Below are 53367 nucleotides of genomic sequence, written 5' to 3'. Positions count from 1 at the left end.
AATGCTCGAGGCGCTTGGCGTCGAACTGGCCTTCCGACGAGTCCCAGATGATCTCGGTGACCGAGTAGCCCTTGCCGATCGCGTCGAGCATGTCGAACAGCTCGTCCTGCAGTTCGTCGCGCTTCAGCCATTCGCGGACGAAGTCCGCGTGCTTGACGCTCTCCGCGTCGTCGGCCGCCGCGTCGATCGTCACGTCGAGCTGGGAGACCGAGCGCTTCCGCGTGCCGAGCACGCCGACATAATGGAGGTCGCGTTCCTCGACGGCCTCGGCGAGCTCCAGATAGCGGAGCGGGTCGCCCTGATCGGCCGCGCGCAGGATGCCGGCGACCCGCCCCGGCGTCAGGCCGTCGCCCGGATAGCCAGTGAGCACCGAGCGGACGCCGGTCAGCGTCGGGCCGGCCTTCTCGCCCACCAGGCGCTCGCGGCGGAGCGGCCGGCCATAGGCGTCGACGAGCTGGGTGCGTTCCGCCATCAGATGCCTCCCCCGCGGAGCCGCGCGCCGAGCGGCGGGCGGAACATGCGCGCATCCGACCTTCGGTCGTCGGCGTCGAAATCGTCGTCATAGCGACCGGGGGGGCCGGACAGGCGGTTCATGCCGGTGACCGGCCGGTAGCCATATTCCGTGACCGGTCCGCTCGCGGCGTGGATCCCGAGAAACAGCGCCCAGGTGCGGTCGGCGTGGTCGTCGTCGCGCTCGGCCACGAAGCGCGGCGCGCCGGTCGCCGAGGCGACCCGGCGGAGCTTGTGGAGATCCGCGCGGTAGGGCGCGTCGCCCATCGGGATCCGGACCGTCCGATCCTCGAAGGCCTCCTTGCCGCTGGTCGCCATGATCAGCTTGGACGGCCCGGTGAACAGCACGCCCTCCACCCGGGTCCCGTAGCGGCGCTGCGCGTCCTCGACGACCTTCTCGCCCATGCCGGTCTGGTCGACGCAGGCGCGCGCCACCAGGTAGCGGCGCATCACCTCGTCGAATGCCTCGTCCATGTCGGCGAAGCTCTTGCGCTTCTGCTCGATCCGCTCGCGCTCCCAGAGCACGTCGCCGACCTGCTCGAGCACGGTGATGACGTGGAGGTCGTTGCGCCGGCCGATGTCGCGGCCGACGAAGCACGGGCCGCCCTGGTACTGGGCCGGGTCGCCGGCGCGCTCTTCCTCGCAGGACGTGATCAGGTCGTAGCTGAGCCAGGCGCTCGCCTCGTCGAGATACTGCAGCTCGTATTCCTGCGCCCAGGCGTCCTCGTCGGCGATGCCGGCGCGCAGCTCCTCAATGTTCCGGGGCAGGCCGTCGGCGACGGCCTGGTAGATATCGACGACGTGACGCGACCAGGTTTCGTCGTCGGCTGTGTCGATCTCGTAGAACTTCCCGGACTTGCCGTTCGGGGTCGACGTGACGCGGAGCTTCCAGCCCGCCGAGATCACCGGAAAGAGCGCCTTCCAGATCGCGTGGCTGTCCTTGTGAAAGGCGAACTCGTCGAGGAAGACGTTGGCCGAGAAGCCGCGGGCGGTGTCGGGGTTCGCGGGCAGCGCCGTGATGCGGCCGCCATAGGGCAAGTCGACCTCGAGCGCCCGGTAGGAGCCCTCCTGGCCCTGCCAGTCGTACTCCCGGGCGTCGAGCGCGATCTTGTAGGCCTGAGCGTGCCGCTTGACGCCTTCATCCATGGCTTCGCGCGCCTGGCGCTCGCCGCGCGATAGGATGACCCAGCGCGTCCGTCGCTCCTGGACGGCCGCCTCATAGCCGTCGTCGACGACCTCCAGCGTCGTCGTGAAGGTCTTGCCGGTCTGCCGGGCGAACTTTCCGAGTTTGAAGCGCGATTTATCGAGCAGCCAGCGTCGCTGGTAGCCGTAGATTTGAAGCGCTGGGCGAGACGTCGCGGTCACGCCGGCGGCGCCTCGAACACGCCGTAGACGTCTTCGCGGATCTTCCGCAGCATTTCGAGCTTGTCGACCGGCTGCCCGGTCTCTTCGGCGTTTTTGACCAGGGTGTCGATGGCGGCTGCGGCCTTCGCCTTCTCCTCGATCCGGATCTTCTGCCTGCGCTCGGTCGACGCCTTCTGGCCCGTGGTGATCGCCGAGAAGGCGCGGGCGATGTCGAGCACCTCCTTCGTCGAACGGTCCTCGCCGTCCGACACCAGGTCGGCGATCGTCATCTTGATCACCTCGCCGAGTGCGACCGTGTTCTCGTCGACCTTGTCGGCCGTGAACTCGTCCGCGAGGCCGGCGAAGATCTCGCGCGACATCGTGATCTTCCTGCGGAGCGCGGCGAGCCGCATGGATCTGCGGTTGAACGCCGACTTCGAGATCGGCCCGACGCCGAGAGCTGCGAGCCGATCGTTGAGCTCGAAGCGGATGTCCTCCTGGCTGCGCTCGCGCTTGTTCAGCTCCTGGATGGCCCACACGATCTCGCTCTGGGCGTGATCGGGGACGAGGTCCATGGACGACAGGCGGCCGCGCCCCTCCGTCTCATTCATCGCCGTCACCTCAGGGTGGGACGCTTGACGCCGTCGATGACGCTCCGCCGCGAGACGTGATCCATGCCGGCCTGGGTGAGCTCGCAGATCAGGAAGCCGTTGCGATCCGTGACGCGCACCGCGCCGAGCTCGCCGAGCTTGCGGATCTGGGTCCGGACCCATTCGCGCGAACGGTTATGGCCCCAGAGCTCGAGCACGTCCGTGACCGTCGACTCGTTGAGGGTGTTGTTCACCTGCGCGGAGAGCTCGCGCAGGATCACGAGCCGGGCGTCCTCCTCGAGGTGGCGGGCGAATTCGGTCGTCATGCGGATTCCCTGCTAGGCGTCGTCATCGACGGCGCCGCGAGCGGCGGCGGCGACTGGTTGAACAGGAAGCTCTCGATCCGATCGACGCTGCGCAGCACGGCCATGCTGCGCTCGCCATGCTGCTCGACGATCCCGGTCAGGTGGATGAGGCCGCGATCGATGTTGTGGACGTCGTCCTTGGTCGGCAGGTGCTTCACATGGCTTTCGAGCTCGACGACGCGGTCCTCGATCTTGTCGAGACGCCCGTCGAGCTCGGCCACCCGAAGATCCGTGCGCTCCAGCGCCCTTTTCGGGGCGGTGCGGTTCCACACCCCGAACATGACGCCGAGACAGGCGACGCAGAGCGTGATGACCACGATGATCACGAGCGCCGATCGAAGGGTCTGCTCCTCCATCAACTTGCTCCCGGCGCCGGCGTTTCTGGGACTTCGATGGCGCCCGGCGCGACCGACCCATCGCGCACCTGGCGCAGAAGAGCGGTGACGTTCCGCAGTTGGTTCCGCACGAGACCGAGTTCGACGCGCATCTCGGCGCCGTCAGCGGTCAGCACGGCGTTGTCCCTGGAGAGCCGATCCATGCGTTCGAACAGCCGGGCCTCCCGGGCGTCGCTCCGTTCCAACGCCTTGAGCAGCCTTTCCTGAAACGATCCCTGCTGCTCGACCGCCTTGGCCTGCTGCTCGCCGACGCGATCCTCCCGGCCGATCCCCCGCATCTTCATCAGCAGCGCGAAGCCGCCGACGATCGCGACCGCGAGGTTTGCCAGCCAGCCGCCGGCGCCGACGAGCTTTTGAGCGAGATTCCATAGGTCGGCGAACGCCTCCATCGCTCACTCGCGCAGGCGCGAGACGTAGAGGGCCGTGATCAGTGCTCCGAAGCCGATAGTGACGTAGGTCGGGGCCCCGGTGACGAGGTGAGGCGCAAACGTCGTCCCCACCACGAGCCAGAGCCATCCCGAGGCGAACAGGGCGACGACGCGCAACACCTTCAGCCGCCAGGGGCTCGCCATGCCGATGGCGTGCGCCAGGCCGATCATCGATAGGATGGCGACCCAGGCCTCGCGATTGATCGTCCTCATCAGCGCGAACTGCGTCGCGTCGAGCACGGCCGGGTTCGCGATGAACACCGCGACCCAGCCGAAGGCGATCGCCATCAATCCGAGGTCGATTCCGAGCGCGGGCCGGGAGAACAGCCAGCCGACGAAGCGCAGCACGCCTTCGAGACCGCGATCGATGCGATGGGTCATGGATCGCTCCGCTCGATCGGCGCGCGACGCATGGGCGTACATGGCCTCACCGGACCGTCTTGGTGGCCCGGATCCGGCCGATCACGGCAATGACGCCGCCGACGCCAGCGAAGATCGCCGCTCCAGCGCCCACGAGCTCGGACACGTCCGCTTCCGTGACGGTCAAGCCGAGGGCTCCGCCGCCGATGCCCACCAATGCTCCGAGAGCTCCCGCCCAGATCGTGAGCGACGACTTCTTGGACTTCGAACCCTGCAGGGTCATGGCGTTGGCCTCCTCAGCCGAGCTGCGCGATGGCGGTGTCGAAGGCCGTCCAGGTCTTCGGCCCGACGATGGCGTCCGGCGCGAGCTGGCGGCCCTTCTGGAAGGCGATGACGGCCGACCGGGTCATCGGGCCGAAATCGCCGTCGACGACGAGCGCGGGCTTCGCGCCAAGCGCGTTGAGGCCGCTCTGCAGCGACTTCACGGCCTCGCCCTTCGAGCCGAGCTGCAGGGTCGGCCCGGGCGCCGCGGCGGGCTTGGCCGGACCGCCGATGGGGAGCGCAAAGCCGGCGGGCCAGCGATAGCCGAGCAGGCTCGACTTGGCGTAAGCAGCCTCGGTCACCGCGTTGGCCTGGTTGCCGCCGAGCACGCGGATCGTGGTCGCGGTCTCGCCGAGATAGAAGGCGACATGGCCTTCCCAGCTCGAGGAGCCGCGCTTGAAGACGACGATCGCGCCCGGCGCCGGCTTGGTGAGGGCTGCGCCCCAGTCGAGATAGGACCGGGCGTTGAGCTTGCCGGTGCCCGAGATCCCGATCTCGGCGAGCTTCGCGCCCACGAAGGCCGCGCACCAGGCGGTCTCGTCGTCCTTGACCCAGGCGGCGCCCGACTCGGCGAAGAACGCGACGACCCGCGGCTCATGGCGGGAGCCGACGATCTCCTTGAGGCCGAGATCCTTGCGCGCGGCGGCGAGCCAGGGGGCTTCGGTCATCGACAGGCTCCGGCGCGATTCGAAAGGGTTTCGAAAGCGGCTCGATCGCCGCTGGTCGCGACCAGAGATGCCCGAACGGGCGGGCGGCCGTAATTCGCAAGCCTGTTGTGAGGCGCGGATCAGAACAGCCGGAGCTGGCGGGCGCGGAGGGCGGCCCGCAGGCCTTCCGGATCGGCGTCGCCGAGATACTTCCGCACCGTCACGTCGCTGACGTGCAGGGTGCGGGCGATCTCCGAGGTCGACGCCTTGTCCGACTTCATCTGCCGGGCGATCCAGCGCCGATCGGTCGGCACGCGAACCTGCGATCGGCCGGACCGCGCGCTGAGCCGTTCGAACAGCGCGCGGGCGGCGCGCTCGCCGATCAGCTCGACGACCGGCGATCCTGATCTCGGATTTGCCGAAAGAGCAAGATAGCCGCCACCGAAGCGCAGCAGGAACCGCACGGCGAGCTGCCGCCCCATGGCGTCGACGTAAGCCGCGAGATTCTCGGGCACCGGCGGCTCGGGATAGCTCATGGCGCCCCGTCGAACAGCGGCGCGGCGGCCGGCGCGCACCAGCGGCGGATGTCGGCCTTGGTCTCCAGGCGCTTGCGGCAGGGCGGGATGAAGGTGATGGCGGGCCCGGCAGACGCCCGGAACGTCTCGGGGTTCATCCAACCGATCCAGGCGTACGACGTCGCCGAGCTCGCCTTCGGATCGTAGCGCCCCTTCACCATCGGCACGCGCTCGACGAACGGCGCGAACACGTCGGGCGGATAGAACGAGAACAGCTTCCGATAGCGCTCCTCGCTCTCCAGCCAGCTGGTGCGCATCAACAGGAAGAGGCCTTCGAAGCGCCAGCGCGAGAGGACCGCGAGCGCGATGTCCAATGCGATGTTGAAGGGCGGGTTCGTGATGACGAGGTCGGCGCGGTTGTCGTAGATCACGCCCGTCTCGAGCACGTCGGCGAGGCGGTAACCGCGGCCGTAGTCGAAGATGTCCGAAGCCTCGACGTCCCCAAAGCTCTCCTTGAGGGTTTCGGCCATGTGGCCTTCGCCGCAACATGGATCCCAGGCCCGCATCAGCTTGGGCTCGAAGCCGTTCGGCTCGAGCACGTATTCGACGAGCGCGCGCGTCGCCCAGGGCGGCGTCGGGAAAAAGTCGAGCGACGTCGGCGGCTCGCGCCGGCTCGCCATGATCGCCCGGGCGCCGCGCGGGAGGGTCACCGGAAGCACCTCCGGTTCAGCCGCGGCACGCCCGTCCGCTCGTCGACGAGCGCCGTGACGATCCGTCCCTCCTTGAGCACGAAGCGTACGCGCCCGACGGCGACGTCGAAGTTTTCGAAGCCCTGCAACGCCGCCGCGTCGCGGCCATGCGCCGTGGCGACCGCGATCTGGTGGCGGATCAGGTCGACGTCGACGTCCCAGGCGCGCTCGAGGAAGCGCACCACGGCATGGTCGCTGACGAGCTCACGCGCGAAGGCGACGTCGCCGACCTTCATCACCCCCTCACTGCTCATCGAGCTCGAGCTCCCTCTGATAGGATCCTGGCTGCCGGCGCTCCCGCGCGGCCGCGCGCTGCGCTGCCTCGACTTCGGCGGCGAGCTGCTCGCGCATCAGCCGCCGAAGCCGCGCCTCGAGCTCGAAGGTCGGCTGACGCCGCCACCCCGTCCTGCGCGCCCTGATCAGCGACTGGAGCGAGACGATCTCGGCGAGGCGCTCCATGGCTCATGCGCCCCCCGACTTCGCCGCCCGCGCCTGGCGCAGCCGCGCGCCGGCGCGCTTGATCAGCTCGTCGAGGTCCGTCGCCCCGCGCGGAAGGCCGTAGCGGCCGGGGAACTCCACCTGGTTGGGATCGACGCCGAGCGGCGTCAGCGCCCGGCGGATGGCGAGATAGACGGCTCGCTTCGCCCCGAGGCCGGAGGCGTCCTCGTCCCCCCAGGCCACTTCGGCCTTCCGCGAAAGCCAGCTCTTGAGCGCCTCGACGACCTTGCGGGCGTCGGCCGGGTCGCGCAGCCACGCTAAGTTCTGGATCCGCGTCTGGCGCTCGACGAAGGCGACCATCGCGGTGTCGGAGCGGTCATGCACGACGCCGAGATGCCAGCCCGAGATCCACAGCGCGCGGATCTTGCCGGCGTAAGGGCCGTCGAGCTTCAGGGCGCCGCGCGCGCGGCTCTCGCGCGCCTGCGGCAGCTCCTGCAGGCGGTCGATGACCTTGATCGCCCCGCGGATGTCGAGCTCCTTGACCGAACGCTTGCCGGTCTCGCGCTCCATCAGGTCGCGGCGCATGTCCTCGTCGAGCCCGGCCTGGCGCGCGAGCTTGTGGATCATGCGGATCTGGCCGCCGGACGCGGGCTGGGTCATTGGTCCAGCCCCAATTCCCTGGGCGTCAGCGCCCGCCAGCAATGCCCGTCGGCTTCGACCAGGCCGCGCCGCTTCATCCGCTGCATCGCCCGCGAAACAGCCGCTCGCGAGAGACCAAGGCGGGACGCGATGATGTAGGCGGAGCACCAATGTCCGGAGGCGCACAGGATCTCGTGGACCCGCACCTCTTCCGAGGTGCGCTGCTCGGCGAGGGTCGCAGGCTGGATCATCCGCGCCGGCTCCATTCCCAGAGGAAGACGGTCGCGCCGTCGGGGATCTCGACCGGCGGCAGACGCCGGCACCGCACGGTCCCGTAGGTTTTCGAGCCGGGGCGGCGAGCCTTGAAGGCGAGCACCTCGTAGGCCGTGCGGCCGCGCGCGGTCTTGAAGTAGACGCCGGGCGTCGGCGCCGGCCCCTGCCACCAGGTCACGCCGAGGGTGCACTCGCTCATGGGCGGCGCTCCGCGCGCCGTGCGGGATGACGCATCCACCAGCGACGGCGATCGCGGCCGTGCGATGCCCAGAGGACCCGGCCGCAGCCGACAATGAAGGTCTCGCGCTCGAAAACAACGGGCTGCTCACACAGGAGGCGGGTCTTCACGGTGTCGAACCTGTAGAAGTCCAGCACCCCGCCTCGACGCAGCCGATCGGTCGACGCGCAGTAAAACGTGCTCCACAGCATCTTGCGATACTGCGCGTCGTAGAAGATCACGGTGTTGAGCAGGCAGCAGTATGGTCGCGCGAGGGTCGGCGACGGCGCGTTCGTCTCAAGCGGTTCCCATATCGTCAGGATCCAAGGTCGCGGGCGCACCACGAGACAATCGCTGACGTCCGCCGGTTCACCGCTGAAGGGAGCCCATTTTTCGGCGACCAGGCCGCCCGCCTCGCCGCAGGGCGCGAGCTCGTCGCGGAAGTAAGCGTCGCTATGACGGCTGCGCCGAGGAAGGCGCTCGCGGAGGGTGTGAACAGACGCCATCAGCCCGCGGCCTCCCTGAGGCGCCGCTCGGCGATGTCGAAATAGGCCGGCTCGACCTCGATCCCGAGATAGCCGAGCCCGAGCTCGAGGCAGGCGAGGCCGATCGGGGCCGAGCCCATGAACGGATCGAGCACCGGCCCGTCCATGATCGCCATGACGTCGCGCATCAGCGCGATCGGCTTGCCGGCGATGTGGCGCTTCCGCTTGTCCACGCAGTGGGTGAACACGCCGTCGGCGACCTGGCCGGCGAGCTTGCGCGGCCCGTTCGTCCCCCAGACGAGATATTCGGCCTGGTTGCGGTAGCGGCCGAGCTGCGGCCGGCCGGCGCGCGTCTTGTCCCAGACGACCAGGCCCCGCCACACCCAGCCGGCCGCCTGGAAGGCGTCGGTGGTGACCGGGAGCTGCCGCCAGTCGGTGAAGACGGCCCCGAGGCCGCCCGGCCGCACGGCGCGGCGCGCGGCCAGCATCCAGAGCGTCGACCAGGCCAGATAGGAGCGCTGGTCCCGGGTGTCGCCCTGGAACTCGGGGTAGAGGCCGCGATGCTCGGACGTCTGGTATTTCGAGCTGGTCGACTGCGACCGGTCGGAGCGGAAGGCGCCGCCCGATGAATAGGGCGGGTCGGAGAATAGCGCGCCGAACGAGCCGGGCGCGAGCGCCCTCAGGTGCTCGAGCGCGTCGCCCTCGAGGAGCGTGGCGGAGCCGATGATCGCGGAACGCATGACTCGTCCTTCACAGGACGCTCCAGGCGTTCGCAGGCGGGCTCTCGGGGCCTCAGACTGGTGATGACGCCGCAACGGCGGCACTTGATCTCTAGCACGCCGGCGATCGCGCCGGGAGCCGCCCGGAAGAGCAGCGCGCGACACGAGCCGCAGAGAATTTTCTCCACGCTCTGGTAACCAGTGGGCGTCGATCCTCGCCGGCGCTGCGCAGCAGCGGCGGGGCCGACGGTGACTGTTGTTCTGTCGGGCGGGGACCGGTTGGCGCTGAGCCCCGCGGGTCGAATTCGCGTTCATGCGGGGTCGACCTCCCCGCCACTCCCGGAGCGCTGGATTCCAGCAACTCCGATCTCGTCGAGACGACGCCAGACCGCGGCCCGAGCGGCGCCCAGCGCGCTCTCGGCCCGACTGACCTCTTCCTGCAACTCCTTCACCTCGACGCGGGCGCGTTCCTTGGCCTCGCGCAAGAAATCATGGTCGCCGACAGCGCGGACCGCCTCGACCGAATGGAGGTGGTGGAACCGGTCCGCGCCACTGAGGCCGTACTGCTCGACGAGCACGTCGACGCCGTCGGTCCACTCGACCTTCGCCAGGAACCAGTCGCCCGGCAGGGAGACCCCGAATGTGCCGATCAACACCAGGTCGCCGGGCATGAGGGCCACGGCAGGCTTGGCCTTGCGGGAGCGTTTCCGGGAGGCCGTCATCCGACGCGCCTCCAGTCGTCGCCCCACAAGAAGCGCGGCGGCCTCTCGGCGGTCGGCCGAGGCTTGCGACGCTGTGCGGGGAGCGCGGGAGTCGGCTCAAGAGCCGGCTCCGGCTCAAACACAGGCTCGGGCTCGACCAGGTCGGGCGGAAAGTCCTGCGGCAGCTCAGCGTCGACCCTGTGGACCTCGCCGGCTTCGACCGCGCGCTTTGCGGCCGCCGACAGGAAGAAACCGATGCCCCAACACGTCTCGATCCGGACGTTGTAGCCCCTGATCTTCCGCCTGACGTGGCAGATGAGGACGTCGACGATCTTGACCTCAGGCCGGTCGTCGACGTCGCCATAAAGGGCGTGCATGATCGCTTCACGCGAGGCGATCTCGCGCTTCATCAGCACGCCGAACATCGTCGCCTCGCGGCGCGTCAGGTGCACGCCCGGGATCCAGATCCGGTATTCGACGGAGAGAGCGTCGCGGAGGTTGCCGAGCTCCGCCTCCAGCGCGTCGTTGCGCTCCTGGAGCTCCGCGATCCGGGCGAGCAGAGCCGAGCTCACCGCCGCGCCCTCCGCTCGAGCGGTTCGCAGCGCCAGCGCGCGACCGACCACTCCGGATGCGTCTCGGTCCACTCGGCGACGATCGGCGGGGCCGCGGCCATGCAGGCCTGCGGCGCGGCCGCCTCGTAGCTGTAGGCGAGCCGCTCGGGCCGACAGTGGCCGGGCGAGGCGACGAGGCAGACGACGAGCACGAGGTCCATCGGCTCAGCCCTCTCCCGCGACCGCCGGGCGGCCGCCGCGATAGCCGGTGCGCTTGCCCGGCTGGGCGTCGTGGACGAACCACCAGCCGGCCTCGCCGAGGGCGAGCACGATCCGGCCGGCGACGTCATCGGCGAGCGCGCCCTTGAGGCCGGTCGCGCGGGCGACGACCTCGAGGGGCGCGGACGGGACGCCCGGATTCGCCGCCTTCGCCGGCGCCGCGTCGGGCGCGGGATCGAGCCCGGTCGAGGCCGTCACTGGACCGGCCTCGCCCGCAGGTCGCGCTGGTGGACGCGCTCGATCCGGCCCATGCGGGTGCGGACCTCGAGCCGGTCGTCGGAGATCCGCCGCAGCACGACGGCGTCGATCGACATCTCGCCCTCGTCCCAGGCGTGGACGCGGACGCCGACCGGACTGCCGGCCGGGAACGGATCCGGCTCCGGCAGCTCACCGACGGGCGAGAAGTCGAAGCTCTGCTCGGCGAGCCTCGCGTCGATCGAGCTCATCACCGCGGCCGCGGCCTCCGGCGAGGCGCAGACGAAGGAGGCGACGACGACGTCGCCGACGATCGCGGTGTTGATGCGCGAGACCGGTCCCGGCCGCGTGGAGACGTGGATCATCCTCGCCCCCCTCACGCCGAAGCCAGGTCGATCGGGATGGGCTCCCACTTCGCCTTGAAGTTCGGCCGCTCGTAGAAGCGCGTGTACTCCTTCGATCCGATGACCTTCTCGGCGTCGTTCAGCGCCTCCATGGCGGCGCGCCAATGGTCGTCGTCGATGTCCAGACGCCGCAGCTGCAACAGGGCCGCGCGGTTGATGCGGCCTTCCTTGTCGACCTGGAAGGCGTGCTGGACGAGCGCGATGATCTTGCTGTCCGCGCCTTCCGACCAGGTGGCGACGCAGGCGTCGACCAGCTCCTTCGCGACCTGCAGCTCCGCCCCGAACGAGACGGTGTCCTGGGTCTGGATCACCACCTTCTGGCAACCGTCATAGGAGGTGATGGTGACGTTGCCCTTGTCGCCGCCGCGGCGCCCGCCGTAGCGCTCCGAGAGGCGCGCCTGGAAGTCGGTCACGTCCGCCTTGGTGTGGAGCTTGAAGCGGGCGAGCTCCGCGTTCAGCTTCTTGGCGTAGGCGATGATTTTGCGGACTGTGCGGTCCTCGTCGATGTGCTGCGGCTTGACGTGCTCGACCGGCGTCCATTTGCCGTTCGAGTCGCGCACCAGCCGCTCGCCGTCGATCTCGCGGATCGCGGCCTCGGGCATCACCAGGTCGTCGTCGTGATCGGTCATCGGACCGTCTCCGTTTTTTCGTGTTCGACAGGGGTTTGAAGCGGGCTCGAACGCTCGCGGATGGAGCGCTCGAGGGCCCGGATCGACTTCCGGAAGTCGGCGCTCTCGGCGAAGCGGCAGCGCATCAGCAGCAGCGCCTGGCCGACCGTCGCTTGGTTTCGATCGAAGCGCGCCGCGATCTGGCGATGAGACGCCTTGGTGAGCCGGCGGCACAGGAACATCGCGATTTGCCGGGGCTCGGACACGCGACGGCTCTGGTCGCGGCCGAGGATGTTCTTGGCCGTGACGCCGAACGACTGGGCGACGAGGCTGATGATCAGGACCGGCGACGTTCCCGGCGCCGTGTTCCGGGCGTCCGGCGGCAGCCCGAGCCGGTGGACCTTCCCACAGACCGCGTTCTTCGTGCAGCCGAGCCGATCGGCGATCTCCGAATAGGCGCGGCGTTCGCGCTTGAGCCGCTTGAGCTCGCTGACCTTCTCGGGCGTCCAGCGCTGCTCGGCGTTGACGTGCTCGCTCGCCGCGCGGAGACTGCGGGACATCGTGTCCGTCCGGTCATAGCCCGCATAGGGGATGAGCCCGCTCATGACGGCCGCGCCCCGAGGGCGCGGCGCGCGCCCGTGTTGAACAGCACCACGCGGCCAGTCGCGATCGCGGCCTCTAGCGCGACGACGTCGACCAGGTCGGGCTTCGCCTCGACGATCGCGATCGCGTCGAGCGCCCGCTCGGCCTTGGCGCGCGCCCGGGCGGTCTCGACGATGCCTTCCTCGAACAGCGCGCGCGTGGCGAGCCGGTCGAACAGCGCGACGAGCTCTCTTGCGTCCTGCGGCGACACCGCGAAGCCGTGGTCGGCGTTCTCGCGGCAATGGTCGGCGAGATGCTCGAAGGCGTCGGAGCAGGCGCCCGGAAGGGCGTCGAGCGTTGAAAACAGACTGGTCATGACGATGCGCCTCCTTCGACGCTGGCGGTGAGCTCGGCCGTCTTCTTCGAGTGCGGGCAGCGGCCGGGGGTGTTGCAGTGGTGGAAGAGCTGCGCGCGGGTCGCGCTCGAGGAGCGGAACGGCTCCTTCTGCTCGTCGAGGCAGCGGTCGCGGCCGATCTCGCCGAGCACCGGGCAGTCGAGCGTCGCGCCCATGAAGGCGCCGCGGACCTTCTGCTCGAGCCGGCCGAGATCGCCCGGATAGACGTTGGCGATCGCCGTCGAGATGACCGAGGTCGAATAGCCGAGCCGCGCGGCTGTCGCCTTGGCGGAGCTCAGCGTCGCCTGTTCGGCGAGCGCGAGGATCCAGTCGGGCGGCGAGCCCGCCCAGGCGAGCTTCGCCTTGGCGACATAGTCGGTGCGCGCCGCGGCGCCTGCGCGGGGACCCGGCTTCATACGACCTCCCTCGCCTCGGGCGTCCCGAGGATCACGTCGGCGTTGGGGTCGAAGACGATGTGGGCGGCGAGGATCCGCGGCGCGGCCGCGCCGAGCGGCTTCACGAGGCGGAACCGGCCGGGCTCTCGGCCGGCGACCGGCGCGGCCATCTGCAGGACGCCCACACGGGCGAGCTCCAGCACGTAGCGCTTGGCCGTCGCCGCTCCGACCCGGCCGGGCGCAACCTCGGCCGCGGCCGCCGCGAGCTCGGCGATCGTGAAGCTCTTCATCAGCTTCATGGAGCGCCACAGGATCTCGCGGCCGATCTCCGGAAGCTCGCGGCCGTCGGGCCGCACGCGCGGCGCCTCTCGCGAGGTTTTCTCCAGCCGGTAGAACGGCGTGGTGCGGCCGTGTTCCTTCAGCTCGCTATCGAGCTTCACATAGCCGGCGGCGCGCAGGCCGCGGACATAGGGGCGGACGATGTGGGGGTCGGACTTCGCCCGGTGCGCGACGTCCTGGACCGACCAGCCCGAGGCCCTGTCGGCGTTCACGCTGCGGATCGCCGCCCAGATCCGTTCGAGCCCGACCGGAATGGCGAGCGTCGCCGAGTGATACTCGGACTTGCGCCGCGAGCTCATGCGGCCCTCCGGGGCGCGGGAGCCGCGACGCCGACGAGCGCGCCCATGGCGTCGCTCGAGACGGTTTCGATGCCCTTCCGGGCGGCGATCTGAGCCGCCTGGGCGAGGTTCGTCAGGATCCGGCGCGTGTTGCCATGCGTATCCTTCAAGATGCGCTGGGCGAGGTCCGGGGCGATCTGCAGGCCGGGATTGGTGGCCTTTGCGAGCGCCCAGAAATCGTCGAGGTCGCAGGGCAGCGCCGGCTGCCAGACCAGCATCCTGTTGTGGACGCGCTCATAGGCCTCGAGCTGCCTCGGGAGCGTCTCCTCCCCGATCAGAATCACGGGCGCGGTCGATTTGTCGTGCAACTCGCGGACGAGGTCGACGAACCGCTTGGCGGCGATCCAGTGCGCCTCGTCGATGATGAGCGGGCGCGTCGGATCGGCGGCGAGGATGTAGATCGCCTGGTCGATCAGGTTCGGGATCGACCCGCGCGGCTTCGCGACGCCGAGCTCCTTCAGGATCGATTCGAGCAGCGACTTGGCGCTCGTGTACTGGCCGCACTCGACATAGGTCGCGCGGTAGCGTCCGGCCCCGAAGACGGCCGAGCGCGACTTCCCCAGGCCCGAATGGCCGTAGAAGCAGGCGAGCCCGGGCAGGTATGGCGCACGCTCGACGACGGTCTGGATCAGGGTCGAGAAGTTCGCCACGTTCTTGAGCGGTGCGGGCTTGTCGGCCGGGGGCAATGTCTGCATAGTCACGTCCTCACTTGAACTTCGCTCTGCTTCGGACCCCGGCCTGCACGCCGGGGTCTTTGCGTTTCAGAAGGCGAGATATTCCTCGCCGTAGATATCCAGCATCCCCTGATGCGCTCGGTATTCAGGGGTTTGCGCGTAGCCGCCGGCCCAGACCGCATCGAGCGTGTCGACGACTTCGCCGGCCTCGACCGCCAAGAGGACCGCCTTGGCGCGGCGGAAGCGCTCCTTGGGGCTCTCGGGCAGCGCCGCGACGTTGCCGCCGACGCGGTCTGTCCGCGCTGCGATCTTGGCCGCGCGGGCGTCCGCGGCCTCGACCAGGCGCGCGAGTCCAGGAAGGGCCGGTCCTTCGAGCTCGGCCTTGAGCTGCGCGTGCATGGCGGCGGCGCGCTCGTCGAGCGGGATGACCTCGGCCTCGCGCGTGACGTCGAGCGCCGCTGCGATCTCGGGCGTCGTGTGCGGAACCTCCGGTTTTGGGAAGGCCAGCACGTTCGGCGCGTCGCGGCGGTCGACCTCGAGCGTCCGCTCGATCAGCGGACGGCCCTTCACCAGGCGCTTGACCTCGGCCTTGGCCTCTCCGGCGCGCCGCTCGAGGATCTCGGCCGTCATCGCCTTCTTGGCGGCGAGCAGCTTCTTGGGGTCGATTCCGGCGAGCTCGGCGCACAGCGCCTCGCCGACATGCCGGCCGTCCTTGACGTCGAAGGCGAAGGCCCGGCCGGCGTCGAGCGGATCCATGCGGAGCAGCACGCGGTCGCCCGGCAGCGCCTCCTTGAGGACGAAGTGGTGACCGTCGATCCTGACGCCCGTCGCCTGGACGGTGCGCACGCCCCCGGAGCCCGCGACCGGCATCAGCAGGACGTCGAGCGCGCGCTCGTCGACCATGCGGCGGGCCTCTGGGCTCGCGGCGGCCGCCTGGAAGGGCGTCGCGCCTTTCAGCCCGGCATGCGGCTTGTGCGCGTAGGTCTCCTCGGCCCAGGCGTCGAGATGCGCCTGCAGCTCCGCGCCCGTCATTGAGACGCCGAACAGCTCGGCGGTGTCGGCCCCGAGGCGGTCGGCGAAACCCTTGCGGTCCTCGATCTGCTTCCGGTCGGCGACCGAATGGCCGACATAGCCGGGGAGCAGCGGCATCAGATCGTGCTGGACGGTGCGGATCGCCCGCTCGACATGGCCCTTGGCCTGCGGCGTGTAGGCGGGCGAGAGCTCGGCCTCGATCCCGAGCGACGCGAACAGCCGCTTGGTCTCTGCCGCGACGAAGTCCGAACCGTTGTCGGTCTTGATCGTCTCGGGGACGCCCCAGGCGAGCAGCGCGCGCCGGATCAGCAGGCCGACGGCCGCGGCGCGCGGCGTCTTCGACACGTAGAAGCGGATCCGCCGCGGAGCGACGTCGAGGCAGACATAGATCGCGTGGCGGCCGTCGATGCATTGGGCGTCGGCCGGCGAGGCGTCGATCTGCCAGAGCTGGTTGGGCTTCGTGACGTGCCGGAGCGCGCCGACGCCGCGCGGGGCCATGGTCGACCGGTAGCGGTCGGGATTGGAGAGCTTGGTCAGCGCGACCTGTTCGGTCCGTTTCAGCGCCGCGATCGCGTGTTGGAAGGTGCGGACCGGCGGAACGGCCTGCAGGCTTCCGTCGCGGCCGACGAGCTCGTCGCCGAACTCCGCGCGCACCAGCTTGCGGACGTTCGCCGCGGAGATATGCGGCTGATGCGCGATCAGCGCGAGGATGTGGGTGCGGACCCGCCCGCCATTGGCGACGTCGAGCAGGCCCGTGCCGGCGCGGGCCTTGCCCGGATCGGAGCCAAGGCTCTCCGTCCGGTTCGCCTCTTTGGCGAGACGCCAGCGCTGCAGGCTGCGCTTCGAGAGCTTGCAGATCCGCTCCCGGACCCATGGGTCGACGGGCAGCGTCCCGGAATTGTAGCGGGCGACGAAGATCTGGGCGAGCGAGGCGGGCTTGAGCCGCTGGCCCTTCGAAAACCGTTCGAACGCAGCGAGAACCGCTAGCCTGGCGTCGCGCTCGGCGCGCTCGCGGTCGGTGACGGGCGCGGCCCCGAGCGAGGCCGGAATGGGGAGCTCGAGCTGCTCGACCTTGAGATGGCGGCGCTTGTATTCGAGCTGCGCGAGCGTCGGGAACAGCGCGACATTGTATTCGAAGCCCCCGCCGCGACCGGAGCGCGGGCGAGCATAGGCAAGGCTGGCGTTCCAGCCCTCCCGCTCCGAGAGCAGTTGGACGCCCCGCTCGGTCTCCGGTAGAGCCGGCAGCGCCTCAGTCGCAATCTCCCTCGCCGTCAGCCACTCCTTCACCGGGCGGCCCTCATTTTCGACGTCAGGGCGGCCTTGTGGGCGGCGATGCGCGTCTCATGCTCCTCGATCTCGTGGAGCTCGATGAGATGCGCGTAGCGCTCCGGCACGGCGACGAAGCCGAACAGGCCGGGCAGGAAGCCGAGCAGCTGGTCGGCGCCCGTCGCGTGGATCAGCGCCGCGAAGGCGTCGAGCGGGATGCGCCGGTCGCTGTTGGCCTCCGACGCCCAGTGGTCGAGCTGCGCGGCCGACACCTCGCGCTTCAGGTAGCCGGACATCAGCTCGGCGACCTGGTCGCGGCTCAAGCCGTGATCGTCCTTGGCGTCGCGCAGCGCCCGCGACACAAGGCGCGCGATCCTGTTGTCGAGCGCGCCCTTGCCCGCGACGTCGTCGGCATAGGCCGCGACCACCGAGGCGGGCTCCCAGGCGAGCAGGTCGAGGGTGCGTGTGTCGCGGCGGCGGTTCATCGGTTCAGGCCGCCTTGCGCCGTCTGGCGGCCACGGCGTCGCGGATCGCGAGCCATGCGCGGATCTCGTCCTCATGCGCCGCGTAGAACGCCTGCTGCTCCGCGGGCTTCAGCCGCGCGAAGGCGCCCGAGAGCCGCTCCCAGCCGGCGAGCTTGACGATCTGAAGGCCGTCGAGGATCGCGATCGCCTCGCCGACGCCGTGGGCGGCCGGCGGCTCGGAGAGCAGGAGGTCGCAGATCGCGAGTTGGCGCGCTGGCGGCTCCTTCGCGAGCAGCAGCAGCTCGGCCTGGTTCTTGGCGGCGTCCGTGAAGGCGATCCGGAGCCGCGCCTCGGGGCAGACGCCCTCGGCGATCTGCACCGCGAGCTGAACGGAGCGCTCCGATATGTCCAGGAAGGCGGCCGCCGCGGCCGAGAACCGCTCCGCGAAGGCGGGCTGCTCGCCCCCTTTGCGCAAAGACGCAGAATTCTGCGACTTGATTTTCCGGCCCGCGCCGCGGCGGCGTCCGCCATGGCCTGCGACCGGTATTTCCGCCTCGTAGATCGCCTTCCACGCGGCGAGATTGACGGCCCGGTCGAGCTTGGTGAGCTCGTAGCGGACGAAGTTCTCCTGGATCTCGTCGAGCCGGATCGCCGTGTCGTCCGGATACTGCTCGACCGTGCAGATTTCGGCGACGATCTCGGTCAGGCCGAGCCGGCGGGCGGCGTCGACGCGCTGGGCCCCGAAAACGAGCTTGAAGGTGTCGCCGCGCTCGACGACGCGGATCGCGCCCCAGTCGCCGCCGCCCTGATAGGCCTCCATGAGGGCCGCGACCGCGCCAGGATTGACGGGGCGGAGCCGGTTTGTGTCGTCGATGCGCGCGATCTCGATCGCGCGGATGGTGGCCGCGGCGGTCATGCTGATGCTGTCTCTTGTGATGCGGAAGGGCCGGGTTTTTGGTCGATCGCGGCCTGCAGGGCCACGATCCATCCGGTCAGCTTGCGGATGTGGTCTTCACGGTATTGGGCCGACGCGAGATGGCCGTCCTCGCGGTGCCGGTTGGCCCAGAAGACGTTGTGATTGATCTCGGCCTGGAAGTGGTCGACGACGGCCTGAAGCGGGTGCGCCATCACCAGCAGCCTCCCGCCGGCGCCTGATCGTTGTTCCAGAGCCGCTGCTTGAGCGTCGGCTCGATGGCCTGCAGCCATTTCAGCGTGTCGACCGCGGCCTCGAGCGATTGGAGGATGAAGGTCCGCTGGCTGTCCTTGACGCGGCCGCGCCGGACCTCCTCGTCGAGCTCCTTGCGGCGGACGAGGATCTCGGCCTGCAGGGCCGAGATCTGGCGGCTGAGGGGCGGCCGGTCGCTCACGACAGCGCCGCCTGGTGCGCGAGGATGACCAGGCCGAACAGCGACCCGATCGCCAGCGTCAGAGCGACGAGCGCGTAGACCACCAGGTCGGACCGCTCGTCGTAGCGCTCAGGCGCGACCAGCGGTGGGAGACCGTCAGCCTTAACCCTGTTCTTTGACGGCGCGGCCATCACGAAGCCCTCGCCGCGGCAGCGCGGGGGGCGCGGTTTTGACTAGCCGCCGCTGATCCCTTGCGGATACGGTTCTCTCGCGCCCGCTGGTGGCGATAGAGATGGGGGAACAGCTCGTCGAAGGGGACGCCGAGCCACGCGCTGATCGCCTTCGCGCCGGCATAGTTGCTGCCGGAGAGGGCGAGCCGGCATGCGGCGGTGTTCTTGAGGCCAGCCTCCTCGGCGATGCCCGTGAGGGTCCCGCCGCGGCGGTGGATCTCCGCCTTGATGCTGTACTGATCCCAGCTCTGCGCTGACATCGGGCGTCCTTCGGATGACCGGCCCTGCCAGGCCGGTTTTTTCGGGGGCAGTGACATACGTTCGTCAGACAAAGGTACGCGCAGGTGCGTCGATTCGTCAACGTTAAAGCGTCGATATCGACGTTTCGGAGTTCACCGAGCAGGCCGATTAAACGCTTTGACGTCCAAAAGATTGACGTTGAAGAGTTTTTTGAGCTGATGGTCGGGCGCTGCGAAGTCCGAAGCGGCTTCGGAGTTCGCCGGTGATGGCCGCAGCGGGGGGGAACATCGCCGATCGGATTCGCGAGCTCGTGGGCGAGCGGAGCGTCAATTCAGTCGCCGCGAAGTGGGGGCTTTCGGTCACGTCGCTCGCCCAGAACCTCAAGGGCAGCATGCCGCGCGCCGATACGGCGGCGAGGATCGCCAAGGCCGAAGGCGTGCGCCTGGAATGGCTGGTGTCCGGGGAGGGTCCGAAAGGGAGCCAAGAAAGTCCGGGCTTGGCGCCGGACCTCACCTTGATTCCTCGTCTCGACGTCGAGGCGGCCGCGGGAACCGGGTCACTCGCGGTAAATGAAGAGCCGGTCGCCCTCTTGGCGTTCGACACGGAGTGGCTGCGCCGGCGCGGGATCAATCCAAAGAACGCTCACGTGCTCACGGCGCGCGGGGATTCGATGGAGCCGACCATTCGGTCGGGCGACATCCTGCTCGTCGACACCTCGATCGACCGGATCGAGGACGCTGGGATTTACATCGTGCGCGTCGGCGGCCTGCTCTTGCTCAAGCGCATCCACGTCAAGATGAACCGCTCGCTCACGCTGATCAGCGACAACAAGGAGGTCTATCCGCCGGAAGAGATCAGCGCCGACGAAGCCGTCGACTTGTACGTCGCCGGCCGCGTAATGTGGTTTGGTAGAAGCATTTAGCTGAGACGGGGCGGGTAGATGAAGGCGTTTTGGATCATTTCAGGCGTTCTGATCGTCGCCCTTATCCTTATCAAGACGATCGACTTTTCTCCGCGGTCTGGCGAGCAGATCATCGCCGACATCCGCCAGAATTGCGAACGCGAATTCGGACAGTACGATCGCGAGAAGGTCGACAGCTGCGTCATTGCTGTAGCTGTCGAGAAAATCCGCAGGTCTGAGGACGGTAAGCTCCGCCGGGCCTATGAGGCGTCTCGTTAGTCGTTGATCGGGAGGGAACCCCTGATGGGTCCGAAGAAGCGCGTCCTTCTCCTTATTTTCAGCATTGCTTTTGCTGTGTCAGCGGCCGGATGCGAGACGACGGCCCGTATAGACCGCAACGCGACAAGTAGCTTCACGCCTTACCCGGATGGCTCTTTCAGATTCCGGGCCGAAATGAGCCTCGCCTATCCGGACAACGACCTCGGCGAGAAGGCGCGCATGACACAGTTGCAGTCGTGGCTCGATAGCGATGGAGTGTGCGCGCGTGGTTATGAGATCACCTCTCGGCGCGTCGTTCCGACCTACGGCCTTGTGTCGGATGTCAACTACCAGGGTCGCTGCGTTCGCTGACGTCCTGGTTCGTCGCCACGCGGAGCCGTTCCGGCGTCAGTCGCCTCGGCCGTAGGCGGCCGCTTCGGGCCTTGGCGCGGAGCTGGAGCGGCAGGCCGGCCGTCGCGGGGAAGCCGGCGCACACCAGGCGCATGATCTCCTCGTGTCCGGGCCCGTTGACGGCCAGGATGATCAGCGCCGCGTCCGCCAACGCTTCGCGCACCGCCTCGGCATGCGGCTTCGGCCGCCCTTCGGCCTCGGCCTCGCGGGCCGCCGCGCGACTCCGCCTCTTCGCCTCCGTCAGCTGCGCGCGCCGATACGGTCCCATGCCCGACTCCGATCCGTTCGACGGCGTTTCGAACTGGGGTTGACCCCACTTTGAAACGGGGTCCGCCCCAGTTCGGGCATCATGCCCGATCTCTCTCGATTTTCCGAATTGACCTGTCAACATCCGGGGCGGCCGCCGGCCGCTCGAAGCCCTCTCGGCGCCATCCGAACTTGCGCGCCCCGATTTCTGGCTTTCTGGCTTTCTGGCCCGGCCGGTCCGCCTCAGGCCCTCAGGTTCTTGGCCCGTCCCGGCCGATCCCGCCTATTCCCGGATAATCCCGCCCGGCGCCACCCGTTCTTGCGCGTTACAGCAGCTCGCCGCGATCGGCCGCGACGAGGGCATCGCCTTCCTGTTCTCCGAGATCGAGCGTTCGCCCAACACGCTCGACGCGCACCGCGCGATCCGCGTGGCGGCCGAGGAGGGCGCGACCGCCCAGGGCGCGCTGATCGAGCAGCTGTTCGAGGCCTATTTCACCGAAGGCGAGGACATCTCCGATCTCGACGTCATCGCGCGGGCCGCCGAGGCGGCCGGCCTCGACAGCGAGACGCTGCGCGATCGGCTCGACAGCGACGAGGACGTCGAGATCGTGCGCGAGGAGATCGACCGAGCCCGGGCCATCGGCGTCGAGGGCGTGCCGTGCTTCATCCTCGCCGGCGAGCTCGTGGTGATGGGCGCGCATCCGCCCGAGGTGCTCGTCGAGGCGATCGACCGGGCGCTCGGCGACGAAGACGAAACTGAGGAATGAGAACCGGGGCGCTCCGCCTCTCGACGCAGCGCCCCGGTTCGTATGGTCAACCTTGGTTCCGCGGCCGCAGATTACTTGGCGAGCGGCCCGAACTTCCAGGTCGGCGAGCTGGCCTGGAGGAACAGCGACACGTCGGCGCCGTCCTTGAGCCCGTTAAAGGTCTTCGCCGGCACTGTGATGGTGAGCGTCTTGCCATCCGGCGACGGCGTGCCGCCTTCGACCGTCTGATCGCCCACGGTGAGCTTCGGCAATGCCCCCGTGACGGGGAAAGAGCGCTTCGAGCTCAGCACGATGTCGACGGTCGCCCCGCCTCCCTTGGCGGCCCGCGGCGCGGCGGGGGCCTTCGAGCGCACGATCTTGAGCCGGTTGCCGTCCGCGCCGGCGGTCGGCGCCGCGGCCAGCTTCGGCGCAGGAGCGAATCCGGCCGACGACGTGCTCGACATCTCGGCCAGGGCCGCGACCTGAGGCAGTGCGGGCAGCTGCGTCGTGGCCGTGAGGTCCGAAATGTCGACGAGGCCGGCGGGCTTGCGCTCGAATCTGAAGCGCACGCCCGTGATCGCCGCGAGGTTCACAACGTCGAAATCCTGCAGCGGAATCTCGACCGTGTAGAGCGTGCCGTGCAAATACCTGTTCGTGTCGTTCTCGTCATAGAAGGCCGGCCCGATCGGGCGGCTGATCCGGACGCGGGCGCCTACGCGGATCTCGTTCGAGGTCGCGCCGGTCGCGTCCGCGAGCGCCACGGTCAAGTTCATCTCGCCCTTATCGGTCGGCAACTTCTTGCAAATGTTCTGGAAGCATCGGAGCGCGACCCGGAACGCAAAGGTCTTGAACGCTGAAAGATCGCGTCCCTCGGGCGCGAGATTGACCTGGAAGTAGCGCTCCTTCGCCGAGGCCTGATCCCAGTTCACCTCCGCGACGCGCACCGACGGATCATGCTCGTAGCTGGCGGCCTGGTGGCTGACCCGCAAGCCGACGGCGGTCGTGGGGACGCCCGCATCGCTGAGGCCCGACACATTGGTGAAGCGCTCCAGCACGACGGTCTCCGCATTGATCGGCCGCGGGAGGTAGCCGCGATCGTATTTGGTGAGATCAGTCAACACGTCGGGGAGTTGCACCGCGGGATCGAACCTGTTTGCAAGCGAGGGATTGGCGTTCGGTCCGACCGTCGCGCGGAAGAACGGTATGATGGTCTCCTTCGCAGTGGTCTGCTGGGGCAACGACCGTCCGCTCGCCGGAAAGATCTGGTTCGCGCCATAGCAACCCGGTGAATCCGAGGTCAGCCATTCGGTGTTGTAGGCGTTGTGGTTCGCGCCCCACACCGCGAAGGTGCCGTGGAACGCCTTCACGTCGTCGACGGGCTCGCCGCGGCTGAACACGCGGTCGAACACCTTCATGCCCTGAAGATTGTAGACGTCGCCGTCGCAGGTCGGCAGCAGGATCATGCTGTTGACGCCGTTGGCGTCGAGCACGCGCGACGTCTGTCCGTCGACCGGCCCGATCTCGAAGATCGAGCGGATCGTCATGGGCTCGATCATGCCTGCGAACGGGCTGCCCTCGTCGCGGAACTGTTGGAGCGCGGCGCGCGCGCCCTCGCCGCCACGGCTGTGACCCATCAGGCCGACCTGCGAAAAGTCCATCACGCCCTTGGGATCGAAGCCGAGGGAGTCCGGTGCTTCGATCGCGCCCGATCCACGATTCCAGTCGGAAAGCAGCGCGAGATTGCGCAGGATCAGCCGGCCGCGCATCAGATTCAGGCCGCGATCGTCGGGCAGCCCGGCGCCGGCGGTGACGCCGCGATTGGCGTTGATCGAAACGACGACATAGCCCCAGGAGGCGAGTTCCTCCGCAAGATATGCGTAGCCGAGGTGGTTCGGCGTCACGACATACTTGCCCGGACACTCGCCGGTGGTGGTGTAGTCGCTTCGATTGTCGACGCGCACGCCCCTCTCGGCATCGTATATTCCGCAGGTGCCGTGATTGCCGTGCAGGAACAAGAGGAGCGGAAACGGACCTCTGGCGAGATCTTTTGGCCGGTAGACCTCTCCCCAGAGATCGACCTTGCGGTCGGTCGCGACAAGCGGTTCGTCGCGCGCGACGAACTTGTAGGAACCCGTGGTGACAGCGAAGGGCCCTTCGGCCGCCTCGGCTTTTGTGATCCAGGCAACAGACAGCGCTGCCGCCCCCGCCAGAACGGCGAGGCGAAGTAAACGTCCGAACATTGATTGATTTCTCCGGTATTCCGCGGTCGGAGGAGGAGCGCGGGCGGCGGAGAACTTATGGTTCGCCTTTCGTCGCAGCCAAGATCAAGTATGAGGCTCAAGCGGCGAGAGGGCGCCGAAAAGTGGGCAAATGTTCACTTCCCCGGGACCACAAATCTGCAAAGTCACCTCTCGAAAATGTTCGGAAATGCGCGCAAAGCGACTGGCCGGCGCTTCGACCGAATCCCACCTGAACGATGGCTTTTTGGGCGCCCGCGATTTCGCACGATCGCCTTGCGCAGCCGCAGTGACGCGCGCGCGATGAGCGCTCACGCCGCTTTCTTCGGCGCCTCGGCGATCCTGACGAGCTCACGGAGCAGCTTGGCCGAGCCCTTCAGCCGCATGGCCGGCGTCGGCCACTCCCGCTTGAACACGACCTTCATGTCGGGCCGCACCTTGGCGTTCGGCCCTTCCTCGCGGGCGATATGCATGACGAGGCCATCGGGGTTCGCGAAGGAGTTGTCGCGGAACGACAGCACGACGCCCTTTGGCCCGGCGTCGATCTTCTCGACATTGGCGCGGCGGCAGAGCGCCTTGATGGCCGCGACCTCGAGCAGCTGCTTGACCTCCGAGGGCGGCGGGCCGAAGCGGTCCGCGAGCTCGGCCGCGAAGGCGTCGAGCGCCTCGTCCTCGTCGATCTCGGCGAGGCGGCGATAGAGCGACAGCCGCACCGCGAGGTCGCCGACATACTCCTCCGGGATCATCACCGGCGCGCCGAGCGTGATCTGCGGCGACCAGCGGTCGTCGGCGACCTGCGCCCCGCCCTCCTTGAGCGCCTCGACGGCGTCGGCGAGCATCTGCTGGTAGAGCTCGTAGCCGACCTCGCGGATGTGGCCCGACTGCTCCTCGCCCAGCAGATTGCCGGCTCCGCGGATATCCAGATCATGCGACGCCAGCTGGAAGCCGGCGCCGAGCCCTTCGAGCGACTGCAGCACCTTGAGACGCCGTTCGGCGTTCACGGTCAGGGTCTTGTTGGCGGGCACGGTGAACAGCGCATAGGCGCGGGTCTTGGCTCGCCCCACCCGGCCGCGCAGCTGATAGAGCGCCGCGAGGCCGAACATGTCGGCGCGGTAGACCACCAGCGTATTGGCGTTCGGGATGTCGAGGCCCGATTCCACGATCGCGGTCGAGAGCAGCACGTCGAAGCGGCCCTCATAGAAGTCGGTCATGACCTTCTCGAGCTCGGTCGCGGCCATCTGGCCGTGCGCGACCGCGACCTTCACCTCCGGCACCTCGGAGGCGAGGAAGGCGCGGGCCTCCGCAATGTCCTCGATGCGCGGGCAGACGAAGAAGGACTGGCCGGAGCGATAGCGCTCGCGCAGCAGCGCCTCGCGCACGATCAGCGGGTCGAAGGGCGCGATGAAGGAGCGGACCGCGAGCCGGTCGACCGGCGGCGTCGCGATCATCGAGAGCTCGCGGACGCCCGTCATGGCGAGCTGCAGCGTGCGCGGGATCGGTGTCGCGCTCAGCGTCAGCACATGGACCTCGGAGCGCAGCTGCTTCAGCCGCTCCTTGTGGCCGACGCCGAAATGCTGCTCCTCATCGACGATGACAAGGCCGAGATCCTTGAACTGGACGGTCTTCGAGAGCAGCGCATGCGTGCCGACGACGATGTCGACGTCGCCGGAGGCGAGGCCCTTCTTGGTCTCGGACAGCTCCTTGGCGGTCACGAAGCGCGAAGCCTGCGCGACCTTCAGGGGCAAGCCCCGGAAGCGGTCCGCGAAGGTCTTGTGGTGCTGGCGGGCGAGCAGAGTGGTGGGCACCACGACCGCGACCTGCCGGCCCGACATCGCGACCACGAAGGCGGCGCGCAGCGCGACCTCCGTCTTGCCGAAGCCGACGTCGCCGCAGATCAGGCGGTCCATCGGGCGCCCGGCCGCAAGATCGTCCAGCACGGCGTCGATCGCGGCCTGCTGGTCCTCGGTCTCGTCATAAGGGAAGCGCGCCGCGAACTCGTCATAGAGCCCGTCCGGCGGCGTCGCGCGGAACGCCTCGGCGGCCATGCGGGCGGCCGCGATCTTGATGAGCTCGCCCGCCATCTCGCGGATGCGGTTCTTGAGGCGCGCCTTGCGGCCCTGCCAGCCGACGCCGCCCAGCTTGTCGAGCTGAGCCTCGGCGTCGTCCGAGCCGTAGCGGGACAGCAGCTCGATGTTCTCGACCGGCAGGAAGAGCTTGTCGTTGTTGGCGTAATGCAGCTCGACGCAGTCATGCGGCGCGCCCGCGGCCTCGATGGTCTTGAGCCCGACGAAGCGGCCGATGCCGTGGTCGACATGGACCACGAGGTCGCCGGCCGCGAGGCCCGCGGCTTCCGTCAGATAGTCCTGCGCGCGGCGCCTCTTCTTCTGCCCGCGGGCGAGCCGGTCGCCCAGAATGTCCTGCTCGGCCACGACAGCGACGTCGTCGGTGACGAAGCCCTGTTCGACGCCGAGCACGCCGAGCGCGACGGCCTCCGGGGGCAGCGCCATCGCATCGCGCCAGTTCGCGACGGGACGCGTCGCCTTCAGCCCGTGGTCGGTCAGCACGGTGCCGAGCCGCTCGCGCGCGCCCTCCGTCCAGGCGGCGACGACGACCCGCCTGCCCTCGCCCTGCAGGGCTCTGATGTGGGACACGACGGCGTCGAAGACGTTGGCGTTCTCGTCCGCCCGCTCAGCCGCGAAGCTGCGGCCCGCCCGCGCGCCGGCGTCGAAGGTCCGTTGGCCCTGCCCGTCCGGCGCGGCGAAGGGCGAGAGCCGGATCGGCGCCGCGGCCTCGACTCGCTCGCTCCATTCCTTCGGGGCGAGGTAAAGCGCATCGGCGGGCAGCGGCTTGTAGGTCGCGGCCGACTTGTCGTGCTTGAGGGCCTCGGCGCGGGCGTCGTGATAGTCGGCGATCTGGGCGAGCCGCTCGCCGGCCGCGTCCTCGACCAGCGGATCGAGCACCAGGCGGGCGTCCGGCAGATGGTCGAACAGGGTGGCGAGCCCGTCGTGGAACAGCGGCAGCCAGTGCTCCATGCCGGGGTAGCGGCGACCTTCGCTCACCGCGGCGTAGAGCGGATCGTTCGGCCCCGGCGCGCCGAATGTCGCGGCGTAGGACTGGCGGAAGCGGCGGATCGTCTCGGAGGTGAGCTGCACCTCCGACATCGGCACGAGGTCGAGCGCGCGGAGCTGCCCGGTCGAGCGCTGGGTCTCGGGATCGAAGGGCCGGATGGTCTCCAGCGCGTCGCCGAAGAAGTCGAGTCGGATCGGCTCGGCGTGGCCTGCGGGAAACAGGTCCACGATGCCGCCCCGGATCGCATACTCTCCGTAGTCGCGCACGGTCGAGGCGCGCATGAAGCCGTTGACCTCGAGCCATTCGGCGAGCGCCTTGAGGTCGACGACGTTGCCGGGCGCGGCCGAAAAACTCTGGCGGGTGACGGTCCCGGGCGTCGCGACGCGCTGGAGGGCCGCGTTCACGGTCGTCAGCACGACGCGCGGCTTCTCGCCGCCGCGCGTCGCCGCGATGCGCGCGAGCGTCGTCGTGCGGGCCGCCACCGCCGCGGCGTTCGGCGAGACGCGGTCGTAGGGCTGGCAGTCCCAGGCCGGGAAGGTCAGGCGTTCGACGTCCGGCGCGACGAAGGCGAGCGCCCGCTCCATCGCCGCGAGCCTTGACCCGTCGCGCGCGACATGCAGCACGCCCGCCGCGTCGTGGCGCTGCGCCGCGAGCGCGCGGGCGAGGTCGGCGACGACGAGCGCGTCGAAGCCGTCGGGGACGTTGGAGATCGTCGCCGGCTTGGCGTCGAGCAGGGCGGAAAGCTTGAGGGTCATCGTACGTTCAAGATCGACGGGGTGGCGGCAGCGGATCGCGTGCTTCGAGACGCCTCGCTTATGCGAGGCTCCTCAGCATGAGGAGCGTGAAGGGTGGCTTTACAGAACGACGCCGAGCCGCTCAACGCCGATGGCGCGTTGAGCCCTCCTCACGCTGAGGAGGCCTGAAGGGCCGTCTCGAAGCACGCAGTCCGCAGGTCCGAGATCGGCTATCCGATATGCTCCGTCGTCGGATACGCCTCGTGGAACGCCTTCAAGCGCCGGAACACGCCCGTGTCGTAATTGGCCGGAACCGCTTCCTTCTCGGCGATCCAGGCGAACAGGTCGCGGTCCGGGACCTCGATGAGCGCCTCGAACGCGGCGAACTCCGCTTCGTCGAAGCGGTCGATCTCGGCGTCCGCGAAACGGCCCATCAGAAGATCCATCTCGCGCGTGCCGCGCCGCCAGGAGCGGTAGAGCGCGCGGCGACGCGCGGGATCGAGGCCTTCCGTCGTTCGGGTGGTGCCGGTCATGCGCTCAACATGTGGCGCCTTCGCCGGCCTCGCGCCAGCCCGAGATACGCCGTCATCCCGGACGGCCGACAGGCCGATCCGGGATCGTCCCCGGATTTGGCGCCTGCTGCCTGCTCCTTTGCCTGAACGCGATCCCGGCTCTCCGCAAACGCTCCGGCCGGGATGACGCTTCATGCCCTTGCATCCTTTCGAGCCCCGCCCTCCTCTATCGCCCCCATGCGCGACTCCCGCCTCGATCCCCTCTTCGCCGAAGCCACGACCCTGCCGGGCGTCGGGCCGAAGGTCGCGAAGGCGCTCGGCCGGCTGCTGCCGGATGCGCGGCCCGAAGGTCCGCGCGTCGTCGACGTCCTGTTCCATGCGCCGTCCGGCGCGATCGACCGGCGGGCGCGGCCGACGATCTCCGAGCTCGTCGCGGGCGAGGTCGCGACGCTCGAGGTCGAGGTCGAGCGTCACCAGCCGCCGCGCTCGCCGCGCGCGCCCTACCGCGTCGTCGTCGCCGATCCGACCGGCGCGATGACCCTGGTCTTCTTCCGCGCGCAGGCGGGATACATCGAGCGCCTGCTGCCGCTCGGCGAGAAGCGCTGGGTGTCGGGCGCGCCCGAGCTGTTCGACGGCGCGTTCCAGATGGTCCATCCGAGCCATGTGCTCGACGCCGAGGGGCTCGCCAAGCTGCCGCCGGTCGAGCCGACCTACCCGCTGGTCGAGGGCGTGACACACGGGCTTCTGGCGCGGACCGCCCGCGCGGCGCTCGAGCGGACGCCGGAGCTGCCGGAGTGGCAGAATGCGGCCTTCCTCGCGCAGCGCGATTTTCCGGGCTTCAGGACGGCGCTCGAGACGCTGCATCGGCCGCGCCGGCCGGGCGACGTCGCGCCCGAAGGGCCAGCGCTCACCCGTCTCGCCTATGACGAGCTGCTCGCGAACCAGCTGGCGCTTCAGCTCGTCCGGGCGCGCATGCGGCGCCTCGGCGGACGCGCGACGGTCGGAGACGGAAGACTGTCGCGGAAGATCGAGGCGGCGCTTTCCTTTGCGCTGACCGGCGCGCAGACGCGCGCCGTCGCGGCGATCCGCGCCGACCTGGCCTCGGAGACGCGGATGCTCCGCCTGCTTCAGGGCGACGTCGGCTCGGGCAAGACCGTCGTCGCGCTGCTCGCGGCCGCGACCGCAATCGAGGCCGGCCGCCAGGCGGCGCTGATGGCGCCGACCGAAATCCTCGCCCGCCAGCACCTCGCGACGCTGGAGCCGCTCGCGGCGACGGCCGGCATTCGCGTCGCGGTCCTCACCGGGCGCGAGAAGGGCCGCGAGCGCGCGAGCCTGCTGATGCGGCTCGAGGCCGGGGAGGTCGACCTCATCGTCGGCACCCATGCGCTGTTCTCGGACGACGTCGCGTTCCGCGACCTCGCATTGGCGGTCGTGGACGAACAGCACAAATTCGGCGTCCGCCAGCGGCTCGCGCTCGCGAGCAAAGGCGCGGCCGTCGACGTGCTGGTGATGACCGCGACCCCGATCCCGCGCACGCTGGTGCTGACGACCTTCGGCGACATGGACCATTCGGCGCTCGACGAGAAGCCGCCGGGCCGCACGCCGATCGACACGCGGCTCGTCAGCCTCGAGCGGCTCGACGAGGTGTATGGCGCGGTTGGCCGGGCGATCGAGAACGGCGCGCGGGTCTATTGGGTCTGTCCGCTGGTCGAGCAGTCCGAGACGCTCGACGTCGCGGCCGCGGAGGACCGCTTCGGCGCGCTCTCCGAGGCGTTTCCCGGCCGGGTGGGCCTCGTCCACGGCCGGATGAAGGGCGCGGAGAAGGATGCGGCCGTGGCTCGCTTCGTCTCGGGCGAAACGCCGATCCTGGTCGCGACCACGGTGATCGAGGTCGGGGTCAACGTGCCGGAAGCGACCGTCATGGTGATCGAGCACGCCGAGCGCTTCGGCCTCGCCCAGCTCCATCAGCTGCGCGGACGTGTGGGACGGGGCGCGGGCCGGTCGACCTGCCTGCTGCTCTGGAAGGGCCCGCTCGGCGAGACCGCGAAGGCGCGGCTCGAGACGCTGCGCGACACCGAGGACGGCTTCGTCATCGCCGAGAAGGACCTAGAGCTTCGGGGCGAGGGCGAGGTGCTGGGCGCGCGCCAGAGCGGCGCCCCGGTGTTCCGCCTCGCGAGGCTCGAGACGCATGGCGCGCTGGTCCGCGTCGCCCATGACGACGCCGGGCTGATCCTCTCGCGCGACCCCAACCTGACGGGAGAGCGCGGCCAAGCGCTGCGGCTCCTGCTGCACCTGTTCGAGCGCGACGCCGCCGTCAGACTCTTGCGCGCGGGCTGACGCTGCGCTCATGTCCCGGCCGAAGAGCCGGGACCCATTGGGCGCCGCGCTGAAGAAGTCCCGCCGTCGCGGCTTCGTGGACGGGTTGAGCCGAATGGGTCCCGGCTCACGGGGGGGACGTCGGCGCGGTGATCGCCTTCAACGCCGCCACCGGCAGGTCCAGCGGGCGAGATACCAGCCCGGCTCGACCGTCAGCTCGTCATTCTCCTCGACGACGGCGCAGCCGTTGAGCGCCGAATGCTGACGCTGATGAAAAATGCGGCACGACGACGGCTCGGCCTGCAGGCAGATCGCCACCACGAGTTCCGCGACGCCCATGTCGATGCTCCTTCTCCGACTTTCGTCGAAGACAGATGAGCAAGCGACGGGCCATCATACCCCGCAGTTCAGCATGGCTGCGTTGCGTCGACCTCGGCGTCAGATTCTCTGAAGCGTCGCTATTCGGCGGCTTCCGTTTCGGCCGCGCGGCTCGGCGAGGCGTCGATCTGTGGCGGCGGCGAGGCCGGCTCGACCTGGGCCTTGGCCAGCGCCTCGGCCGGCTGGATGATGCCCATCGACATGATGAGCTTGAAGGCCTCGTCGGTCGTCACGCCGATCTCGGTGACCTTGGATTCCTCCATCATCACCAGATAGCCGGTGGTCGGGTTCGGGGTGCAGGGCACAAACAGGCAGACGTGGTCGGGACCCGGCAGGCCGGCCGCGAGCGCGCCCCGCGCCGGCTCTGTGATGAAGCAGATCGACCACATTCCGGGACCCGGCCATTCGATCAGTCCGACCCGGCGGAAGCTCGTGCCGTCCTGCTTGAAGACGGTCTCGAAGATCTGCTTCACGCCCTTGTAGAGCGAGCGCACCACCGGCATCCGATCGAGCACGTTCTCGCCGGACTGCACGATGGTGCGGCCGACGAGGTTCGCGGCGAGGAAGCCTAGGATGGTGAGACCGATGACCGCGGCCAGCACGCCGACGCCCGGCACCGCCACCGGCAGGTAGCTGTTCGGGTTCCAGGCCGGCGGGATCAGCGGCTTCACCCAGCCGTCGATCAGGTTGATGAGCCAGAGCGTGAGCCAGATGGTGATGGCGACCGGACCCGCCACCACGAGGCCGGTGAGGAAATAGTTGCGAAGCCGCGCAAGACCGTGCGGCTTCGGCGCCGGGACGGGTTCGCCGAGCGGTCCAAGGGCGCCGGGCGCAGGCTGCGTCATCGGAATCACCCATTTCGTCGCGCCCCGCACGGGCGCCGCGACGCACAATAGCGCATATCATCTGGCGCGGCGCGACCCCGATGCGATAGGAGGCTGGCGGAACATGCAACCTCCTCCCGATCGCGACCGCGACGCGCGGCCGTCTTCCGTCGTCCGCCTGGGCTGGCTCGCGGCAGGCTGGCTGCTCGTCGGCCTCGGCGTCGCCGGACTGATCCTGCCGGTGATGCCAGGGACGGTCTTCCTGATCCTCGCGGCCGCCTGCTTCGCGCGCGGCTCGCCGCGGTTGGAGACTTGGTTGCTCGAACATCCCCGGCTCGGGCCGACGGTGAAGGCGTGGCGGAGCGACGGCGCGATCCCGCTGCGCGGCAAGATCGCGGCGTTCGCGGGCATGTCTTTCTCAGCCGTGCTGATCATGCTGTCGACCGCCCCGCCGATCGCTGTCGGCGCGACCCTCGCGCTCATCGTGATCGGGGCGATGTATGTCGGCACGCGCCCCTCGCGGCCAATGAAGGATTCGACCGATGACTGAAGAAGGCGATCGGCTGGGGGATCGCGTCGAGGCGCTCGAATCGCGCGTCGCGCATCAGGACCGGACCATCGAGGCGCTCAACGAGGTCGTCACCGCCCAATGGGCGACGATCGAGCGCCTGAAGCGCGAGGTCGAGGCCCTCGGCGAGCGTATGGAGGAGGCGGTCGCGGGACCGGGGCCGGTCGACCGTCCGCCTCCGCACTACTGAACGCTCCGACGCGGTGCGCGACCCCGTAACATTCGTCCGTCCATCTTCGAAAAAAGCCGGGGACCTGAGTGACGGCCCACCGACGCGGCGAGCCGTCCGCCGAGTGAAGAGGAAGAAGATGATTGACGGTCGACTCGACAGCAAAGGCCCTCGCGGCGCGCTCACCAGGCGTCAGGCCGCCGGCGCGCTCGCCGGCCTGACCGCGCTCGCCGCATTCGGCGCGCGTCCCGCGGCGGCGGGATCCGCCAGAAACGTAGTCCTGGTCCATGGTGCCTATGCCGATGGTTCGTGCTGGATCGACGTGATCGAGCGCCTTCAGGCCGCCGGGTATAGGGCGACCGCCGTGCAGAACTCGCTCGCGTCGCTGGCGGAGGACGCCGCGGCGACGAGACGGACGCTCGCGATCCAGGAGGGCCCGACCGTCCTCGTCGGCCATTCATGGGGCGGAGCGGTCATCTCCGAGGCCGGAAACGACCCGAACGTCTCCGCCCTCGTCTATGTCGCGGCGCGCGCGCCGGACGCAGGCGAGGACTATGCGGCTTTGGCGAAGACCTTCCCGACTCCGCCCGCGGCGTCCGGCTTCGTTCGGTCCAACGGCTTCACGCAGTTCACGGAGGACAGCTTCCTGCGCGATTTCGCAAACGGCGTGGATCCTGTCCGTGCGAAGGCCCTCTACGCCGTGCAGGGTCCGATCGCCGACGGGCTGTTTGCGTCGAAGACGACAGGCGCCGCGTGGCGCTCCAAGCCGAGTTGGTACGCGGTCTCGACGCAGGACAGGACGACGTCGCCGGACCTCGAGCGCTTTGTCGCAAAGCGGATGAAGGCTCGGACGATCGAGCTTCCGGCGGGCCATCTTTCGATGATCAGCCATTCGAAAGAGATCGCCGACCTCATCGTCGCTGCGGCGAACGCCGGCTGATCCTCGCATTTCACTCCACGGTCACCGACTTCGCCAGGTTCCTCGGCTGGTCGACGTCGGTGCCCATGAACACCGCCGTGTGGTAGGCGATGAGCTGGATCGGGATCGCGTAGATCAGCGGGCTGACGAAGGCGAAGGCCTTCGGCACCACCAGCGTCGCGAAGGTCTCGCCGGCGTGCTTCGCGCCCTCCGCGTCGGTGATCAGGACGATCCTGCCGCCGCGAGCCGCGACCTCCTGCATATTCGAGGCGGTCTTCTCGAACAGCGGGTCGAAGGGCGCGAGCACCACGACCGGCACGGTCTCGTCGACCAGCGCGATCGGGCCGTGCTTGAGTTCGCCCGCCGCGTAGCCTTCGGCGTGGATGTACGAGATCTCCTTGAGCTTCAGGGCGCCTTCGAGCGCGATCGGGAAGCTCGTGCCGCGACCGAGATAAAGCACGTCCTGGGCCTTGGCGAAGGTGGGCGCGAGCTTCTCGATCGCGTCCTCGAGATGCAGCGCCTCGGACATCAGCCGCGGCAGCTCGATCAGCGCCGCGACGAGCTTCTGCTCGTCGGCGTCGGACAGCACCTTGCGGTCCCGACCCGCCTTGATGGCGAGGGCGGCCAGCACCGCGAGCTGGCAGGTGAAGGCCTTGGTGGAGGCGACGCCCACCTCGACGCCCGCGACCGTCGGGAAGATCACGTCGGCCTCGCGCGCGATGGTCGAGGTCGGCACGTTGACGACCGCGCCGATCTTCACGCCTTGCGCCTTGCAGTGGCGCAGCGTCGCCAGCGTGTCGGCGGTCTCGCCGGACTGCGAGATCATCAGCGCGAGCGAGCCCGGCGCGAGCGGCGGCTCGCGGTAGCGGAACTCGGAGGCGATATCGATGTCGACGGGAAGCCGCGCGAACTTCTCGAACCAGTAGCGGGCCACCAGCCCGGCGTAATAGGCGGTGCCGCAGGCCGAGATCGCCAGCCGGTCGAGGGTTGAGAAGTCGAAATCGGCGCCGTCGGGCAGGCGGATACGGCCCGTCGTCATGTCGACATAGCGCACGAGGCTATGACCTACGACCTCCGGCTGCTCGGCGATCTCCTTCGCCATGAAGTGCCGGTAGGCGCCCTTGTCGACCATCACCGAAGCGACGGACGACCGGACCGTCTCGCGCTTCACCTTCGCGCCGGCGTCGTCGTAGATTTCGACCGACGAGCGCGTCAGCGCGCACCAGTCGCCGTCGTCGAGATAGGTCACGGCGTCGGTGAAGGGCGCGAGCGCGACCGCGTCGGAGCCGAGATAGGCCTCGCCCTCGCCATGGCCGATCGCGAGCGGCGAGCCGCGCCGGGCCCCGATCAGCAGGTCCTCCTCGCCGGCGAAGATGAAGGCGAGCGCGAAGGCTCCGCGGAGTTTGGCGAGCGTTTCCCGGACCGCCTCGCGCGGCGTCGCGCCGGCGGAGAGCGCGCGGGAGGCGAGGTGGGCGACGACTTCCGTGTCGGTCTGGCTCGTGAAGCTCGCGCCTTCGGCCTCGAGCTCGGCGCGGAGCTCCCGGAAATTCTCGATTATGCCGTTGTGCACGACGGCGACCCGCTCGGTGGCGTGCGGGTGGGCGTTGCTCTCGGTCGGCGCGCCATGGGTCGCCCAGCGGGTGTGGCCGATGCCGGTGAGGCCGCCGAGCGGCTCGGACTTCAGCTTCGCCTCGAGGTTCCGGAGCTTGCCCTCGGCCCGCCGGCGGACGATGCGGCCGTCCTCGAGCGTCGCGACGCCGGCCGAGTCATAGCCGCGATATTCGAGCCGCTTCAGCCCGTCGACGAGCTGCGGCGCAGCCGCCTCCCTGGCCAGAATGCCGACGATTCCGCACATGAGGCGCCCGACTCCGCTCAACGTCCCGCGCGAGCCTCATAGCACGGAGTGCTTAGCGGCGGCTGAAAGGTCGGAGCTCCGCGTCGCGGCTGGTCACGCCCTCTCCTTCTTCGCCTTCAGCCGCGCCTTGAGCTGCGCCGCCCGTCCCGGCTTCGTCACCTGCCGGGCGCGGGCGAGCGCAAGCGAATCCGCGGGCACGTCCTCGGTCAGCACGCTGCCGGTCGCGACATAGGACCCCTCCCCGATCGTCACCGGCGCGACGAGAGCCGAGTTCACCCCGACGAAGACGTCCGCGCCGATCGTCGTGCGGTGCTTCGAATAGCCGTCGTAATTGCAGGTGACCGTGCCGGCGCCGAGATTGGCGCGGGCGCCGACCGAGGCGTCGCCCACATAGGTCAGGTGGTTGAGCTTGGCGCCCTCGCCGATCTCGGCGTTCTTCACCTCGACGAAGTTCCCGGCCTTCGAGCCCGCCGCCATTTTCGCGCCGGGCCGCAGCCGCGCGAACGGACCGATCGAGACGCCCTCCCCGACGCTCGCGCCCTCGAGATGGCTGAAGGCGTGGATCACGGCGCGGTCCGCCACCGTCACTCCGGGGCCGAAGAAGACGTTCGGCTCGACGATCACATCGCGGCCGAGCCTGGTGTCGTGGCTGAAGAACACGGTTTCGGGGGCGACCAGGGTCGCGCCCGCCTCCATCGCGGCGGCGCGCAGCCGTCGCTGGAGCGCGGCCTCGACCTCGGCGAGCTGGGCGCGGGTGTTCACCCCCTGCACCTCGTCCTCCGGCGCCGCCTCGACCGCGACCGCGAGCCCGCTCATGACCGCGACCTCGACCACGTCGGTCAGGTAGAACTCGCCCTTGGCGTTGCGATCGCCGATCTTCTCGAGCAGCTCCAGCGCCATGGCGCCCGAAATCGCCATCAGGCCGCCATTCGAGAGCCGGATCGCCCGCTCCTCGTCGCTCGCGTCCTTCTCCTCGCGGATCGCCACGACATTGTCTCCGCGCGAGATCAGCCGGCCATAGCCGGTCGGATCGCGCGCCTCGAAGCCGAGCACCACGACCGAGGCGCCGTGGCCGAGCGGCGCGCGCAGGCGCTTCAGCGTCTCAGGGCGCACCAAAGGCGTGTCGCCGTAGACCACGAGCACGTCGTCGAACTCGGTCCCGATCGCCTCGCGGGCGGCGAGCACGGCGTGCGCCGTGCCGCGGCGCTCGCCCTGCACGAAAACTTTGGCCTCCGGCGCGAACCGGCGCGCCTCGTCGGCGACGTCCTCGCGTCCGGGACCGACCACCACGGCGAGCGCGCCCGATCCCGCCTCGTTCGCCGCGGCCAGCACATGGGCGATCAGCGTGCGGCCCGCGGCCCGGTGGAGAACCTTCGGAAGGTCAGAGCGCATCCGCGTCCCCTCGCCTGCGGCGAGCACCACGGTGAGGCAGCTGCGGTCGGCGGCGGATGAGCTCATTTCGGTCTCTGCAAGGTCGGGCGCGGCCTCTGGACCGCATTGCGCGGCGACAGTGGCGCGTCGCGCGGTCGCTCGCAACCGGCTCCGGCGGCCCGGCGCGATGGAAACAACCGCGACTCAGCTATCCTCTTTGCGCGTCGTGATTTCCGGAGCGCTCAGTGAGCCGATACACCTATGACGAGCGCGTCGATGATCGGCGGCTGGGGCCGGTCGCGCCCGCCGTGGTCTGGGGCGCGGTCATGGTCGCGGCGCTTGCGGGGGCCGGCGCGGTGACCTGGCGCGGCGTCGCCGACCCGCGCTCGTCCGAACGCCTGGTGGCGGCCCCCGAAGAGCGGGCGCTGAGGCTCGAGGTCGCGCGGCTCGCCGCCGAGCGCGAGACGTTGTCCAACCGGCTCGCGGCGCTGGAGCGCGGCGTCGGCGAGCTCAAGATCGCGGCCCGCAACGCCCAGGCGCCCGAGACGACGGGATCGGTCGCGCGCGTCGTCACCACGATCCCCGAACCGCGCCCCGGGGGCTTCGCGCTGTCGCTCGGGCCGGACGTCTCGATCGACGCCGTGCGGCGGCGCTGGAGCGCGCTCGTCGGCCGGCACCCGCAGGTGCTGGCGAGGCTTTCGCCGCGCGCGCAGCGGAGCCAGGCGACGCCGGGGCTCTACGACCTCGTGGCCGGGCCCTTCCCGAACCGGACGGACGCCGAGCGCGCCTGCGCCACGCTTGCCGAACAGGGCCTCGCCTGCGATACGACGACCTATGCGGGCGACCCGGTCGGGCGCCCCTGACGCGAAAGCCGTGAGGGCCGGCTTCAGCGTCCGCGCACTGGAATTGCAGCGATCGGACGACATCATCCGTGCTCCGCTCCCTCTCGCCCTCGAATCGGTCGGCCGAGGCCGCCAAGCGTCCCGCTCATGAACCGTAGAGACTTCTGCTCCGGCGTCGCGTCGGGCGTGCTGGCGTCAGGCGTCATGGCGGCGCCGCTCGGATCGGCGCGGGCGCAGCAGCCGGCGCCGCCGGATCTGCTGAGCGACGGCGCGCCGTTCTCGCGCGAGGCGGTGCTCGAGCAGGCGCAGCGGCTGGCCGGGCGCGGCTACGAGGCGCCGCGCGGCTTCCTGCCGAACGGCTTCGCCGAGCTGCCGCAGGACGTCTTCCGCTCGATCCGCATGAAGCCCGAACGCGCGCTCTGGACCGCTGAGAACCGCGGCTTCACGCTCGACCTGCTGCCCGGCGGGTTCATCTATCGCTCGCCTGTCCGCATCGGGCTCGTCGAGGACGGTCGGGTCCGGATGATCGCGGACGACGACGAGTGGTTCGATTTCGGCCGCGCGCCGAAGCCGCCCGCTGACCGGCCCTTCCCGCTCTCCGGCTTCACGGCCCGCGCGCCGCTCGAACAGCCGGAGGAGCTGCGCGACTTCCTGACCTTCCAGGGCGCGACGATCTTCCGCGCGCTCGCCCGCGGTCAGATCTTCGGCGCCTCCGCGCGCGGGCTCGCGATCGATGTCGGCGAGCCGAACGGCGAGGAGTTCCCGCTGTTCCGGGCGCTCTGGATCGAGCGTCCGGGTTCCGGCGGCAACGCCATCGTGGTCCATGCCCTGCTCGACAGCCGCCGCGTCGCCGGCGCCTACCGCTTCGTCGTCCGGCCGGGCGAGATCACGGTGGTCGACGTCGAGCTCACGCTGTTCGCGCGCGAGCCGCTCGGCCATGTCGGCATCGCGCCGATGAGCTCGATGTATCTGTTCGGCCCCAACGACCGCGCGGGCGTGGACGACGTCCGCGGGCAGGTCCACCGCGCCGACGGGCTGCAGATCTGGAACGGCGGCGGCGAATGGGTGTGGCGGCCGCTCAGCAATCCGGGCGACCTGCAGATCAGCGTGTTCGGCGACAGGGACCCGCGCGGCTTCGGCCTGCTGCAGCGCCAGCGCGGCTTCCAGCCCTACAATGATCTCGGCCGCCGCTATGACCGCATGCCGAGCGTCTGGGCGCAGCCGATCGGCGACTGGGGCGAGGGCCAGCTCCAGTTGCTCGAGATCCCGACCGACACCGACATCAACGAGAACGTCGTGGCCTATTGGCGCCCCAAGGCGCCGATCGACCCCAAGACGCCGTTCTCGATCGCCTACCGGCTACACTGGTGCTGGTCGCCGCCCGATCGCGCGCCTGGCGCGACCGTGGTCTCGACCGTAACGGGCGCGGCCGGCGGCAGACGGCGGCGCTTCATCGTCGATTTCGCCGGCGACGCGGTCGCAGACCCCGCCCGCGCGTCTTTGATCCGCCCGCAGGCCACGACCTCGGCGGGCCAGATCCAGGAGGTCGTCGGCCGCGCCAATCCGGAGATCAAGGGCTACCGGGTGACGTTCACGCTCGACCCGGCGAACGAGGATCTCTGCGAGCTCCGCATGGTGCTCGAGGGCGAAGGCGGCCGGATCGGCGAGACCTGGCTCTACAGGTGGACGGCGTGACCGGAGCCGATGGCCGGGCCAACGCGCTTCCGGCGATGCCGCCCGAGGCGCCGCTGAGGATGCCGTCGCAGCCGCTCTGGACGTGGTCCAAGCACGACGTCCGGCCGCTCGTCGAGCCGAAGGCGTGGAAGACGCCATGGGTGAGCCGGGCGTTCGTCGGCGTCGGACTGGTGGCCGCGGTCGTGCTGGGCGGGCGCGAGATGTACGGCGTCGTCGAGGTCGGCGGCGTCACCGTGCTCGAATGGGCGCTGCTCTTCCTGTTCCTCGTCAACTTCTCCTGGATCGCGCTCGCCTTCGCGAGCTCGATCGTCGGCTTCGTCGCGCTGTTCGGGAAGCCCGCGATCGCCGAGCCGGAAGCGCCGGAGCGGCTCGGTTCGCGCAACGCGCTCGTCATGCCGATCTACAACGAGCAGCCGAGCCGGGTGTTCGGGGCGATCCAGGCGATCCACGAGGACATCGCGCGCCTTGGCCTGGGCGCGCATTTCGACTGCTTCCTGCTCTCCGACACGACCGACCCGGACGTCTGGATCGCCGAGGAACGGGCCTTCCTCGCGCTGCGCGAGGCGCTCGGACCGGAGGCTCGCGTCTTCTACCGCCACCGGGAGAAGAACCATCGGCGCAAGGCCGGCAATATCGAGGATTTCGTGACCCGCTGGGGCGGGAGCTACGACCACATGGTGATCTTCGACGCCGACAGCCTGATGACCGGGCATGCGGTGACGGCGCTCGCCGCCGCCATGGAGGCCGACCCCGACGCCGGCATCATCCAGACGCTCCCCCTCGTCATCAGCCGCAACACGCTGTTCGCCCGCGTCCAGCAATTCGCGAGCCGGGTCTACGGGCCGGTGATCGCGGCCGGCATCGCGGTCTGGTACGGCCGCGACGGCAATTATTGGGGGCACAACGCCATCATCCGCATGGCGGCCTTCGCGGGCGGCGGCGGCTTGCCGGACCTCAAGGGCCGCCCGCCCTTCGGCGGCCTGATCCTGTCCCACGACTTCGTCGAGGCGGCGCTGATCCGGCGCAAGGGCTGGGCGGTCTACATGCTGCCGCGGATCGAGGGCTCCTATGAGGAAAGCCCGCCCTCGCTGATCGACCTCTCCCAGCGCGACCGCCGCTGGTGCCAGGGCAATCTGCAGCACACCGCGCTGCTGACCACGCGCGGGCTCTATCCCTTAAGCCGCCAGCATTTCCTGAACGGCATCTTCTCCTATTTGGCCTCGCCGTTCTGGATGTTCATGCTGCTCTGCGGCATCGCGCTCGCGCTGCAGTCGAAGTTCATCCGGCCGGAATATTTCACCGACGAATTCGCGCTGTTCCCGGCCTGGCCGCGCTTCGACGCCGAGCGCGCGCTCGCTCTGTTCGGCGTGACGATGGCGATCCTGATCGCGCCCAAGTTCTTCGGGCTGATCATCCATCTGATGAACGGCGCCTCGCGGCGTGGCAGCGGCGGCGCGTTCCGCACGCTGGTCTCGGCGATCCTCGAGATCATCCTGTCGTCGCTGTTCGCGCCGATCATGATGCTCGTGCAGTCGGGGTCGGTGTTCCAGATCCTCGCGGGCCGCGCCACGGGGTGGAATCCGCAGCGCCGCGACGACGGCTCGATCCCGTTTGGCGACATCGTCCGGCGACATCGCTGGCACATGGCGCTCGGCGCGGTGACACTGGTGACGGCGTTGATGATCGCGCCGTCGCTCGCCGGCTGGATGTCGCCCACGATCGCGGGCCTGCTGCTTGCGATCCCGCTCTCATGGCTTTCCGGTCACCTCGCCTCGGGCCTGTTCCTCAAGCGCCTCGGCCTGATGCTGATCCCGGAGGAGACGACCGTGCCGCCGATCGCGGCCGCGGCGCGCGAGAAAGGCGCCCTCCTCGCCGCGCGCGGCGTCGACGAGGGCGAGGGGCTGGCGGCGCTCGTCGCCGACCCGGACTTCTTCCGCGAGCACGACCGCATGCTGCCGGTCGCGCCGTCGCGCCCCCGCGGCGCGCCCGAGCCGGAACGCGTGATGGCGGCCGCCAAGCTGACCGAGGCTGAGACGCTCGCCGACGCCGTCGCCTGGCTCACCCCGAAGGAGAAGACCGTGCTGCTCCACGACCGGGCGCTGCTGTCGCTCGCGTCGCGGCTGCCCGCAGGGCCTGCCTCAGACCAGCGCGAAATCGTCGGCCGTCAGCTCTAGCTGCGGTTTGAGCTTGGCGAAGAGCACGGCCGCGCCGGCGCCCGATCCGTCGGCGTCGTAGAACAGTTCGCCGGTCTCGATGGCGTAGATGAGCCGCTGCTCGGCGGAAGTCGCGACGCCGTCGGCGGTCGCGGCGAACTCGGCGGCGGCTAGCGTTTCGCCTGTCAGGGCCTGAAAGACGTCGCGCGACAGCCGGATCTCGTCGGGACCTTCGCCGAAATCGGCGATCCGGTCGACATTGTCGGCGCCGAGCGTCGAGTCGAAGACGAAGGCGTCGCCGCCCCGCCCGCCGACCAGCCTGTCGGCGCCTTCGCCGCCGGAAAGGACGTCGGCCGAGGTTCCGCCCTTCACGAGATCGTCGCCGGCGCCTCCCGAAAGATCGTCGCGCCCGGTCTGCCCACGCAACGCATCGTCGCCGAGGCCGCCCGCGAGCCTGTCAGCGCCGCCCGCCCCTTCAAGCACGTCGTCGCCGCCCGCGCCTCTGACGCGATCGGCCAGCTCCGACCCGAAAACCAGGTCCGCCGGTGCCTTGCCGGCGAAGTCGGCCGCCGTCGAGAAAGCGGTCACGCGATAGTCGAGATGCAGCCACGTTCCGTCGATGTAGTCATTGACGTCATAGGCGCCCTGATAGGTCACGCCATCGGCGAGCGTCGCCGTATATTGCAGGTCCATCGGGCGATCGAACGGCTGGTACAGATAGTCGCCGAAGTCTCCCACGGTCGACGAGATATCGCCTTCCCAGACGTAGTAGCCGAGCTCTTCATCGTAATAGCCGGAAAGGCCATATGACAGGGTCACGGTCGCAGTCTCGCCCTCGCGATAGATGACGAACAGCGGACTGACCTGAGAGGCTTCCTTGCTGATGAGCATCGGGACCGGCACCTCTTATGGCGTCAATATAAGCAGTATGTCTACAATATAGGCGAAAAATATCAGTACTATTACCTATCTCTTCTGTTGTCTCTCGTTCAACAAACGCTTCAAGGCGGCGCGACTTTCATGCCGCGCCGCCGTCCCGTCCGCCTCGTCAGGCCGCGAGCTTCTTCGCGATCTCGGCGACGTGCTTGCCCTGGAAGCGCGCGCCCGCGAGCTCGTTGTCGCTCGGCTGGCGCGAGCCGTCGCCGTTCGCGATGGTGCTCGCGCCATAAGGCGAGCCGCCCGTGACGGCGTCGACGCACATCTGGCCCGCGAAAGAATAGGGCAGCCCCACCACCACGAAGCCGAGATGCATCAGGGTCGGGACGAATGTCAGGATCGTGCTCTCTTGCCCGCCATGCTGGGTCGCCGAAGAGGTGAAGGCGGCGCCGACCTTGCCGTTGAGCGCGCCCTTGGCCCACAGGCCGCCGGTCTGGTCGATGAAGGCGCGCATCTGCGAGGCGAAGACGCCATAGCGGGTCGGGGCGCCGAAGATGACGGCGTCGTATTCGGGAAGCTCATCCACGGTCGCGACCGGGGCCGCCTGGTCGAGCTTGAAGTGGTTCTGGCGCGCGACCTCTTCCGGGACCGTCTCGGGCACGCGCTTCACGGTGACGTCCGCGCCAGCCTCGCGGGCGCCCTCGGCGACGGCGTTCGCCATCGTCTCGATATGCCCGTAGGTCGAATAATAGAGCACCAGCACCTTGGTCATCGGGGCCTCCCTTTTGTCGTCTCCGGCCGCCGCCGGCCGCTCGGCGCGCAAGGTGAGGGCGGACGCGAAGCTCGGCAAGCCGGGGCGCTGCGATCCATGGTTTGCGCAAAATCAAGCAAAGCCCCGGCGCCGCGCGCGCCTGGCCGCGCGCATGGGAACGATCGATGCTATGCAGCGCCGATTCCCGAGACGACGAGCGCCGCATGACCGAGGCCGAGACCGCAGCGCCGACCGGCGCGCCGCCGCCATCCGTGCGGCTGACCCGCGACGGGAGCGTCGCGACGCTCACGATCGACCGGCCGGTCCGCAAGAACGCGATCGACCAGGCGGCCTGGCGCGCCCTGACGGAGGTCTCGGCGGAAATCGCGGCCGATCCGGACATCTCCGCCGTGGTCGTCCGCGGAGCCGGCGGCGTGTTCTCGGCCGGCGCGGACATTTCGGAATTCGTCGCGCTCACGGAGGCGTCGGCTGAGCGCCGGGACGCCTTCGCGGACGCCGTGCGCGACGGCGAAGAGGCGGTCGCGCGGATCGCAAGACCCACGGTCGCCGCGATCGAGGGCCCTTGCGTCGGCGGCGGCTGCCAGATCGCGCTCGCCTGCGACCTCCGGATCGCCGCCGAGGGGGCGCGCTTCGGCGTGACGCCCGCAAAGCTCGGCATCGTCTATCCGGTCGTCAGCACGCGCCGGCTGGTCGCGACGGTCGGACGCTCGGCCGCCAAGGACCTGTTGTTCACCGGCCGCCTGATCGACGCGGCGGAAGCGCTGCGCATCGGCCTCGTGGACCGGGTGGTCCCTGCGGATCGGCTCGACGAGGAGGTCGCGACGCTGGTCGGCCAGATCGTTGCGAACTCGCGCTATTCGCTCGCCGCCGCCAAGATCACGGTCGACGCGCTCGGCGCGGAGGCGTCCGACCTCGATCGCCTCGAGGCGCTGTGGCGCGGCGGCTTCGCGGGCGAGGATCTGAAGGAAGGCGCGCGGGCGTTCCTCGAGAAGCGCAAGCCTGTTTTCACGTGGCGCGGCTAGAGCGGCGGGAGGCGGCGGTCCGATGGAGACGTTCGAATGGATCATCGCGCTGCTGTTCGGGGCGGCGCTCCTCGCGATGCTGGCGCGCCGCCTCGGCGCCCCCTACCCGTCCTTCCTCGCCATCGGCGGGGCTTGCCTCGCCTTCGTGCCGCACAGCCCGGAATGGACGCTCGACCCGCATCTCGCCCTGACGCTGTTCGTTGCGCCGATCCTGGTCGACGCCGCCTATGACGCGTCGCTGCGGGACCTGCGCGACAACTGGGCCCCGGTGGCGGGACTGGTGGTCGCCGCGGTCGTCGCCACCACGGCGGCGGTGGCTGTCCTGGTGCATTGGCTCGTGCCCGACATGCCCTGGGCGGTCGCGATCGCGCTCGGCGCGATCGTCGCGCCGCCGGACGCCGCGGCCGCGAGCGCCGTGGTGCGCCAGGTCGGGCTGCCGCACCGAATCGTCAAAATTCTCGAGGGTGAGAGCCTTCTGAACGACGCCAGCGCCCTGCTGATCTATCGGCTCGCGATCCTCGCCGCGATGGACGGAGAATTCAGCGTCGCCTCTTTCGCGCCGGTCCTCGTCCTCACCGTGGTCGGCAGCGTCGTGGCCGGATACGCCGTGGCGCGGCTCACCGGCCCGCTCACCCGCGTCGGCGACGCGCCGATCGCGATCATCCTGCAGTTCTCGTTGACCTTCGGCGTCTGGATCGCGGCCGAGGCCGCCGGTCTGTCCGGCATCCTGACCATCGTGGTCTACGCCATGACCGTCGCCCGCATGTCGGGCCAGCGCTTCCCGGCGCGGATGCGCGTGCCCGTTTTCGCCGTATGGGAGACGGCGGTGTTCGTGCTGAACGCCTTCGCCTTCGTGCTGGTCGGGTTGCAGATCGGGCCGATCTGGGAGCGGCTCGGCGACCTGCGTTTCTCCTACGCCGCTATCGCGCTCGCGGTGCTCGTCGCCGTGATCCTCGCACGCTTCGCCTGGGTGATGGCCTTCAACAAGGTGATCCGCATGCGGATCGACCGTTACGGCTTCAACCCGCCCCGCCCGATGATGCGGCCGACAGTCGCGAGCGGCGTCGTGATCTCCTGGGCCGGCATGCGCGGCATCGTCACCCTGGCGGCCGCCTTCGCGGTGCCCGAGACGCTTTCCGACGGCTCGCCCTTTCCGTATCGCGACCTCATCCTGCTGACGGCCTTCACGGTCACGCTCGGGACCCTCACCCTCCAGGGGCTGACCCTGAAGGCTCTGATCATCCGATCGGGCCTCTCCGACGACGATCCGGTCGCGCGCGAGGTCCGGCTCGCTCGGGTCGAAATCCACCGCGCCGCGCTCGCGGCGATCGAAGGCGACGACAGCCTGCCGGCCAGGCTGCTGCGCAAGGAATATCAGGGCGCGATCGAGCTGAACCAGGCCAATGGAGACTCCAGCCCCGACGACCGACCGGGCGACGGGTTGAGGCGGAAGGCGATCGCGGCCGCGCGCGATCGCATGGTCGAACTCCGGCGCGACTCCGTCATCGGCGACGACGCCTTCCACGTCGTCGAGGCCGAGCTCGACTGGGCGGAACTGGGCGCCGGCTGAACCGGGCCTGCGAGGCCGCCGGCGCGCCCCCGCATTTGACAGCGTGGCCTGGCGCGCCATCATTTCGCGCCTGCGAGATCATCAATCCCGAACGCCCCCAGGAGTCGCTCATCGATGACGAGCCGCATCGTCGCGGTCGAACCCTTCGACCTTGTCGTGTTCGGCGGCACGGGCGACCTGGCGCATCGCAAGCTGTTCCCCTCGCTCTTCCTGCGCGACCGCGACGGCCAGCTGAGCGAGCCGAGCCGGATCGTCGGAGTCTCGCGCTCAAAGCTCGACCGGAAGCAATTCCGCGCCGAGGTGAAGACCGCGCTCGAAACCTACGTTTCGAAAACTGATCTCGACAAAGCGGCGGTCTCGCGCTTCCTCGACCGGCTGCACTTCATCATGGTCGACGCGACCGGCGAGGCTGGCTGGGACGATCTGGCCAAGCTGATCGCCGACGGGCTCGACAAGGTCCGCGCCTTCTATCTCGCGACCTCGCCGGATCTGTTCGACGACATCACTCACGGCCTGTCGAAGCACAATCTGCTGACGCCCAAGACCCGTGTGGTGCTGGAGAAGCCGCTCGGCCGCGACCTCGCCTCGGCGCGGGAGATCAACGAGGCGGTCGCCGACGTGCTGCCCGAGAGCCAGATCTACCGGATCGATCATTATCTCGGGAAGGAGACGGTGCAGAATTTGATGGCGCTGCGCTTCGCCAACGTGCTGTTCGAGCCGGTCTGGGACTCCGCCCATGTCGACCACGTCCAGATCACGGTCGCCGAGAAAGTCGGGGTCGAGGGCCGCGCCGGCTATTACGACAAGTCCGGCGCGCTGCGCGACATGGTGCAGAACCACATGTTGCAGCTCTTGTGCCTCGTCGCCATGGAGCCGCCCTCGGCGATGGAGGCGGACGCCCTGCGGGACGAGAAGCTCAAGGTCCTGCGAGCGCTCAAGCCGATCGACGACAGCAACATCCGTTCGCTCACCGTGCGCGGCCAGTACCGCTCCGGCGCGATCGACGGCAAGTCGGCGCCCGCCTATCGGGACGAGCTCGGCGGCGAAGAGAGCACGATCGAGACCTTCGTGGCGCTCAAGGCCGAGGTCCAGACCTGGCGCTGGGCGGGCGTGCCCTTCTATCTGCGCACCGGAAAGCGCCTGCCGTCGCGCGTGTCCGAGATCGTCATCCAGTTCCGCGAGGTGCCGCTGTCGATCTTCGGCGCGGCCGGCGGGTTCCTGGCCCCGAACCGGCTCGTGATCCGACTTCAGCCGGACGAAGGCGTGAAGCTCTATCTGATGATCAAGGACCCCGGCCCCGGCGGCCTGCGGTTCCGCGAGGTGCCGCTGAACCTCTCCTTTGCGGAGACGTTCAAGGGTCCCAACCCGGACGCCTATGAGCGTCTGCTGATGGACGTGATCCGCGGCAACCAGGCGCTGTTCATGCGGCGCGACGAGGTCGAGGCGGCCTGGATCTGGGCCGACCCGATCCTCGAGAGCTGGTCGCGGCTCGGCCGCGTCCCGGATCCCTACACGGCGGGCACCTGGGGCCCGTCCGCCGCCGTGGCGCTGATCGAGCGCGACGGCCGCACCTGGCACGAGGACCCCGCGTGAGCGACGGCGATAGCCTCAAGATCAACCTGCGGACGTTCCCCGACCGGGAGGCGCTCGCGAGCGCTCTCGCCGAAGAGGTCGCGGAGGCGCTGCGCAACGCCATCGGCGACGGCGGCGAGGCGACGCTCGCGGTCTCGGGCGGATCGACGCCCAAACTGTTCTTCCATGCGCTGTCGAAGGCGGAGCTCGACTGGGAGTCGGTGACCGTCACGCTGGTCGACGAGCGCTGGGTTCCGGACACCGAGGAGCGCTCGAACGCGCGCCTCGTCCAGGAGCACCTGCTCTGGAACGAGGCCGCGCGCGCGCGCTTCGTCCCGCTCTTCATCGACGCAAATTCGCCGGAGGGCGCCCTGCCCGAGGTCCAGCAGCGGGTCGCCGACCTTTCCGGCCCGCTCACCGTCGCGGTGCTGGGCATGGGCGACGATGGTCACACCGCCTCCTTCTTCCCCGGCGGCGACCGTCTCGAGGACGCGATCGACCCAACCGGCAAGGCGCTCGTCCTACCGATGCGCGCGAAGGCCGCGATCGAGCCCCGAATCACGCTGACGCTGCCCGTTCTGCTCGCCGCGAAGAAGCTCGTGCTGCATGTCGAGGGCGAGGCGAAGAAAAGGGTGCTCGACGAAGCGCTTGCGGGCGACGATCCTCTGCAGATGCCGATCCGCGCCGTGATCCGGAACGCGCGCGAACCGCTCGAGGTGGCATGGGCGCCCTGAGGCGCTTCCTACATTCGCCAAGCTTGGGAGCTGATCGATGACGCTCGACGCCCGCATCGCAGACGTGACGGAGGCGATCGTCGCCCGCTCGCGCGAGGGCCGCGCGCGCTACCTCTCCAGCGTCGAGAAGGCCGCGGCCGAGGGCCCGCACCGGGCGGCGCTGTCCTGCGGCAATCTCGCCCACGGCTTCGCGGGCTGCGGCGCGCACGACAAGGCGGCGCTGAAGGGCCAGGCGGTCCCGAATGTCGGGATCGTCACCGCCTATAACGACATGCTCTCGGCCCACCAGCCCTATGAGCGCTTCCCCGATCTCATCCGGCAGGCCGCGCGCGAGGTCGGGGCGGTGGCGCAGGTCGCGGGCGGCGTGCCGGCGATGTGCGACGGCGTCACGCAAGGCCGGCTCGGCATGGAGCTCTCGCTGTTCTCCCGCGACGTGATCGCGATGTCGACGGCGGTCGCGCTGTCGCACGACATGTTCGACGCCGCGCTCTATCTCGGCATCTGCGACAAGATCGTGCCGGGCCTCGTCATCGGCGCTCTCGCCTTCGGGCATCTGCCGGCGGTGTTCGTGCCCTCCGGCCCGATGCCGACCGGCATCTCCAACGACGAGAAGGGCCATGTCCGGCAGCTCTACGCCGAGGGCAAGGTCGGCCGCGCCGAACTGCTCGAGTCGGAGTCCGCGAGCTACCACTCGCCCGGCACCTGCACCTTCTACGGCACCGCGAACTCCAACCAGATGCTGATGGAGATCATGGGGCTGCATTTGCCCGGCGCGAGCTTCGTGCCGCCCAACACGCCCTTGCGCGACGCGCTGACCCGCGCCGCGGTCAACCAGGCGCTCGCCATCACGCGGTCAGGCAACGGCTACGCGCCCGTCGGCCAGATCCTCAACGAAAAGGCGTTCGTGAACGGCATCGTCGGGCTAAACGCTACCGGCGGCTCGACCAACCACGCGATCCATCTGGTGGCTATGGCGAAGGCGGCCGGCATCACGCTCACCTGGGACGATTTCGACCGGCTCTCGGCCGCCACCCCGCTGCTCTGCCGCATCTATCCGAACGGCTCGGCCGACGTGAACCATTTCCACGCAGCCGGCGGCATGTCCTACCTGATCAAGGAGCTGCGCGGCGCGGGCCTGCTGCACGACGACGTGCTGACCGTGATGGGGACGGGGCTCGCGGACTACGAGAAGGAGCCGAGGCTCGTCGAAGGCGAGATCGTCTGGAGGCCGATCGCCGACGCCTCGGGCGACGAGAGCGTGCTGCGGCCGGTCAAGACGCCGTTCCAGCCCGAGGGCGGCCTCAAGGTGCTGGACGGCAATCTCGGCCGCGCCGTCATCAAGGTTTCGGCCGTCGAGGAGGACCGATGGGTCATCGAGGCGCCCGCCCGGGTGTTCTCGAACCAGGACGATCTCGAGGCCGCGTTCCGCGCCGGCGAGCTCGACCGCGACGTCGTCGCCGTGGTGAGGTTCCAGGGGCCCAAGGCCAACGGCATGCCGGAGCTCCACCGGCTGACGCCCTCGCTCGCCGTGCTCCAGAAGCGCGGGCACAAGGTGGCGCTCGTCACCGACGGCCGGATGTCGGGCGCCTCCGGCAAGGTGCCGGCCGCGATCCATGTGACGCCCGAGGCCGCCGACGGCGGCCCGATCGGGCGCATCCGCGACGGCGACCTGGTGCGCGTCGACGCGGTCCATGGCGTGTTGCAGGTGCGGCTTCCCGCCGAGGAGCTAGCGGCCCGCGATCAGGCGCGCGAGGAGACCGAGCCGCAATTCGGCATGGGCCGCAATTTGTTCGCCGGCTTCCGATCACTGGTCAGTTCGGCCGAACAGGGCGCGAGCGCGATTTGAAGTCGCCCGTCATCCCGGACGGCGGCGAAGCGGTCGAGCCGGGATCGTTATCCGGACCAAGCGCCGGAAACGCCGCCCGTCGTCCTCCGGCTTGACCGGAGGACCCATGGTCGGCGTCGAGCTCGCGTCGTCTATGGATGGTCCGGTCAAGCCGGACCATGACGAAGCATCTCATGCGCCTATCTTCCGGCGCGGTCCCGGCTCGCGGCTTCGCCGCGTCCGGGACGACGCCATCTGCGGAGCCCACACATGACCGCCGCCCGCGACGCCGTTCTCGACCGTCTCGCCGCGCATCGCCGCGAGACCGAGCACGTCACGCTGCGCGAGCTGTTCGCCGCCGACCCGCATCGCTTCGGGCGCTTCTCGGTCGCGCTCGACGATCTGCTCTACGACTTCTCCAAGACGCATGTGACGGCCGACACGCTGGGCCTGCTCATCAAGCTCGCTCGCGCCTGCGACGTCGAGGGCCGGCGCGACGCGATGTTCGCGGGCGAGAAGATTAACACCACCGAAGGCCGCGCCGTGCTCCACACCGCGCTCCGCGCGCCGGCGGGCGCGAAGATCGTCGTCGACGGGCGCGACGTGATGCCCGAGGTGCTGGCCGAGCGCGCCAAGGCCGCGGACTTCGCCGAGGCCGTCCGCTCCGGCGCGCTCGTCGGCGCGACCGGCGAACGGTTCACCGACATCGTTAATATCGGCATCGGCGGCTCGGACCTTGGGCCTGCTATGGCGGCTCTTGCGCTCTCGCCTTATGCCCAGGAGGGCCTCAAGGGCCATTTCGTCTCGAATGTCGACGGCGCCCACATCGCCGACACGCTGCAGGGCCTCGACCCGGCAAGGACGCTCGTCCTCGTCGCCTCCAAGACCTTCACGACGCTCGAGACCATGGCGAACGCCCGCGCCGCCCGCGCCTGGCTGGTCGAGGCGCTGGGGGAGGAAGCGGTCGCGGCGCATTTCGCGGCGATCTCGACCAATACGGAGGCCGTCTCGGCCTTCGGCATGGACACCGAGCGCATGTTTCGTTTCTGGGACTGGGTCGGGGGCCGCTATTCGCTGTGGTCCGTGATCGGCCTCTCCTTCGAGATCCTGATCGGCGCCGACAACTTCCAGGCCTTCCTCGACGGCGCCTATGAGGTCGACGAGCATTTCCGGCAGGCGCCGCTCGAGAAGAACATCCCGGCGCTGATGGGCATGGTCGGCGTCTGGCACCGCAATGTCTGTGGCTGGCCGAGCCATGCGGTGCTGCCCTACGACCAGCGGCTTGCGCGCTTTCCGGCCTATCTCCAGCAGCTCGACATGGAGTCGAACGGCAAGTCGGTGACGCGCGACGGCTCAGCCGTCACGAGCCGCACGGGGCCTGTCGTCTGGGGCGAGCCCGGCACCAACGGCCAGCACGCCTTCTACCAGCTGCTCCATCAGGGCACGGATGTCGTGCCGGCCGACATTCTGATGGCGGCTGTTCCCCATGAGCAGGTCGGCGACCAGCACGCCATGCTGCTTGCGAACGCCCTCGCGCAGGGCGAGGCCTTCATGCGCGGCCGCACGACCGAGGAGGCGGCCGAGATCCTGCGCAAGTCCGGCAAGCACGAGGCGGAGGCCTTGCGGCTCGCCCCGCACAAGACCTTTCCAGGCTCGCGTCCCACCTGCGCGATCGCCTACCGCATGCTCGACCCGCGCACTCTCGGCCAGCTGATCGCGCTCTACGAGCACAAAGTGTTCGTGCAGGGGACGATTTGGGGGATCAACTCTTTCGACCAGTGGGGCGTCGAGCTCGGCAAGGAACTCGCGAGCCGGCTCATCCCCGTGGTCAAGGGCGAGGTCGCGACCGACGGGCTCGACGGCTCGACCAAGGGGCTCGTGGAGCATCTGGCCAAGCTGCAAAGGGAATCGTGAACGGCGCAAGCAGCTGGTCCGCCGGCCATGTTGTCCTAAAGGCTTGACTTTTCCGTCGCCCGCCGACATGTCTCAAGCGTCGCATCCATGGTGCGCCCACCCGCGTTCGGCCGCGTGACACCTGACCTTCAGGACCTGCCGAACGCCCACGAACCCGATCATCGACAGCCCAGATCACGCGGGGCGCGTCTCACACGCACCCGCTACGCCTGCGCGCCCCAAGGGACGTCGCGCGGGCCCATGGCTGTATCCGAAAGACAAGAAACTTGACCCAATTCACCGACCTCGGCCTCTCCCAGCCCGTGCTCAAGGCGCTGGCGGCGGACGGCTACGAGAGCCCCACCCCGATCCAGGCGCAGGCGATCCCGACCGTTCTCGCCGGCCGTGACCTGATGGGCATCGCCCAGACCGGCACCGGCAAGACCGCGGCCTTCGCGCTGCCGATCATCGAGCAGCTGGTGAAGAACCCGCGCATGGCGCCGCGCCGCGGCTGCCGGGCGCTCGTGCTGTCGCCGACCCGCGAGCTCGCCACCCAGATCGCCGAGAGCTTCCGCTCCTACGGTCGCAACCTGAACCTCTCGGTCGCGATCGTGTTCGGCGGCGTCGCGGCCGGCCCGCAGATCCGCAAGCTCGCGGGCGGCGTCGACATCCTGGTCGCGACCCCCGGCCGCCTGCTCGACCATGTCGACGGCAAGATGCTTCGCCTCGACCAGGTCGAACACTTCGTGCTCGATGAGGCCGACCAGATGCTCGACCTCGGCTTCATCCACGCGATCCGCCGCATCATCCCGATGCTGCCGCATCGCCGGCAGACGCTGTTCTTCTCGGCCACCATGCCGAAGACCATCAAGGACCTCGCCGATGCGATGCTGACCGATCCGGCGATGGTCGCGGTGACGCCCGTCGCCAAGACCGCCGACCGCGTCGAACAGTCGGTCGTGTTCGTCGAGCAGTCCGGCAAGCGCGCGGTGCTGACCGAGATCCTGAAGAGCCCCGAGCTCGGCCGGGCGCTCATCTTCACCCGCACCAAGCACGGCGCCGACAAGGTCGTGCGCCAGCTCGAGCAGGACGGGATCAACGCCGCGGCGATCCACGGCAACAAGAGCCAGCCGCAGCGCGAGCGCGCCCTCGGCGCGTTCCGCACCGGCCACATCAAGGTGCTGGTCGCGACCGATATCGCCGCCCGCGGCATCGACGTCGACGGCGTCACCCATGTGGTGAACCACGACATCCCGAACGTGCCGGAATCCTACGTCCACCGCATCGGCCGCACGGCGCGCGCCGGCGCGGCGGGCCTCGCGGTCTCGCTCGTCGCCAATGACGAGCGCGCCTATCTCCGTGACATCGAGCGTCTCATCAAGCAGTCGATCCCGTCGACCGACCGCCGTTCCGAGGCCGGCAAGGCCGAGCCGGAGGGCGCCGGCGCGGCCTCGCAGAAGCCGAACCGCGGCCCGCGCCGGCCGAACGGCCCGCAGGAGCACCGTTCCGGCGATCAGCACCGCCAGGGCGGCCGCCCGCAGCGCCATGGCGGCGATCGCCGGCACGGCGGTCCCGCCGAGGGGACGGGAGAACAGCGCCGCCCCCATGGCGGGCAGCCCCGCCACCGCCAGGACGGCGCGCCCCGGCCCGCCGGCGCCCCGCGCGGCGACGGCGACCTCAAGTCGGCCGGCTTCATGCAGAAGCCCCGCCGCGGCGGCAAGCCGGGCGGAGACCGTCCCCGCGCCCATGGCGGGCAGCGCACCGCCGGCCGCTGACCTCGGCAGTCCCTACCCCCCTCTCCCGCCTGCGGGAGAGGGTCGGGGTGAGGGCGTCAGCGCCGAGCTTTCAGGCAAGAGAGCTTCCCGC

The 53367-nt window shown here is 69.4% G+C and carries 64 protein-coding genes (1 of these 64 cut by a window edge); 18 read left to right on the top strand and 46 right to left on the bottom strand.

Going from position 1 to position 53367, the window contains the following annotated elements; genetic code table 11:
• The 36 genes from EK403_RS03215 to EK403_RS03045 form a co-directional block, all read right to left on the bottom strand.
• Window positions 1-472 carry the 5' portion of a DUF935 domain-containing protein gene (locus tag EK403_RS03215; RefSeq protein WP_128776061.1) on the bottom strand. Its footprint begins 1145 nt before the window's first position, so only the first 472 of its 1617 coding nucleotides appear in the window; its start codon is at window positions 470-472; the stop codon falls past the left edge of the window.
• Window positions 472-1875, bottom strand: a complete 1404-nt coding sequence (locus EK403_RS03210; protein WP_128776060.1) for a terminase large subunit domain-containing protein — start codon at window positions 1873-1875, stop codon at window positions 472-474. Before EK403_RS03210 ends, EK403_RS03215 begins: the two co-directional genes overlap by 1 nt.
• Window positions 1872-2465: a phage protein Gp27 family protein gene (locus EK403_RS03205; protein WP_128776059.1), complete on the bottom strand. Its 594-nt coding sequence runs from the start codon at window positions 2463-2465 to the stop codon at window positions 1872-1874. Before EK403_RS03205 ends, EK403_RS03210 begins: the two co-directional genes overlap by 4 nt.
• A 5-nt stretch (window positions 2466-2470) precedes the next feature.
• Window positions 2471-2770 (bottom strand): VpaChn25_0724 family phage protein, encoded by a 300-nt coding sequence (locus EK403_RS03200; protein WP_128776058.1) that lies wholly within the window; start codon window positions 2768-2770, stop codon window positions 2471-2473.
• Window positions 2767-3165 carry a DUF2730 family protein gene (locus tag EK403_RS03195; protein WP_128776057.1) on the bottom strand — a complete coding sequence of 133 codons (399 nt, stop codon included), beginning with the start codon at window positions 3163-3165 and terminating at the stop codon, window positions 2767-2769. The genes EK403_RS03200 and EK403_RS03195 overlap by 4 nt, the downstream gene beginning before the upstream one ends.
• Entirely contained in the window at window positions 3165-3593 is a 429-nt protein-coding gene (locus EK403_RS03190; RefSeq protein WP_128776056.1) for a hypothetical protein, read from the bottom strand. Before EK403_RS03190 ends, EK403_RS03195 begins: the two co-directional genes overlap by 1 nt.
• Before the next feature lie 3 nt (window positions 3594-3596).
• Entirely contained in the window at window positions 3597-4013 is a 417-nt protein-coding gene (locus EK403_RS03185; RefSeq protein ID WP_128776055.1) for a hypothetical protein, read from the bottom strand.
• A gap of 46 nt (window positions 4014-4059) precedes the next feature.
• Complete coding sequence (locus EK403_RS03180; RefSeq protein ID WP_128776054.1) at window positions 4060-4275, bottom strand: hypothetical protein; 216 nt, start codon at window positions 4273-4275, stop codon at window positions 4060-4062.
• Window positions 4276-4288: 13 nt separating this feature from the next.
• Entirely contained in the window at window positions 4289-4981 is a 693-nt protein-coding gene (locus EK403_RS03175) for a C40 family peptidase (protein ID WP_128776053.1), read from the bottom strand.
• 119 nt (window positions 4982-5100) lie between these two features.
• Complete coding sequence (locus EK403_RS03170) at window positions 5101-5496, bottom strand: hypothetical protein (protein WP_128776052.1); 396 nt, start codon at window positions 5494-5496, stop codon at window positions 5101-5103.
• Complete coding sequence (locus EK403_RS03165) at window positions 5493-6185, bottom strand: DNA methyltransferase family protein (RefSeq protein WP_128776051.1); 693 nt, start codon at window positions 6183-6185, stop codon at window positions 5493-5495. Before EK403_RS03165 ends, EK403_RS03170 begins: the two co-directional genes overlap by 4 nt.
• Window positions 6182-6478 carry a hypothetical protein gene (locus EK403_RS03160; protein ID WP_128776050.1) on the bottom strand — a complete coding sequence of 99 codons (297 nt, stop codon included), beginning with the start codon at window positions 6476-6478 and terminating at the stop codon, window positions 6182-6184. Before EK403_RS03160 ends, EK403_RS03165 begins: the two co-directional genes overlap by 4 nt.
• Window positions 6468-6683: a hypothetical protein gene (locus tag EK403_RS03155; RefSeq protein WP_128776049.1), complete on the bottom strand. Its 216-nt coding sequence runs from the start codon at window positions 6681-6683 to the stop codon at window positions 6468-6470. Before EK403_RS03155 ends, EK403_RS03160 begins: the two co-directional genes overlap by 11 nt.
• A 3-nt stretch (window positions 6684-6686) precedes the next feature.
• Window positions 6687-7322 (bottom strand): regulatory protein GemA, encoded by a 636-nt coding sequence (locus tag EK403_RS03150; protein ID WP_128776048.1) that lies wholly within the window; start codon window positions 7320-7322, stop codon window positions 6687-6689.
• Complete coding sequence (locus EK403_RS03145; RefSeq protein WP_164919480.1) at window positions 7319-7552, bottom strand: MarR family transcriptional regulator; 234 nt, start codon at window positions 7550-7552, stop codon at window positions 7319-7321. Before EK403_RS03145 ends, EK403_RS03150 begins: the two co-directional genes overlap by 4 nt.
• Window positions 7549-7773 (bottom strand): hypothetical protein, encoded by a 225-nt coding sequence (locus tag EK403_RS03140; protein WP_128776046.1) that lies wholly within the window; start codon window positions 7771-7773, stop codon window positions 7549-7551. The genes EK403_RS03145 and EK403_RS03140 overlap by 4 nt, the downstream gene beginning before the upstream one ends.
• Window positions 7770-8297, bottom strand: a complete 528-nt coding sequence (locus EK403_RS03135) for a hypothetical protein (RefSeq protein WP_128776045.1) — start codon at window positions 8295-8297, stop codon at window positions 7770-7772. Before EK403_RS03135 ends, EK403_RS03140 begins: the two co-directional genes overlap by 4 nt.
• Complete coding sequence (locus tag EK403_RS03130; RefSeq protein WP_128776044.1) at window positions 8297-9016, bottom strand: DNA-methyltransferase; 720 nt, start codon at window positions 9014-9016, stop codon at window positions 8297-8299. Before EK403_RS03130 ends, EK403_RS03135 begins: the two co-directional genes overlap by 1 nt.
• Before the next feature lie 290 nt (window positions 9017-9306).
• Complete coding sequence (locus EK403_RS03125; protein WP_128776043.1) at window positions 9307-9717, bottom strand: hypothetical protein; 411 nt, start codon at window positions 9715-9717, stop codon at window positions 9307-9309.
• The gene (locus EK403_RS03120; protein WP_128776042.1) at window positions 9714-10268 is read right to left on the bottom strand and encodes a helix-turn-helix domain-containing protein; all 555 of its coding nucleotides are present in this window, start codon (window positions 10266-10268) and stop codon (window positions 9714-9716) included. The genes EK403_RS03125 and EK403_RS03120 overlap by 4 nt, the downstream gene beginning before the upstream one ends.
• A complete protein-coding gene (locus EK403_RS03115) occupies window positions 10265-10468 on the bottom strand; it encodes a hypothetical protein (RefSeq protein WP_128776041.1) in 204 nt (67 codons plus the stop codon). Before EK403_RS03115 ends, EK403_RS03120 begins: the two co-directional genes overlap by 4 nt.
• Window positions 10469-10472: 4 nt before the next feature.
• A complete protein-coding gene (locus EK403_RS03110) occupies window positions 10473-10724 on the bottom strand; it encodes a hypothetical protein (protein WP_128776040.1) in 252 nt (83 codons plus the stop codon).
• The gene (locus EK403_RS03105; protein ID WP_128776039.1) at window positions 10721-11086 is read right to left on the bottom strand and encodes a hypothetical protein; all 366 of its coding nucleotides are present in this window, start codon (window positions 11084-11086) and stop codon (window positions 10721-10723) included. Before EK403_RS03105 ends, EK403_RS03110 begins: the two co-directional genes overlap by 4 nt.
• A gap of 11 nt (window positions 11087-11097) precedes the next feature.
• The gene (locus tag EK403_RS03100) at window positions 11098-11754 is read right to left on the bottom strand and encodes a DUF3164 family protein (protein ID WP_245479474.1); all 657 of its coding nucleotides are present in this window, start codon (window positions 11752-11754) and stop codon (window positions 11098-11100) included.
• Window positions 11751-12338 (bottom strand): helix-turn-helix domain-containing protein, encoded by a 588-nt coding sequence (locus tag EK403_RS22145; RefSeq protein WP_164919479.1) that lies wholly within the window; start codon window positions 12336-12338, stop codon window positions 11751-11753. The genes EK403_RS03100 and EK403_RS22145 overlap by 4 nt, the downstream gene beginning before the upstream one ends.
• The gene (locus tag EK403_RS03090; protein ID WP_128776038.1) at window positions 12335-12691 is read right to left on the bottom strand and encodes a hypothetical protein; all 357 of its coding nucleotides are present in this window, start codon (window positions 12689-12691) and stop codon (window positions 12335-12337) included. Before EK403_RS03090 ends, EK403_RS22145 begins: the two co-directional genes overlap by 4 nt.
• A complete protein-coding gene (locus tag EK403_RS03085; RefSeq protein ID WP_128776037.1) occupies window positions 12688-13125 on the bottom strand; it encodes a transcriptional regulator in 438 nt (145 codons plus the stop codon). The genes EK403_RS03090 and EK403_RS03085 overlap by 4 nt, the downstream gene beginning before the upstream one ends.
• Entirely contained in the window at window positions 13122-13742 is a 621-nt protein-coding gene (locus EK403_RS03080; protein ID WP_128776036.1) for a hypothetical protein, read from the bottom strand. The genes EK403_RS03085 and EK403_RS03080 overlap by 4 nt, the downstream gene beginning before the upstream one ends.
• Complete coding sequence (locus tag EK403_RS03075; RefSeq protein ID WP_128776035.1) at window positions 13739-14476, bottom strand: AAA family ATPase; 738 nt, start codon at window positions 14474-14476, stop codon at window positions 13739-13741. Before EK403_RS03075 ends, EK403_RS03080 begins: the two co-directional genes overlap by 4 nt.
• A gap of 66 nt (window positions 14477-14542) precedes the next feature.
• A complete protein-coding gene (locus tag EK403_RS03070) occupies window positions 14543-16774 on the bottom strand; it encodes a DDE-type integrase/transposase/recombinase (protein ID WP_128776034.1) in 2232 nt (743 codons plus the stop codon).
• Window positions 16771-17238: a hypothetical protein gene (locus tag EK403_RS03065; protein WP_128776033.1), complete on the bottom strand. Its 468-nt coding sequence runs from the start codon at window positions 17236-17238 to the stop codon at window positions 16771-16773. Before EK403_RS03065 ends, EK403_RS03070 begins: the two co-directional genes overlap by 4 nt.
• Window positions 17239-17242: 4 nt before the next feature.
• Window positions 17243-18133, bottom strand: coding sequence for a ParB N-terminal domain-containing protein (locus EK403_RS03060; protein ID WP_128776032.1), 891 nt, complete (start codon window positions 18131-18133; stop codon window positions 17243-17245).
• Window positions 18130-18345, bottom strand: coding sequence for a hypothetical protein (locus tag EK403_RS03055; RefSeq protein ID WP_128776031.1), 216 nt, complete (start codon window positions 18343-18345; stop codon window positions 18130-18132). The genes EK403_RS03060 and EK403_RS03055 overlap by 4 nt, the downstream gene beginning before the upstream one ends.
• Window positions 18345-18584: a hypothetical protein gene (locus EK403_RS03050; protein WP_128776030.1), complete on the bottom strand. Its 240-nt coding sequence runs from the start codon at window positions 18582-18584 to the stop codon at window positions 18345-18347. Before EK403_RS03050 ends, EK403_RS03055 begins: the two co-directional genes overlap by 1 nt.
• The gene (locus EK403_RS22140) at window positions 18581-18754 is read right to left on the bottom strand and encodes a hypothetical protein (RefSeq protein ID WP_164919478.1); all 174 of its coding nucleotides are present in this window, start codon (window positions 18752-18754) and stop codon (window positions 18581-18583) included. The genes EK403_RS03050 and EK403_RS22140 overlap by 4 nt, the downstream gene beginning before the upstream one ends.
• A complete protein-coding gene (locus EK403_RS03045; protein WP_164919477.1) occupies window positions 18754-19053 on the bottom strand; it encodes a helix-turn-helix domain-containing protein in 300 nt (99 codons plus the stop codon). The genes EK403_RS22140 and EK403_RS03045 overlap by 1 nt, the downstream gene beginning before the upstream one ends.
• 245 nt (window positions 19054-19298) lie before the next feature.
• Here EK403_RS03045 and EK403_RS22900 point away from each other — a divergent pair, with 245 nt between their 5' ends.
• From EK403_RS22900 to EK403_RS03030, 3 genes are read left to right on the top strand one after another with little or no spacing between them, the layout of a single operon-like run.
• Complete coding sequence (locus tag EK403_RS22900) at window positions 19299-19955, top strand: S24 family peptidase (RefSeq protein ID WP_245479473.1); 657 nt, start codon at window positions 19299-19301, stop codon at window positions 19953-19955.
• Window positions 19956-19973: 18 nt separating this feature from the next.
• Window positions 19974-20213 carry a hypothetical protein gene (locus tag EK403_RS03035; RefSeq protein WP_128776028.1) on the top strand — a complete coding sequence of 80 codons (240 nt, stop codon included), beginning with the start codon at window positions 19974-19976 and terminating at the stop codon, window positions 20211-20213.
• A gap of 24 nt (window positions 20214-20237) precedes the next feature.
• The gene (locus tag EK403_RS03030) at window positions 20238-20564 is read left to right on the top strand and encodes a hypothetical protein (RefSeq protein ID WP_128776027.1); all 327 of its coding nucleotides are present in this window, start codon (window positions 20238-20240) and stop codon (window positions 20562-20564) included.
• Here EK403_RS03030 and EK403_RS03025 read toward each other — a convergent pair.
• A complete protein-coding gene (locus tag EK403_RS03025; protein WP_128776026.1) occupies window positions 20536-20871 on the bottom strand; it encodes a hypothetical protein in 336 nt (111 codons plus the stop codon). The two genes, EK403_RS03030 and EK403_RS03025, sit on opposite strands and share 29 nt — an antisense overlap.
• 121 nt (window positions 20872-20992) lie before the next feature.
• Between EK403_RS03025 and EK403_RS03020 the strand changes: the two genes are divergently transcribed.
• Entirely contained in the window at window positions 20993-21616 is a 624-nt protein-coding gene (locus tag EK403_RS03020; protein WP_342633765.1) for a DsbA family oxidoreductase, read from the top strand.
• A 71-nt stretch (window positions 21617-21687) separates the two neighbouring features.
• Here EK403_RS03020 and EK403_RS03015 read toward each other — a convergent pair whose 3' ends face one another.
• The 3 genes from EK403_RS03015 to EK403_RS03005 form a co-directional block, all read right to left on the bottom strand.
• Window positions 21688-23835: an alpha/beta hydrolase gene (locus EK403_RS03015; protein WP_128776025.1), complete on the bottom strand. Its 2148-nt coding sequence runs from the start codon at window positions 23833-23835 to the stop codon at window positions 21688-21690.
• 308 nt (window positions 23836-24143) lie between these two features.
• Window positions 24144-27656 (bottom strand): transcription-repair coupling factor, encoded by a 3513-nt coding sequence (gene mfd / locus EK403_RS03010; RefSeq protein WP_128776024.1) that lies wholly within the window; start codon window positions 27654-27656, stop codon window positions 24144-24146.
• A 209-nt stretch (window positions 27657-27865) separates the two neighbouring features.
• Window positions 27866-28168, bottom strand: coding sequence for an FAD assembly factor SdhE (locus EK403_RS03005; RefSeq protein ID WP_128776023.1), 303 nt, complete (start codon window positions 28166-28168; stop codon window positions 27866-27868).
• 216 nt (window positions 28169-28384) lie between these two features.
• Here EK403_RS03005 and recG point away from each other — a divergent pair, with 216 nt between their 5' ends.
• Entirely contained in the window at window positions 28385-30484 is a 2100-nt protein-coding gene (gene recG / locus EK403_RS03000) for an ATP-dependent DNA helicase RecG (RefSeq protein WP_128776022.1), read from the top strand.
• Window positions 30485-30622: 138 nt separating this feature from the next.
• Here recG and EK403_RS02995 read toward each other — a convergent pair whose 3' ends face one another.
• Both EK403_RS02995 and EK403_RS02990 read right to left on the bottom strand, forming a co-directional pair.
• A complete protein-coding gene (locus tag EK403_RS02995) occupies window positions 30623-30802 on the bottom strand; it encodes a hypothetical protein (protein ID WP_128776021.1) in 180 nt (59 codons plus the stop codon).
• Window positions 30803-30921: 119 nt separating this feature from the next.
• Entirely contained in the window at window positions 30922-31686 is a 765-nt protein-coding gene (locus tag EK403_RS02990) for a DUF502 domain-containing protein (protein WP_245479472.1), read from the bottom strand.
• A gap of 103 nt (window positions 31687-31789) precedes the next feature.
• Here EK403_RS02990 and EK403_RS02985 point away from each other — a divergent pair, with 103 nt between their 5' ends.
• From EK403_RS02985 to EK403_RS02975, 3 genes are all read left to right on the top strand, one after another.
• Window positions 31790-32215 (top strand): YbaN family protein, encoded by a 426-nt coding sequence (locus EK403_RS02985; protein WP_128776020.1) that lies wholly within the window; start codon window positions 31790-31792, stop codon window positions 32213-32215.
• Window positions 32208-32423, top strand: coding sequence for a SlyX family protein (locus EK403_RS02980; protein WP_128776019.1), 216 nt, complete (start codon window positions 32208-32210; stop codon window positions 32421-32423). The genes EK403_RS02985 and EK403_RS02980 overlap by 8 nt, the downstream gene beginning before the upstream one ends.
• Window positions 32424-32541: 118 nt before the next feature.
• Window positions 32542-33342, top strand: coding sequence for an alpha/beta fold hydrolase (locus EK403_RS02975; RefSeq protein ID WP_128776018.1), 801 nt, complete (start codon window positions 32542-32544; stop codon window positions 33340-33342).
• Between the two features lie 10 nt (window positions 33343-33352).
• Here the strand turns inward: EK403_RS02975 and glmS are convergent, their stop codons facing one another.
• Window positions 33353-35176: a glutamine--fructose-6-phosphate transaminase (isomerizing) gene (gene glmS, locus EK403_RS02970; protein ID WP_128776017.1), complete on the bottom strand. Its 1824-nt coding sequence runs from the start codon at window positions 35174-35176 to the stop codon at window positions 33353-33355.
• 93 nt (window positions 35177-35269) lie between these two features.
• Window positions 35270-36634, bottom strand: coding sequence for a bifunctional UDP-N-acetylglucosamine diphosphorylase/glucosamine-1-phosphate N-acetyltransferase GlmU (gene glmU / locus EK403_RS02965; RefSeq protein ID WP_128776016.1), 1365 nt, complete (start codon window positions 36632-36634; stop codon window positions 35270-35272).
• 158 nt (window positions 36635-36792) lie between these two features.
• On the opposite strand from glmU, the gene EK403_RS02960 reads away from it, so the two are divergent.
• From EK403_RS02960 to mdoH, 3 genes are all read left to right on the top strand, one after another.
• Entirely contained in the window at window positions 36793-37410 is a 618-nt protein-coding gene (locus tag EK403_RS02960) for an SPOR domain-containing protein (RefSeq protein ID WP_128776015.1), read from the top strand.
• 126 nt (window positions 37411-37536) lie between these two features.
• Window positions 37537-39084 carry an OpgD/OpgG family glucan biosynthesis protein gene (locus tag EK403_RS02955; protein ID WP_128776014.1) on the top strand — a complete coding sequence of 516 codons (1548 nt, stop codon included), beginning with the start codon at window positions 37537-37539 and terminating at the stop codon, window positions 39082-39084.
• Entirely contained in the window at window positions 39072-41258 is a 2187-nt protein-coding gene (gene mdoH, locus EK403_RS02950) for a glucans biosynthesis glucosyltransferase MdoH (RefSeq protein ID WP_428979566.1), read from the top strand. The genes EK403_RS02955 and mdoH overlap by 13 nt, the downstream gene beginning before the upstream one ends.
• Here the strand turns inward: mdoH and EK403_RS02945 are convergent.
• Both EK403_RS02945 and wrbA read right to left on the bottom strand, forming a co-directional pair.
• Complete coding sequence (locus tag EK403_RS02945; RefSeq protein WP_128776013.1) at window positions 41223-42128, bottom strand: calcium-binding protein; 906 nt, start codon at window positions 42126-42128, stop codon at window positions 41223-41225. The two genes, mdoH and EK403_RS02945, sit on opposite strands and share 36 nt — an antisense overlap.
• 157 nt (window positions 42129-42285) lie before the next feature.
• Window positions 42286-42885 (bottom strand): NAD(P)H:quinone oxidoreductase, encoded by a 600-nt coding sequence (gene wrbA, locus EK403_RS02940; protein WP_128776012.1) that lies wholly within the window; start codon window positions 42883-42885, stop codon window positions 42286-42288.
• 203 nt (window positions 42886-43088) lie between these two features.
• On the opposite strand from wrbA, the gene EK403_RS02935 reads away from it, so the two are divergent.
• From EK403_RS02935 to EK403_RS02905, 7 genes are all read left to right on the top strand, one after another.
• Window positions 43089-43907 (top strand): enoyl-CoA hydratase/isomerase family protein, encoded by an 819-nt coding sequence (locus EK403_RS02935; protein WP_128776011.1) that lies wholly within the window; start codon window positions 43089-43091, stop codon window positions 43905-43907.
• A 22-nt stretch (window positions 43908-43929) separates the two neighbouring features.
• Complete coding sequence (locus EK403_RS02930; RefSeq protein WP_128776010.1) at window positions 43930-45477, top strand: Na+/H+ antiporter; 1548 nt, start codon at window positions 43930-43932, stop codon at window positions 45475-45477.
• Between the two features lie 114 nt (window positions 45478-45591).
• Window positions 45592-47070 carry a glucose-6-phosphate dehydrogenase gene (gene zwf, locus EK403_RS02925; RefSeq protein ID WP_128776009.1) on the top strand — a complete coding sequence of 493 codons (1479 nt, stop codon included), beginning with the start codon at window positions 45592-45594 and terminating at the stop codon, window positions 47068-47070.
• Entirely contained in the window at window positions 47067-47783 is a 717-nt protein-coding gene (pgl, locus tag EK403_RS02920; RefSeq protein WP_245479471.1) for a 6-phosphogluconolactonase, read from the top strand. The genes zwf and pgl overlap by 4 nt, the downstream gene beginning before the upstream one ends.
• A 37-nt stretch (window positions 47784-47820) precedes the next feature.
• Entirely contained in the window at window positions 47821-49629 is a 1809-nt protein-coding gene (edd, locus tag EK403_RS02915) for a phosphogluconate dehydratase (protein WP_128776008.1), read from the top strand.
• A gap of 249 nt (window positions 49630-49878) precedes the next feature.
• Window positions 49879-51522, top strand: coding sequence for a glucose-6-phosphate isomerase (gene pgi / locus EK403_RS02910; RefSeq protein ID WP_128776007.1), 1644 nt, complete (start codon window positions 49879-49881; stop codon window positions 51520-51522).
• A gap of 266 nt (window positions 51523-51788) precedes the next feature.
• Entirely contained in the window at window positions 51789-53276 is a 1488-nt protein-coding gene (locus EK403_RS02905) for a DEAD/DEAH box helicase (protein WP_128776006.1), read from the top strand.
• The last annotated feature ends 91 nt before the right edge of the window (window positions 53277-53367 follow it).

It is taken from the genome of Hansschlegelia zhihuaiae (assembly GCF_004103825.1).
GTDB classification, from domain to species: Bacteria; Pseudomonadota; Alphaproteobacteria; order Rhizobiales; family Methylopilaceae; genus Methylopila; species Methylopila zhihuaiae.
This window is presented reverse-complemented; position numbering and strand designations above follow the sequence as displayed.

What these genes read in the sequence shown, in the direction of transcription:
- EK403_RS03205 (WP_128776059.1), bottom strand. Translation starts at nt 2,465, where the DNA reads ATGAATGAGACGGAGGGGCGCGGCCGCCTGTCGTCCATGGACCTCGTC.
- EK403_RS03200 (WP_128776058.1), bottom strand. Translation starts at nt 2,770, where the DNA reads ATGACGACCGAATTCGCCCGCCACCTCGAGGAGGACGCCCGGCTCGTG.
- EK403_RS03195 (WP_128776057.1), bottom strand. Translation starts at nt 3,165, where the DNA reads ATGGAGGAGCAGACCCTTCGATCGGCGCTCGTGATCATCGTGGTCATC.
- EK403_RS03190 (WP_128776056.1), bottom strand. Translation starts at nt 3,593, where the DNA reads ATGGAGGCGTTCGCCGACCTATGGAATCTCGCTCAAAAGCTCGTCGGC.
- EK403_RS03185 (WP_128776055.1), bottom strand. Translation starts at nt 4,013, where the DNA reads ATGACCCATCGCATCGATCGCGGTCTCGAAGGCGTGCTGCGCTTCGTC.
- EK403_RS03180 (WP_128776054.1), bottom strand. Translation starts at nt 4,275, where the DNA reads ATGACCCTGCAGGGTTCGAAGTCCAAGAAGTCGTCGCTCACGATCTGG.
- EK403_RS03175 (WP_128776053.1), bottom strand. Translation starts at nt 4,981, where the DNA reads ATGACCGAAGCCCCCTGGCTCGCCGCCGCGCGCAAGGATCTCGGCCTC.
- EK403_RS03170 (WP_128776052.1), bottom strand. Translation starts at nt 5,496, where the DNA reads ATGAGCTATCCCGAGCCGCCGGTGCCCGAGAATCTCGCGGCTTACGTC.
- EK403_RS03160 (WP_128776050.1), bottom strand. Translation starts at nt 6,478, where the DNA reads ATGAGCAGTGAGGGGGTGATGAAGGTCGGCGACGTCGCCTTCGCGCGT.
- EK403_RS03155 (WP_128776049.1), bottom strand. Translation starts at nt 6,683, where the DNA reads ATGGAGCGCCTCGCCGAGATCGTCTCGCTCCAGTCGCTGATCAGGGCG.
- EK403_RS03150 (WP_128776048.1), bottom strand. Translation starts at nt 7,322, where the DNA reads ATGACCCAGCCCGCGTCCGGCGGCCAGATCCGCATGATCCACAAGCTC.
- EK403_RS03145 (WP_164919480.1), bottom strand. Translation starts at nt 7,552, where the DNA reads ATGATCCAGCCTGCGACCCTCGCCGAGCAGCGCACCTCGGAAGAGGTG.
- EK403_RS03140 (WP_128776046.1), bottom strand. Translation starts at nt 7,773, where the DNA reads ATGAGCGAGTGCACCCTCGGCGTGACCTGGTGGCAGGGGCCGGCGCCG.
- EK403_RS03135 (WP_128776045.1), bottom strand. Translation starts at nt 8,297, where the DNA reads ATGGCGTCTGTTCACACCCTCCGCGAGCGCCTTCCTCGGCGCAGCCGT.
- EK403_RS03130 (WP_128776044.1), bottom strand. Translation starts at nt 9,016, where the DNA reads ATGCGTTCCGCGATCATCGGCTCCGCCACGCTCCTCGAGGGCGACGCG.
- EK403_RS03125 (WP_128776043.1), bottom strand. Translation starts at nt 9,717, where the DNA reads ATGACGGCCTCCCGGAAACGCTCCCGCAAGGCCAAGCCTGCCGTGGCC.
- EK403_RS03115 (WP_128776041.1), bottom strand. Translation starts at nt 10,468, where the DNA reads ATGGACCTCGTGCTCGTCGTCTGCCTCGTCGCCTCGCCCGGCCACTGT.
- EK403_RS03105 (WP_128776039.1), bottom strand. Translation starts at nt 11,086, where the DNA reads ATGATCCACGTCTCCACGCGGCCGGGACCGGTCTCGCGCATCAACACC.
- EK403_RS03100 (WP_245479474.1), bottom strand. Translation starts at nt 11,754, where the DNA reads ATGACCGATCACGACGACGACCTGGTGATGCCCGAGGCCGCGATCCGC.
- EK403_RS22145 (WP_164919479.1), bottom strand. Translation starts at nt 12,338, where the DNA reads ATGAGCGGGCTCATCCCCTATGCGGGCTATGACCGGACGGACACGATG.
- EK403_RS03090 (WP_128776038.1), bottom strand. Translation starts at nt 12,691, where the DNA reads ATGACCAGTCTGTTTTCAACGCTCGACGCCCTTCCGGGCGCCTGCTCC.
- EK403_RS03085 (WP_128776037.1), bottom strand. Translation starts at nt 13,125, where the DNA reads ATGAAGCCGGGTCCCCGCGCAGGCGCCGCGGCGCGCACCGACTATGTC.
- EK403_RS03080 (WP_128776036.1), bottom strand. Translation starts at nt 13,742, where the DNA reads ATGAGCTCGCGGCGCAAGTCCGAGTATCACTCGGCGACGCTCGCCATT.
- EK403_RS03075 (WP_128776035.1), bottom strand. Translation starts at nt 14,476, where the DNA reads ATGCAGACATTGCCCCCGGCCGACAAGCCCGCACCGCTCAAGAACGTG.
- EK403_RS03065 (WP_128776033.1), bottom strand. Translation starts at nt 17,238, where the DNA reads ATGAACCGCCGCCGCGACACACGCACCCTCGACCTGCTCGCCTGGGAG.
- EK403_RS03060 (WP_128776032.1), bottom strand. Translation starts at nt 18,133, where the DNA reads ATGACCGCCGCGGCCACCATCCGCGCGATCGAGATCGCGCGCATCGAC.
- EK403_RS03055 (WP_128776031.1), bottom strand. Translation starts at nt 18,345, where the DNA reads ATGGCGCACCCGCTTCAGGCCGTCGTCGACCACTTCCAGGCCGAGATC.
- EK403_RS22140 (WP_164919478.1), bottom strand. Translation starts at nt 18,754, where the DNA reads ATGGCCGCGCCGTCAAAGAACAGGGTTAAGGCTGACGGTCTCCCACCG.
- EK403_RS03045 (WP_164919477.1), bottom strand. Translation starts at nt 19,053, where the DNA reads ATGTCAGCGCAGAGCTGGGATCAGTACAGCATCAAGGCGGAGATCCAC.
- EK403_RS22900 (WP_245479473.1), top strand. Translation starts at nt 19,299, where the DNA reads ATGGCCGCAGCGGGGGGGAACATCGCCGATCGGATTCGCGAGCTCGTG.
- EK403_RS03035 (WP_128776028.1), top strand. Translation starts at nt 19,974, where the DNA reads ATGAAGGCGTTTTGGATCATTTCAGGCGTTCTGATCGTCGCCCTTATC.
- EK403_RS03030 (WP_128776027.1), top strand. Translation starts at nt 20,238, where the DNA reads ATGGGTCCGAAGAAGCGCGTCCTTCTCCTTATTTTCAGCATTGCTTTT.
- EK403_RS03025 (WP_128776026.1), bottom strand. Translation starts at nt 20,871, where the DNA reads ATGGGACCGTATCGGCGCGCGCAGCTGACGGAGGCGAAGAGGCGGAGT.
- EK403_RS03015 (WP_128776025.1), bottom strand. Translation starts at nt 23,835, where the DNA reads ATGTTCGGACGTTTACTTCGCCTCGCCGTTCTGGCGGGGGCGGCAGCG.
- mfd (WP_128776024.1), bottom strand. Translation starts at nt 27,656, where the DNA reads ATGACCCTCAAGCTTTCCGCCCTGCTCGACGCCAAGCCGGCGACGATC.
- EK403_RS03005 (WP_128776023.1), bottom strand. Translation starts at nt 28,168, where the DNA reads ATGACCGGCACCACCCGAACGACGGAAGGCCTCGATCCCGCGCGTCGC.
- recG (WP_128776022.1), top strand. Translation starts at nt 28,385, where the DNA reads ATGCGCGACTCCCGCCTCGATCCCCTCTTCGCCGAAGCCACGACCCTG.
- EK403_RS02995 (WP_128776021.1), bottom strand. Translation starts at nt 30,802, where the DNA reads ATGGGCGTCGCGGAACTCGTGGTGGCGATCTGCCTGCAGGCCGAGCCG.
- EK403_RS02990 (WP_245479472.1), bottom strand. Translation starts at nt 31,686, where the DNA reads ATGACGCAGCCTGCGCCCGGCGCCCTTGGACCGCTCGGCGAACCCGTC.
- EK403_RS02985 (WP_128776020.1), top strand. Translation starts at nt 31,790, where the DNA reads ATGCAACCTCCTCCCGATCGCGACCGCGACGCGCGGCCGTCTTCCGTC.
- EK403_RS02980 (WP_128776019.1), top strand. Translation starts at nt 32,208, where the DNA reads ATGACTGAAGAAGGCGATCGGCTGGGGGATCGCGTCGAGGCGCTCGAA.
- EK403_RS02975 (WP_128776018.1), top strand. Translation starts at nt 32,542, where the DNA reads ATGATTGACGGTCGACTCGACAGCAAAGGCCCTCGCGGCGCGCTCACC.
- glmS (WP_128776017.1), bottom strand. Translation starts at nt 35,176, where the DNA reads ATGTGCGGAATCGTCGGCATTCTGGCCAGGGAGGCGGCTGCGCCGCAG.
- glmU (WP_128776016.1), bottom strand. Translation starts at nt 36,634, where the DNA reads ATGAGCTCATCCGCCGCCGACCGCAGCTGCCTCACCGTGGTGCTCGCC.
- EK403_RS02955 (WP_128776014.1), top strand. Translation starts at nt 37,537, where the DNA reads ATGAACCGTAGAGACTTCTGCTCCGGCGTCGCGTCGGGCGTGCTGGCG.
- EK403_RS02945 (WP_128776013.1), bottom strand. Translation starts at nt 42,128, where the DNA reads ATGCTCATCAGCAAGGAAGCCTCTCAGGTCAGTCCGCTGTTCGTCATC.
- wrbA (WP_128776012.1), bottom strand. Translation starts at nt 42,885, where the DNA reads ATGACCAAGGTGCTGGTGCTCTATTATTCGACCTACGGGCATATCGAG.
- EK403_RS02935 (WP_128776011.1), top strand. Translation starts at nt 43,089, where the DNA reads ATGACCGAGGCCGAGACCGCAGCGCCGACCGGCGCGCCGCCGCCATCC.
- EK403_RS02930 (WP_128776010.1), top strand. Translation starts at nt 43,930, where the DNA reads ATGGAGACGTTCGAATGGATCATCGCGCTGCTGTTCGGGGCGGCGCTC.
- zwf (WP_128776009.1), top strand. Translation starts at nt 45,592, where the DNA reads ATGACGAGCCGCATCGTCGCGGTCGAACCCTTCGACCTTGTCGTGTTC.
- edd (WP_128776008.1), top strand. Translation starts at nt 47,821, where the DNA reads ATGACGCTCGACGCCCGCATCGCAGACGTGACGGAGGCGATCGTCGCC.
- pgi (WP_128776007.1), top strand. Translation starts at nt 49,879, where the DNA reads ATGACCGCCGCCCGCGACGCCGTTCTCGACCGTCTCGCCGCGCATCGC.